The sequence below is a fragment of the Pseudoalteromonas sp. SG45-5 genome (assembly GCF_014164085.1).
In the GTDB taxonomy this organism is placed as follows: Bacteria; Pseudomonadota; Gammaproteobacteria; order Enterobacterales; family Alteromonadaceae; genus Pseudoalteromonas; species Pseudoalteromonas aliena.
Genome location: NZ_JACJEM010000015.1, coordinates 1 through 57,671, shown reverse-complemented (window position 1 = coordinate 57,671; position 57,671 = coordinate 1). Strand labels below are relative to the sequence as shown.

The following is a 57,671-nucleotide window of genomic DNA, read 5'->3' as shown; positions in this document are numbered from 1 at the left end:
AAGCTTTTGCAGGGTTGCTAAAAACACATTTTAGTAAGTTAGCTGCTAATCAATAGTTTTATACCAACCTGCATAAATCTTTGATCAATTTAACGAATTAAATTTCACTATAACGTCGTTAAAAATTTTTCATTTAGAACAACTAGATACAAAAATTTTTGCCTAGTTCTAGCGTAATTTTCTTAACGTTAAATAGACCCCATATATAAGCAGATTGGTATTAGCAGCATTTTAGCTATGTTTTAAATGATTATAATGTTTTTTTCACTTCTATCCCTAGGCGTTTAGCCAAGCGCACTAAGTTAGCTCTATCTAATTCAAGTACTCTTGCTGCTGCGGCCCAATTGTAGTTATGCTGCTTTAATTGCTCTGTAATTATTTGAAATTGCAAAGACTCAATAGCTTGCTTCAAAGGCTGGTTAATTGGGGCATTATTTAGAATTGTTGAAACAGGGCTTGGTCGTACATTCGATGTTAAGTCACAGTGTTCGCTGGTAATGGTTATTATTGGGCTTTGCCACTGACTTTGTTTTGCTTTAAGTGCGCTACGGCTAATTACATGTTCAAGCTCGCGTACATTACCGGGCCAATTATATTGATTTAGCAGCATCTGCGCGTCGGTACTTAGTTTTAATTGTTTTATTCCTAACTTACGAGCTGTTTGTTCAATAAAATAACCAGCTAGGAGTGTGATGTCTTGCTCGCGTTTACTAAGCGGTGGCACGGTAACGGGATAAACACTTAGGCGATGGTATAAATCGGCTCGAAAGCGCCCTTGTGCGACTTCTTCCTTTAAATTTCTGTTAGTGGCAGCAACGACGCGTACATCTACGTATTTTGGCGTGTCTTCGCCTACCGTTTGTATTTCGCCACTTTGTAGTACACGCAATAGCTTACTTTGCATGGCAAGAGGCAGTTCGCCTATTTCATCTAAAAATAACGTGCCGCCATCAGCTAACTGAAATTTACCTTGGCGTGCATTTTGTGCGCCAGTAAACGCTCCCTTCGCATGACCAAAAAATTCACTTTCGGCAAGATTTTCAGGAAGCGATGCACAGTTTAGGTGAATAAGTGGTTGATCTTCTCTAGCTGAGTTTAAGTGAATATTACGTGCTACTAACTCTTTCCCTACACCGGTTTCCCCCAAAATTAGTACGCTAAAGTTAGACGCGGCGACGAGTTTAATTTCATTTTTAAGCGTTTGCATGAGCGGGCTTTGACCAATAATTTCGCCGCCGTCCCTTGTTAATGCTTCTCGATTTAACTCTTGCACTAGCGCATTTGAATGCTGTGCATGCTGTTTGTAGTGGGCAAGTTCTAAGGCTGTTTTAAAGTGCGCACTACATAGAGTTTGTAAGGTATTGAGAGTATCAGGACTGATGTTATTAAATGCGTTGGCATTGAGGCTATCAAATGTGAGTACACCCAATAGCGCATTCTTATCATAAAGAGGTAAACCTAAACACGCGTGCACAGGAATATCACCCGTTTTAGCTAATAACAGGCCATCGTACGGGTCGGGTAATGGGCAGTCGTGAGCAAACTGCAGTGCGAGCGTGCTTTTGCAGATAGCTTCTAGGCGAGGGTGCTCTATTATTTTAAATCGTCTGCCAAGGCTATCGGGCATCAACCCTTTAATTGCCAATGGTTTTAATTGTTCGCCCTGCAGTACTAATAACGCACTTGCATCACTTGGAATAACTCGCTCAACCGTTGCCAATAGCTGCTCAAAGCTATGCTCGTGCAGGGTGCTTTGCGCTAGCTCTAAAGCAACTTGTGTAAGGTTTAATTGCTGATTCATGTCAAAATGACTCATGTGTGTTTTTATGATTCGACTTATGGTAGGTCATAAAGACTTATTTTGTAAAGAGTTTTTATTTAACTCGCTGAATTTTAAGGTTTAAATTGTTGGCACGATACGTGTAATAGCTAATCGATGTAGTTAATTATCGAGGTTGCTATGAATACAATGATGCTGAATAATTTAAATCCCCAAACACAGTTTATATCGCTATACAAAACGCTATTGTTTGCTGCCAATACCGCTTTGGTTGTGAGTTTAGTGCTTATTGCTGTAAGTGTTTTAATTAGCTACCCGTACGCCGAACACTTTTCTATTTTTGTGCAAGTCTCAGCTCATATTAGCACTATTGTTATCGCTGCTACTTTAAAAGTAAGTTACGTACTGCGATGTGTTGCACAGCACGGCTTAGGGCAGGAAGTTCGCTAATGCGCCCTATAAATTTAACTGAACCAATGCCAGCACGAGTAGTTATTCATCAAGTATCTCAATGGCCGTTATGGATGCTGGCTTTTAGACCTTTCTTTCTAGCTGGTGGCTTATTGGCGTTTTTGTCGGTGGGATATTGGCTACTTATTTTAACAGGTAATGCAAGTTGGTATTTATCAATGCCTGCAACATTATGGCATGCACACGAGATGCTGTTTGGTTTTGCAGGCGTTGTAGTTGTTGGCTTTTTACTTACTGCGGCACAAACGTGGACAGGCGTACCGAGTATAAGTGGCAAAGCGCTCATGTGGCTTACGTTTATATGGCTGTTAGCTCGTTTAGCATTTTTTGTGGTATTGCCAGATATTGCTTATTTTAATTTATATGCAGCACTTATATTGCAAGTTGTGTGGTGGCTTGGTGCCATAACCGCGTTGGCGAATATGTTATTAAAAGCAAATAGCAAAAGTAACTATCCATTTTTAGCCATTTTAGCGGTGCTATGTGCGCTCAATACGTTGTATTTAATACTAGTGCTAGAGCAAAAAATGCAGCTTGCTCTGGCTGTGGTTGATACCGCAGTACTGGTAATGACTTTACTTGTTGGCATTGTAGCAGGCCGCGTTTTGCCCTTTTTTACAGCCAAGGGATTGGGCCTCACTGAGCAAGTGCGCACTCCTAAAATAGATAAAGTTGTTTTGTATTTATCTGTACTGGCTATTACTTTATTTTTTATTAGTAAATTATTTCTAAGCCCTATTAGCCCAGCTCCTGTGGTGGCGAGTGTCGCTGTATTACACTTGGCCCGCTCTTTCTATTGGTGGAATAATAAAGTGCTTAAAATACCTTTGTTATGGTCTTTGCATTTTTCGTACTTCGCTTTAGGTATTGGGTTAATGCTGGTGGCAATAAGCTTTATTGGCAGTACGGTTGCATTTAAAGATGCATTACACCTCATTACTATTGGCACAATAAGCATGATGATTTTAGCCATGATGACTCGTGTATCACATGGTCATACAGGGCGAACGCTCACTATTCCTCATTATATGGCCGTTGCATTTGCTCTCGTGCTAGTTGCTGCAATTACTCGTTCACTACTCCCTTTTATTATTGGGCCTCACCTAGCTTGGCAAATAAGTGCTCTGCTGTGGTTAGTGGCTTTTTTATTATTTTTAATTCACTGCACACCTATATTAACGCGGCGTCGTGTTGATGGGCGTCGTGGTTAGTTCACCTACAGGAAAACACTATGTTATCTGATAAAACCATTGAGATTGTAAAAAGCACTGTTCCGTTATTAGCGCAGGCGGGCACGGTTGTTACCGATCATTTTTATAAGCGCATGTTTAGTCATAATCCAGAGCTTAAAAATATTTTTAATATGGCGAATCAAGATACGGGTCGTCAGCAATTTGCACTTTTTAATGCATTGGCTGCGTATGCACAAAATATTGATAATTTAGCCGTATTAAAAGAAGCACTGACACGGATTAACCATAAGCACACGAGCTTAAATATTTTACCTGAACATTACCCAATTGTAGGTGCGCATTTAATTGGCACACTAAAAGAGCTTATTCCCGAGCAGTTTACTCCCGATGTAGAGTACGCGTGGCGTGAAGCATACGCACTACTTGCTGATATTTGTATAACTGAAGAAGCGGCTTTATATGCGCACAGTAAAAATAAGCATGGCGGCTGGGCAGGTACTCGTGAGTTTAAAATAACCAACAAGCAGGTTGAATCTGAGCTTGTTACGAGTTTTACACTTACGCCAGTTGACGGTGAGGCGGTTATCACACACAAGCCAGGGCAATATTTAGGTATTAAAGTTAAACCAGAGGGCGCCGAATATGAAGAAATACGTCAGTATTCTATTTCACAAAAAAGCAATGCTAAAAACTATCGTATTAGTGTTAAAAAAGAGCTACAACCAAAGCTTGGCATGGTGTCTAATCATTTACACGCACTAGAGCTGGGCGCTATTGTTGAGTTATATCCACCCGCGGGTGACTTCTTTTTGCGTAACAATACAAACCCTGCGGTACTTATTTCAGCAGGTGTTGGGCAAACGCCTATGCTTGCCATGCTTGAAACGTTATTAAGTGATAACTCTAATCAAGATATTATGTATTTACATGCATGTGAAAATACTCAGCAGCATTCGTTTGCAAAATATTTGAATGGACTAAATGCAGTATATAACCGTCTACAAACAATGACGTGGTTTAATCAAGCCGTTGAGGGCGCTGACTTTATAGGGCTGATGAATTTAAACGCAGTACAAACACAATTACCATTAACGAATGGCGACTTTTACTTGTGTGGCCCTGCGGGGTTCATGGCATTTATAAAAAATCAATTGCTTGAGTTAGGTGTTAAAAACGAGCATATCCATTATGAAGTATTTGGTCCGCATCAAGACTTATAATACCGTTTAAAAGTGGGCATATTTTATACCAAACTGCATAAACCTTTAATCAATTTAACGAATTGAATTGCACTATAACGTCGTTAAAAATTTTTTATTTAGAACAACTAGATACAAAAATTTTTGCCTAGTTCTAGCGTAATTTTCTTAACGTTAAATAGGCCGCATGTATAAGCAGATTGGTATTAGATAATTATTTAACTCACTAACTTAATTGCGCACTATAAAACTTTTTGAGTAGTGCGCAATTAAACTAACTAACCAGAGTTCAGGTTAACTATAATTTTTTAGTATTGCCTTGCGCCGCAAAAGCCTGCTGTTGCCAAGCATTAAATAGCTTTTTTTGCTTATCTGATATTTTTAAACCGTATGTTTTTTGCATATAGGCGTAGGTATCGGCTATGCGTTTACGTGCATCAACAGGTGGCTCGATCACACGCTGTTTAAAGTTTACTTTTACTTCGCAACGGCCATATTGCGTTGCTTTTTCATTAAGCATACCAAAACGATAATTAGAGCGATCTGCATTAATCTCGCCAATAGCGGGTGCTAAGTTGTTTATATCGGCTTCCATTTGTCTAAACTTAGCACTTACTTTTCGGCAGTTTTTACGCCCGCCATCTTGCCAGCATTGTAGCTGATGGCCAAACTCCCACGCTGGCACAATATGCTCCCATTCAATACGTAACGCTCGCACGTTTACTTTACCTGAGCGGGTAAGTGTATTTCGAGGAACATAGCCACAACTAGTGGGATCGGGAACAAGTTTTTTGCCTTGCTTTTTAATATCACAACCGCAATAAATACTTTTAGCGTCTTTAGGTAGGGTTTTAATTAAGTGTTTTTTAGCCGTTGAAAAGCGAGTAAATTGTTCGGCTGATACCGAAGCGCACAGAAAACAAGCCAATAAGGCCAGAATAAATCGGGTCATATCCATCACATACGTGAACTACAGGAGCTGGTAGTCTAAAGCTTTGAAGGTAAAACTTAAAGACTATAAAAATTAAGGTGTTATTTTAGTTTCTAATACGTGTTAATCGTTTAACCCTGAAGCTTTGTATCAACAACATAACCCCACTTAGGCAAAAAAGTACGCTGGTTGCCGAAAAGCTAATAAGCAGTGGGTTATTAAAGTCTTCTCGCTGATCGTAATCCATAATGTGTAACATCCAAAAAAAGTCAAATATTCGCCATATTGTGCTGCGAATGGTAACAACGTTACCGTTATTGGCTGATAAATACAGTGTTGTGTTAAAGGTATCGTTAAATTGTACTTGCCAGATATCTTTTTTATAGCCTACTTCTCTTGAGCCTTGTTTTAAAAAGATTGTGCTCATTGGTTCGGCATTAATGAGTAGATGAGCCTTGGCATTTTCGGTAATTTGTATTTTAGTTGGCGCTTCAAAAGGGCGACCTGTTATACCGTTAAAGCTGTGTGGTTCACTTTTGCTGATGACGGTAATAAGAGGGGTTGTTAAAAAATTTTCAAAGATAATTTGTGTTGGATTTTTTACCTGAGATGTAATGTTGTCAAGTGATGCAACATAATCAGTTTGCGCAAATGGATTATTTAGAGTGCGTGTTGCTAGATGTTTACCATGAACTTTTTCAAGAGGGATGGCACTCATGACTAAGCCGCCTAATAGCCAAGCTAAAATTTGTAATGCGAGTAAATACCCGAGCCATTTATGTAGTTTTCGAGCGGGCTTAAATGTTTTTTTCATGTGCTTCTATCTTATTATTGTTGTTGGCTAGTTTAATATACTGCAATGGTAAATAACTGCGACATAATGTCGCAGTTTATGTTTATAAAACAATCTAAAATATAGCTATAGTAACCGTTAAAAAATAGAGTTCTTCTTAGGGCGTATTGACCTGTCGTGATTGATTTTGCAGCAGTGTGCTTGGTATTTAAGTAAGGCAGAGCCTATGATGTGTGGTTGCCCCCCATAAATAGGCGATAACGTAGCATAAATGCCAAACATGCCCTGATTAATGGTTATTTTCAATTATTGTTGTAAGCACATATTTGATATTTTTAGATGTTGAGTTGAGGTTAAAAATAAAAAGGTATGTACTGAAAGGAAAAATAAACTGCTAATAAACATTTAAAGTAGCTACTCTCTATATAAAATAGCGAATACTGCATAGTTGATTTGGTATAAAAGAGAAACTGCGTTAAAGTTTGCAATGTAATCATTAGAGGATAAATACGAAACGATGTCGGAAATTCAATTTTTAAATGTAGATCTAGAGCTTGAGTCAAAGCAAGATATTAGCGTGCTTGTGGCAGATCTAAAAAAGGTCGCTACGATTTTACATCATGACAAAGACGAATACCGTCATTTAGCACGTATTGAAGCGACAGGTGCAGTAAGTACTCCAGATAAAGCAATAAATCACTTATGTGAGCTTATTGAATCGTGTTCGCGTAATGCGTTAAAGCAGTGGTTAAGCTGCTCGCGTAGAACGTTTGATATTGGTTTTGAATCAGGCAGCTCGCCTAAATGTTTTAATCAAGCTTTAGACGCAGATACATTATTGCGTATATCTGCGATTGGTGCAGGTATGGAAATTACAATTTATCCAATTGAAAAATAATACCAACTAATTATCTTCGCTCCACTACTGCTGCGGTCATTTTTGATACGCAGCACAGCTCATTGCGGCTGTTGGTAATTTTTATCTCCCAAACCGAGCTACGCTTACCTATATGAAATGCTCTTGCTGTGGCTGTTAAAGTACCGTTGCGAGATGCTTTTAAGTGACTGGCGCTAATTTCTTGTCCAACACAATAAAACTTAGTGAAGTCGACTACAAAGTTAGCTGCATAACTTGCTACCGTTTCGGCAAGCACTACATTGGCGCCGCCATGTACCATACCCATTGGATTATGGTGCTCAGGTATGGCTGGCATGGTTGCTACTAAATAGTCTTCCCCAATTTCAGATATTTCAATGCCCATGGTTTTCATGAGTGTGCCTTGGCCATTAATGCCTTCGTCTAGTTGTTTGCAAAACTCTAAAGTAATAGGTTGATACCAAATACTCATAACCGCTCCTTCTAAATGGTACTTAACCTGAGCTCTGGATAATAAATCTATCTCAAGCTGCTATTTTCAGCGCTAACTACGTTGAACTTACTTGCAATAGGCCAGCTATTGACGCGCAAGTTTGCCTTGTTTTCACTGAAAATCTCTGGCTAGAGAAAAATAAATTTAAATATCACTATGATTCAATATATTAGTAAATATCTTAACCAGAGTTCAGGCTACTTAAAATATCGTTTAAATTTTCATAAATTTAAGATCATGATAAGGCTAAATTGAATATTTGTCGTGCGAAAAAGCTATTAACAACTTTAGATAATGCTGTAATTCGTAAAGAGGGTGATTATAAAGCTGAGTTAGTAATGGCGATTTATAATTAAGCGAAGTGAGTGACATTTGTAAAATGTGAATTTGCTTTAAACTAAGTATAAGCAAGTCGCCATACCTTGACGCTTGCTTACATTAGCTATATTTTTTATTGGTAACTAGCGACTAGTTCTACATTATTAAAGGTATTAAAACCTTTGAGCATAATTGAGTAATTACCAGTACGAGTATCGCTACAACTTTCGCTATTTCCGTTTTTATAAGGACGGCAATCAAAGTTATTACTCGATGCAATTGCGTTGTATTTTACATGTAGATCAACATCGCCACTACCACCTGAGGTTGTGAATGTAACTTGCGTCGCCCCATTTGGCACTGCAAAAGTAAACAACTGTTCGCTATTTTTAGCGCCACTAACTGTAATTGGTTGATTATTTTGTAGTACATTATCATTTGTTGGCGGAGGGGTTGAAGATCTAAAGTTTGCAATAGTTGGATTTGTTAAATTTAATACTCTTGCATTGTCATGTTCTGCTAAAGTACCCATTACATCACCATTGTATGATTTGTTTGGGTTCGACCAGTAATTAATGCGGGTACAATTATTGGTGCAATTATACGCCATTACTGAACGCCATTGCGATTGAGGTTGCTGATAGCCATGTCCAAATGAATATGGAGATGTTGATGGATCGTTTTCAGGGTTATGACGAGCGCCTTGTAAATGTCCAATTTCATGACCAAAAGAGTAATAACCCGTTGCACAGTCATAATCGACCATAGCAAAAGCGCTATTCGCATTTGCACCAATGGCTTTTGCCTGACCACAGTAACCGTTTACATCATTCACTAATATGACTACATCAGCACCGTATTGATCGCGTAATGTATGGGCTTCATCCATATAGCCATCATTTTTAGCGGCTAAGCGGTTTAAATCAGTCCCTGAGTTTGTAGCTTCAGTGTAATTAATTTGGCTTACATGAGCTACGCTAACAACAGCGTTAACGCCTGAGTTTTGATAACCTTGGTTGGTCTCGACAACAGCAAGATCAATTAAGCTATTTATATCCCCCGATTTTTGCGCAGCTGCAGGCGTATATAAAACTAATAAGCTAATATCGCTTTGTGCATTGCTAGCCATTGCTGTTTGGTAATTTTGTGCCGTTAAAATTTGCTCACTGATTGAAGCTATGTTGCTATTGCTAGATTGCTTATAGTCGGGTGCATGCTCAGCAGGTTGTTTTGCTGGATCCAGTTCAATGAAGTTATGACCAGAGTGTTTATTTGGTTGTAATTTGTAAACATGTTCGCCTACTTTTACCGTACCAGAAATCCCTTTTTCCGATTTGATGAGTGTAACTTCGTCACCATCTAAGCTTTTACCAACCCAAATTAGACTACCTGTTGCTGATGAGCTTGTTGTGCTTTTAATAAACTCAATATTATTACCTTTAACAGGTAAGAAAAAAGCATCTGTGTTGCTGCTTAGTTCAAAAAGTGGTTGCCCAAATTGGGATTGAGTACTTGCTTGTGCAGTCATGCTTTGTGAAATGTTAGAGTATTGAACTTCAAAAAGTGGAACTTGAGCGTGCGTATAACCACTGAACAGTAGGCCAATAAATAATGGTGAGTATTTTTTCATTTGATAATCCTTTTGAATTCATTTTGTTCTTATAAAGTGTACATGTTAATAAGTTGTTTTCAACCCATTAACATTGAGGTGTGTTTAATATGACTATTATTGTAAATATAAAAATACACTTGTTTAATTTATGTAACCAGATTTTGTTTTTGTAGGTGTGAAAGGGGGATTTATTAATTATGAAAAACAAGCGCTATTAGCTGGTAATCGCATAGTTTGTTTAGCTTAATTTAAATTTGCGATTTTTATTTAACTGTATATACTCACAGTTAAATGTACTGTATGGAAAACCAGTTATATGCGACCATTAACGAAGCGCCAAGCTCAAATACTCGAATTAGTTAAAGTTTTTATTAAAGACACTGGTATGCCCCCTACACGTGCAGAGATTGCACAAACACTAGGTTTTAAAAGTGCCAATGCTGCAGAAGAGCATCTAAAAGCACTTGCAAAAAAAGGTGTTATTAAAATGAAGCCAGGCGCAAGCCGAGGTATTCAACTTGTTGAAGAAGAAGAACCTGAGCAATTAGGTTTGCCTCTAATTGGCCGAGTAGCGGCCGGTGAGCCTATTTTGGCGCAAGAGCATGTTGAAAGTCATTGTAAAATTGATCCATTAATGTTTAAACCTGCTGCCGATTTTTTACTGCGTGTTAACGGTATGAGCATGAAAGATATAGGTATTATGGATGGCGACTTATTGGCGGTGCATAAAACTCAAGTTGCTGAAAATGGGCAAGTTGTAGTTGCACGTGTTGATGATGATGTAACTGTAAAGCGCTTTGAAAAAGCAGGTCGAAAAGTACTGCTGCATGCTGAAAATGATGATTTTTCAGCAATTGAAGTCGATTTAGAAAACGAATCTTTTAATATTGAAGGTTTGGCTGTTGGGGTTATTCGTAACGCTGATTGGATGTAATACCAATTTTAGTAAAAACATGATCATTCTAGCGCATTGAATAACTCACTAACTACGTTAAAAATTATTTATATAGAACAACTATGTATCATAATTTTAGCCTTGTTATTGAGCTACTTTCTTATCACTATAATAGATCACTAATTTAATGCAGTGTTAAATTACTGATTTTATAAATGCGTGCTTTTTAGTACGCATTTTTAGTTACAAGGTTCCTTACTAAACAATTTTTATTGCACTCCTCTTTTATCCCCTTATGTTATTTGTAACCCCTATCAAAACTCAGTTCGCACCATTTTAAAGTTTTAAAAGTGACATGTTTTTTTGCTAATCCGTTAATATCATTTGTTTAATTTTCATACTAAAACTTGCTTGTTGGTTAATCTTTAGCTAATTATTAATGGGCTGGGCTAACAGTAACTCATTGTTTTTAGTTTTGAGAATACACACATTTACAATAAAACCTTGGTTAGCGCAGTGTAATACCTATTGTTTAATAAGGACGAGGGTATTAATACAAAAATAAAAATAACGAATTGGCGTTTAAGCCGTATGCCTCTTCGCTTTGCACTCGCAACAGCATCAAAGGAGTCGTCACATGGGTAAATTGAGCTCTACCTTGTGGCTTATACTGTTTGTTTTTCCGCAGCAAGTGTTGGCAAATAGCCAATTTAATATGCGTAAAGGCGTAACTGATATAAGTAATAATGTTTATCAGCTGCACATGACTATATTTTTCATATGTTGTGTGATTGGGGTAATCGTGTTTGCCATTATGTTTTGGGCACTCATTCATCACCGCAAATCTAAAGGAGCAGTGCCTGCTCAATTTCACGAAAGCACGAAAGTAGAAATACTTTGGACTGCTATTCCGTTTGTTATTTTAATTGCTATGGCTATACCGGCCACTAAAACTCTAATTGCAATGGAAGATGCCAGTAAGGCTGATCTCACTATTAAAATTACAGGATCGCAATGGAAATGGCATTACGAATACATGGGTGAAGACGTTGAGTTTTACTCAATGCTTTCTACTCCTCAAGACGAAATTGCTAATCTTGCACAGAAAAACCCTAACTATTTACTTGAGGTAGATAAACCACTGGTACTGCCTATAAACCAAAAAGTACGTTTTTTAATGACCTCAGACGATGTTATTCACTCGTGGTGGGTGCCCGATTTTGCCGTCAAAAAAGACGCAAATCCTGGGTTTATAAACGAAACATGGACCAATATAAACGAAGAAGGGATTTACCGGGGTCAATGCGCTGAGCTGTGCGGTAAAGATCATGGTTTTATGCCTGTGGTTGTAGTTGCAAAATCAGAATCCGATTTTAAAACCTGGTTGGTAGATGCAAAGCAGGCTAAGCAGAAAGCTGCGCTGGCAGATGCCGCACTGCTTGATCAAACGTTACCTAAAGATGAGTTAATGACTTTGGGTGAACAAGTATATATGGCTAATTGTGCAGCGTGCCATCAGCCTACGGGCATGGGATTACCAGGTGTATTTCCTGCACTTAAAGGGAGTCCAATTGTATTAGGGGATATTAAAGATCACATTGATATAATTATTCATGGCCGCCCAGGCACTGCAATGCAAGCCTTTGCAAAACAGTTATCTATAAAGCAATTAGCAGCAGTTATTACTTATAAGCGTAATGCATGGGGTAACGATACGGGTGATGTTATTCAGCCGAGTCAAATACAGACAGCACTTGATGCCAAAGTGGAGGCGAACTAATGAGTAGCATAGTAGAACAACCTAACGCCGATCAAGCGCATCATACACATCACCCTGCAAAAGGATTTAAACGCTGGCTTTATACAACCAATCATAAAGATATAGGTAGTTTATATTTAATATTTTCGCTGACCATGTTTTTAATTGGTGGCGCAATGGCCATGGTGATTAGGGCTGAATTATTTCAACCTGGTTTACAGTTGGTTGATCCCCACTTTTTTAATCAAATGACCACCGTACACGGTTTAATTATGGTATTTGGTGCAGTAATGCCAGCCTTTACTGGACTTGCCAATTGGATGGTGCCACTGATGATTGGTGCACCTGATATGGCACTGCCAAGAATGAATAACTGGAGTTTTTGGATTTTACCGTTTGCGTTTTTAATTTTATTAGCATCGTTATTTATGCCCGGTGGTGGTCCTGCATTTGGCTGGACTTTTTATGCTCCGCTTTCTACAACTTACAGTAATGACAATACGGCGTTGTTTGTATTTGCCGTACATATAATGGGAATAAGTTCAATTATGGGGGCTATTAATGTAATTGTCACCATAGTTAACTTACGTGCTCCAGGCATGACATGGATGAAGCTTCCCCTATTTGTATGGACATGGTTAATTACCGCCTTTTTATTAATTGCGGTAATGCCTGTACTTGCAGGAGCTGTAACTATGGTGCTTACCGATAAGTACTTTGCGACCAGCTTTTTTGATGCCGCAGGTGGCGGTGATCCGGTGATGTTTCAGCATATTTTCTGGTTTTTTGGTCACCCAGAAGTGTACATCATGATTTTACCAGCGTTCGGTATTATATCGACCATAGTGCCTACTTTCTCGCGTAAAAAACTCTTTGGTTATGCCTCTATGGTGTATGCCACATCCTCGATTGCGCTGCTGAGCTTTATTGTTTGGGCGCATCATATGTTTACCACGGGAATGCCTGTAGCAGGTGAGTTGTTTTTTATGTACGCCACAATGCTTATATCTGTGCCCACTGGGGTCAAAGTATTTAACTGGGTTGCCACTATGTGGAAGGGTTCAATAAGTTTTGAGGTACCCATGCTATTTAGTATTGCCTTTATTGTATTGTTTACCCTAGGTGGCTTTTCTGGGTTGATGTTAGCCATTACACCTGCTGATTTTCAATATCACGATACTTACTTTGTTGTAGCGCATTTTCACTATGTATTAGTAACCGGTGCGATATTTTCGATTATGGCGGGCGCTTATTATTGGCTGCCTAAGTGGACGGGTAATATGTTTAATATCACCTTAGCTAAATGGCATTTTTGGTTATCACTGGTGAGCGTCAATGTACTGTTTTTTCCTATGCACTTTGTAGGACTTGCTGGTATGCCGCGTCGTATTCCTGATTATGCACTGCAATTTGCCGATTTTAACGCAATCATAAGTATTGGTGGTTTTGCCTTTGGCTTATCGCAATTGCTGTTTGTGGCTGTTGTAATTAAATGTGCTCGTGGTGGCGATAAAGTACCTGCAAAAGTATGGGATGGGGCAGAAGGGCTTGAGTGGGAAGTTGACTCACCAGCTCCGTATCATACTTTTTCTACACCTCCGGAAATAAAGTAATGACACACGCACCGCTACTTAAGCGCTTGATATTAATTTGCGTGGGTATGTTTGCATTTGCATTTGCCTTAGTGCCCTTATACGACGTGTTTTGCGACGTAACAGGGCTCAATGGCAAGCCTTCGCTAGAGCAAGCAAAGCAAAGTACACAAATAATACAAAATCGTGAAGTTGGCGTTAGCTTTACTACGCATGCTCAAAGCGGTGCGCCGTTCGAAGTTAAATCAAAAGAATACAGCGTTGTGGTAAAGCCCGGTGCAATGCGTGAAGTGTTTTTTAGCGCTAAAAATAACAGCGAGCTAGATAAGGTAATGCAGGCTGTACCTTCTGTTTCACCAGGTAAAGCGGCAAAGTATTTACATAAAATTGCTTGTTTTTGTTTCGATCAACAACCGTTAAAAGCAGGTGAAGAACTTGAATTCAAATTACTTTTTTATGTTGATACTGCATTACCAAGTGACATAGAAGAATTAACTTTATCGTATACCGTATTTGATATTAGTGAACAGCTAGTGGCAAGTAATAACTAGCTTTTTAAACTAGTGTAAGACTAGGAGTAAATAAAATGAATCAAAAATATGAGCATTATTATGTACCAGATCAAAGCCCATGGCCCATTGTGGGTGCTATTGCATTGTTTTTTATAGCAGTGGGCGCAGGCTTAACGGTTATGGATGTTGGAAAAGAATCTGGCGGTGGTATTTATCTACTTTATGCCGGAATTGCTGTGCTTTTATATATGTTGTTTAGTTGGTTTAAAAATGTAATTAGTGAGTCGGACCAAGGTTTGTATTCAGCGCAAATGGATCGCTCTTTTAGGCAAGGTATGAGCTGGTTTATTTTTTCTGAAGTTATGTTTTTTATGGCTTTTTTTGGTGCGCTGTTTTATGCGCGGGTTCTGTCGGTTCCATGGCTTGGGGGGGCTGGTAATAATGCAATGACTAACGAAGTGCTTTGGCCTACCTTTGAAGCTGTTTGGCCCTTACTTTCAACACCTGCTGGAGAAACCACTCAGGCTATGGGTTGGCAAGGTTTGCCACTTATAAATACCTTAATACTACTTACCTCGTCGGTTACTTTGCATTTTGCCCATGTTGCGATGGAAAACAATAAACGCACCCCACTTAAAGTATTTTTAGGGGCTACTGTTTTATTGGGGGTTTGCTTTTTAGGACTGCAAGTTGAGGAGTATATACATGCATATAATGATCTTAATTTAACCTTAGATGCCGGTGTTTACGGTAATACGTTCTTTTTATTGACGGGTTTTCATGGCATGCATGTAACGCTCGGCACCGTACTTTTATTGGTTATACTTTTACGCATTCTAAAAGGGCATTTTACTAAAGATAAGCACTTTGCTTTTCAGGCTGCTGCTTGGTATTGGCACTTTGTAGATGTGGTGTGGTTGTGTTTATTTGTATTTGTGTATGTGCTGTAGTGGCCATAGGCGAGTTATTCGCTTTAATAAATCCAAGCTTAAGTGCTGCAATCACAACAACTAAAACAACCACGGAAAACACTACGCGACGACCTAAAAAGTGGGACATGGGTCGTCCACCTGTTTTCCCAGAGACCATAATAAATAATGCTCTAAATAAGTTAAAAAGTATAAATATTAACAACAGTACGATAATAATTTTAATAATCACTGAGTTGACCCTTTATGCAGTTAGTTTTATGGCACAAACAAAAGCTTAGTTCAATAATCTCACTTTGTATGGTTGTGGCTGTTGTGTTGGTCTGCGTGCGCTTAGGTTTTTGGCAATTACAGCGCGGCGAGCAAAAGCAACAGCAGCTAATTGCCATTGCTGAGTTGCAAACTCGTGGCGTTATGAGCTGGCCTCAATTACTTAACTTGCCGGATAGTTGGAACAAAACAGGCGTATTAGTGGAGCTAAAAGGGCAGTTTGTACAAAACCACTATTGGCTTTTAGATAACCAAGTTTACAACGGGCAAGTAGGATACGATTTACTCGCTTTGCTAAAGCCCGATAGTGATCCTAAAGTGATTTTAGTTAATTTGGGGTGGATAAAAGCGCCCATATCGAGAGATGTTTTGCCACAAGTTACTCTCCCAAATGGCGATTTTATTCTAAAAGCACAAATAAAAGAAAATAACCTCAGTGGTTTTACACTTGAAAATAAAGCTACAAATAATGACTTACCTACACGAATCCAATCTATTGATTTGAATATGCTAAGTGCTCAAAGCCAGCAATCATTAATTAATTTTATGGCTTATCGACAAGGTAGTGGTGATGAAATTGCTATACCTCATTACGAGGCTGTAGTGATGAGTCCTCAAAAACATAATGCTTACGCCGTGCAGTGGTTTCTAATTGCTGTTGCATGTGTTGTTGTCGCTATTTTTGCAAGTAAAAAAAGGACACATAATGAAAAGTAACCCTCTTTTATTGTTTGTAGGTTGCTGTGCTATACCGCTAATTTTGGCATATGGCGCACTGAAATTTGATTGGTTGCCAACTGCCATTACTAATCATGGTGAGTTTTTAAGTGAAAACGTTAAATTTGAAAACTGGCCGCAAAGCAATCCAAAACAGTGGACCATTGCACTTAACTATTCAAGTCAATGTAATACGCCCTGTAGCGAGCAACTTGAAGCACTAAATAACTTATATATAGCGCTTGGTAAAAATCAAGGCAAGGTTGATATGGCAATAATGGGGCGCCCTGATGATAAAACATCGCCTTGGAAAATTATTGCTGAGCAACAAAGCTTACAACCTGCAAGTTTGTATTTAATCGATCATATGGGGTTAGTCGTGCTGGAATATCCTTTTAAGGCGCAACCACAAGAAAATCGTTTGGTGCAAAAGGGACTGTTAAAAGATTTAAAAAAACTACTTAATTATTCACGTTCAAGCTAGCTAGTTCTATTTGGTTTAAGTTGGAGTATTCGATGTATAAAAATTATAAAAACTTAGTATTAGTAACTGGACTGCTGGCTTTAATTGTTGTGGCGCTAGGTGCTTACACTCGCTTAAGCGACGCAGGCCTGGGTTGCCCTGATTGGCCAGGCTGTTATGGTTTTTTAACAGTTCCTAAGCATGAGGCCGATATTGCGCTTGCTACACAGAGCTATCCAGACATGATGTTCGAAACAGCTAAAGCGTGGAAAGAAATGATTCATCGTTACTTTGCCGGCACGCTTGGGTTACTCATTTTAGCTTTATTTATACTCGCTTTTTTAAAGCGTCAATACCCAACAACGCCAGTGAAGTTACCATTGTTATTGTTATTGTTGGTTGTATTTCAAGCTGCACTAGGTATGTGGACTGTGACTATGAATTTACAACCGTTAATAGTAATGGGCCATTTACTTGGAGGTTTTAGTATTTTATCGCTTATTACTTTGTTGTATTTAAGGTTAACAGCAAAGCTGATTATGGGCGGTGATGAGGGAGCTAAGCACTACTTTGGATTAAGTCTAATTGCGCTTGGTGTGCTTGTGATACAAATAGCGTTAGGTGGCTGGCTTGCTGCAAATTATGCAGCTCCCCATTGTAGTGGTTTGCCATTTTGTAATTATGCACAGCCGTTTTCATTAAGTAGCGTGTTTCAATTACCGTTAGAGCACAGTAGTTATGAGTTTGGCGTGCTATCGCAGCAAGCGCGAATGTCTATTCATTTATTACACCGCATTTGGGCATTAGTTACTTGTGTCGTTTTGGCATTCGTTATGTGGAAAATATACAGCGAGGCTTACTCTCAAAAGATTAAAAATTGTGTTGTAAGTGTATTGTTTTTTCTGTTTTGCCAAATTAGCTTAGGACTTATTTTAGTACATTGGCACTTCCCGTTAGGTGTTGCGCTAGCGCATAACTTAATGGCTGCCATACTGTTATTGAGTATGGTTAGGCTATGTTATTACTTAAAATCACGCACATAAAGGGGAAATGTTATGGCACTTACAATTGATAAAAAAGCAATACTACCCGCTAATACTCAGCCGTTGGCTTTACGCAGTTATAATTTGCTACAGGATTATTTGGCAATTAGTAAATTTAAAGTGGTAGCAATGCTTGTATTAACAGCTTGGGTTGGATTAGCACTAGCTCCCGATGTTGGGCGTGGTATAGCGGTACAATTTATTAGTTTGTTAGGCATAGGGCTACTTTCTGCGGCAGCTGCTGTTATTAATCATGTAGTTGACAGCGAGATAGATTCTAAAATGGCACGAACCCGTCACCGCCCAGTGGCTAAGGGGCGTTTAAGTAAAATGCACGCTCTTAGTTTTGCGGCTGTTATTGGGGTGGCAGGTTTTATTATGTTGATGATTTGGGCCAATACTCTAACAGCTGTCTTAACGCTGTTTGCCTTGGTAGGGTATGCTTTTGTTTATACGTCATTTTTAAAGCGTGCAACACCACAGAATATTGTTATTGGAGGGTTAGCTGGTGCAATGCCACCATTATTAGGTTGGGTATCAGAAACAAACCAAATGGCAGCCGCTCCTTGGCTATTGGTGATGATTATATTTACGTGGACCCCACCACACTTTTGGGCACTGGCCATAGCGCGAAAAAGCGATTATGAACGCGCTAAAATACCTATGTTGCCGGTAACACACGGTATTGATTTTTGTAAAACGTGTGTGGTTGCTTACTCTGTTTTACTCGCTGTTGTTTGTGTACTGCCTTATTTAATTGGTATGTCGGGATTAATATATTTGATAGGCGCATGTGTATTAAATGCAGTATTTATTTATAAAGCAGTTAAGTTAAAAATTGCCGGAAATGATGAGATTGCAATGGATTTATTTCGTTTTTCGATTGTTCATTTAATGGTACTCTTTGTGGTCTTATTTATAGATAAATGGCTCCCTTTATGAAGCAGTTATGGCTTGGATTAATTGTTGTTTTAGCTTTGTTTTTATCAGCATGTTCTAATGAGAATAGCCCTCCAGATGTTAATGCGTTGGTTTACGAAAAGGCAAAACCATTATCTGATTTTACGCTAAATGATCAGCATGGCGAATTGGTCACTAAACAGCAGTTTGTAGGTCAATGGAATTTAGTGTTTTTAGGTTATACAAGTTGCCCAGATATTTGCCCTTTAACACTGGCTAAGCTAAATGTGGTGTATAAAAATCTAAAAGCGGATTATCCATTGCAAATTTGGTTCCTATCGGTTGATCCTAATCGAGATACATCTGCAAAGAGAAAGCAATATATAGATTATTTTAACCCTGATTTTTTAGCCGTATCTGGTGAGCATAAACATCTTTTTCCGGTAGTCAGAGAGCTTGGTTTAATTTATGCGATTAGCGATAGTAGCGAGTCAGAATATGCAGTAGATCATAGTGCCTCAGTCGCGATGGTTGACCAGAGTGGTGCACTAAGAGCTATATTCAAACCTGAATTTAAGCAAGGTAGTGTACCGCTCATTAACGCGACTCAGCTTACCGAAGAATTTACAAAAATAGCGAACTACTATAGAAACTAGTTTTTTACTTTTTACCAATTTTAAAGGGGCTTTATGCTCCTTTTTACGTTTTTTCACTTCAATTCAAAATTAATCATGCATTTTATGGCAATTTCATTAACTAGGTCTAAGCTTTTATTATGATCTGAATTAACAGGGAATGTGCTCATTAAATGTTAAAGCTTCCTAGCGAACTTGCCATCACACAAGTTGAAATACTGCATCAAGATTTACTACAAGAGCTTCATAGCAACGACGACATTTGCCTTGATATTAGCGATGTGATTTCTGCTGATACGGCTTCAATTCAACTTTTATGCGCTTTACAAAAACATCTACTCACCATACAGCATAAAATAATATGGGTAGGCAGTAGTAAGGCTTTAACACATACAATTAATCAGCTGGGATTAAGCCAGTACTTAATAATTGACAGTAAAGGTTAGGGGTGTATATGAAAAAAATTTTAGCGGTGGATGATTCTGCATCAATGCGTCAGATGGTGAGTTTTACTTTAAAAACAGCAGGGTTTGATGTAACTGAAGCAAAAGATGGTAGTGAAGCACTTGCTATAGCTAAGCAGCAAGATTTTGATGCCGTCATTTCTGATGTGAACATGCCAATAATGGATGGGATTACATTAATCCGAGAGCTGCGTACATTGCCCAATTATAAATTTACGCCGCTACTAATGCTAACTACAGAGTCTGGATTAGAAAAAAAAGTAGAAGGTAAAGCCGCTGGCGCGACTGGATGGGTTGTTAAGCCATTTAATCCTGAGCAGCTGCTCGCGGTAATTAAAAAGGTTATTCGTTAGCGAAGGAGTACAGCGTGAGTATAGATTTAAGTCAATTTTTTGAAGTTTTCTTTGAAGAGAGTTTTGAAGGCCTAGATACCATGGAGGCTGAGCTCTTAAACTTGGTGCCTGGAGAGGAAGACTTAGAAACTATAAACACTATATTTAGAGCTGCTCACTCGATTAAAGGAGGAAGCGGGACCTTTGGCTTTAGCTCTGTTGCTGATTTCACTCATGTACTTGAAACACTATTAGATCAAATTCGCCAAGGAGAGCGAGAGCTTGGCACTGAACATGTTAATTTGTTACTCAAAGCAGTTGATTGTTTACGTGGATTGCTTGCTGCACTTCAAGCAGAGCAAGATCCTGATCTAACTGAGGCAGATTCCTTACGCATACAATTTGAAAGCGTACTAGGAATGAAAAACGATAGCCAAGAAAGCATATCTCAAAGCGAAAATCAAAAACCAGACAGTAATACCTACCAAATTGATTTTAAGCCTCATCATCATTTATTTAAAACAGGCAATGAACCTCTATATATGATTGGTGAGCTTCAAGAGCTTGGCGACTTAGAAACGACCGTATTTTATGACGAAGTTCCTGATATTACAGATTTAAGCAGCGATGAATGTTTTTTACACTGGCGCTTTTTCTTAAATACAAGCCGTGATGAAAGCGCGATAAAAGAAGTTTTTGAATGGGTTGAAGATGACTCCGACATCACTATTGAACTATGTGGTGGCGTATTTACTGACGATGATCAAACATCAACAAGTAAAAATTCGAGCGATAATATACCCCAAGCTATTGAAACTGAAACATCAAAACCAGTAGTCGTAGCACCACCAACAAGCGTTAAATCGCCTAGCAATCCAATATCTCCAGCAGCAAGTACAAATAAAAAAACAGCAACAACCCCTGAATCTACTTCTATTCGTGTCGGTATTGATAAGGTTGATTCATTGATAAACATGGTTGGCGAACTCGTGATTACACAAGCCATGCTCAATCAACTGAGCGAGCAAGAAATTACGCCCGCGACTATCACGTCTTTGCAAGAAGGTTTAGCGCAATTAGCGCATAACACACGTGATTTACAAGAAAATGTAATGCGCATACGCATGCTCCCCATTAACTTTGTATTTAGTCGTTTTCCGCGTTTGGTCCGTGATATAGCGCAAAAGCTAAATAAACAGGTAGAGCTGAAGTTGATTGGAGAGCAAACTGAGCTTGATAAAACCGTGATGGAAAAAATATCAGATCCTATGGTGCACTTGGTTAGAAACTCGCTCGATCATGGTTTAGAGACGGTTGAGCAAAGAGTGCTTGCTGGAAAAGATCCTGTAGGCACGGTTACTTTAAATGCATTTCATCAAGGCGGTAATATTGTGATTGAGATAATGGATGATGGGCAAGGACTCAACACACAAAAAATTAGATCAAAAGCAATAAGTAACGGGTTAATTTCAGCAGATAACAGTCTTAGTGATGATGAAATTAATGAGCTTATTTTTATGCCAGGCTTTTCGACTATGGACAAAGTAAGTGATTTATCGGGCCGTGGTGTGGGCATGGATGTTGTAAAGCGAAATATTCAATCATTAAACGGCTCAGTAGAAGTAACATCTGCTCCAGGGGTTGGCTCTACATTTACGATTAGGTTACCCCTTACATTAGCTATTTTAGATGGTCAACTCGTTAAAGTGAGTCAGCATACTTATATTATTCCACTTATTTCGATTGTGGAGTCACTACAAATAGATATAGCAAAGGTGAGCCGAGTAGGTAAAAACCTCGATGTACTTAGACTTCGAGATGAATATATTCCGATTTTAAGACTCTACGATATTTTTAATCATAACAATGCGATTGAATCATTAGATAAAACTCTACTTGTGGTTGTTGAAACCGACAACCAAAAGGTAGGGTTACTTGTTGATGATTTACTGTCTCAACAGCAGGTGGTTATTAAAAGTTTAGAGGCTAATTACCACAAGGTTGATGGTGTATCAGGGGCAACAATTTTAGGCGATGGGCGCGTATCACTCATTGTTGATATTAGTGGTTTGATAAAACTTTCAGGTTTGAAAAAACCAGGTAGCCAAGAGCTAAGCCTTGAACCAAGCGTCGCCCTGGAGGCGTTATGATTTCCGATCAAAACCAGCTAAGTAACCAATTAAATCTTCAGCAGCAACAAGGTATAAAGCAGTTTTTAACTTTTATGATGGCCGATGAAGAGTACGGTGTGGATATTTTAACAGTGCAAGAAATTCGGAGCTGGGAAGAAATTACAGTGCTACCTAATGCACCTGAGTTCGTAAAAGGCGTTATTAATTTACGTGGAACGATAGTTCCAATAATTGATTTACGATTACGCTTTGGATTACCAAGTACTGATTATGGCCCTCTAACTGTTGTTATTGTTGTCAAAATAAAATTTGAACAAGGTAGCAAAATTATAGGGATAACAGTGGATGCTGTTTCAGATGTTTACAGCATTGCAGAGCAAGATGCTAAAGCAGTACCAAATATATCTGACTCAAATAATTGTGAGTATGTAGCTGGTTTAGTCAATGTTGGTGAAAAGATGGTGGCATTAATTGACCTGCAAAAAACAATGAACATTTAGCCAAAGAATAGCTAAATAAAGTACTCAAAATAAACTTAAAGGTGGTGATGGGCATGGGATGGTTTAGTAATCCAAAGCAGTCAAAATCAAGTAATGATTTAATTGTAGATGCATTAAATAAGTCATTAGCTGTGATTGAGTTTGAACCTAGTGGTGCAATAATTACTGCTAATGCTAACTTTCTTAACGTAATGGGGTATCGGTTAGAAGAGGTTCAAGGGCGGCACCACTCTTTATTTTTGAATGATGATGATTCGCAAAGTGATAGTTATAAAAGCTTTTGGCAACGCTTACGCAATGGTGAGTTTATTTCAGATGAGTTTAAGCGTTTTGCTAAAAACGGTAAAGAAGTGTGGATTCAGGCTACTTACAATCCAATTCTTGATTCGAAAGGTCAAGTACTTAAAGTCATTAAATTTGCTACAGATATCACCGAGCAAAAGCTTATATCGGCAAATGCTTCTGGACAGATTAATGCGATCAGCAAATCTCAAGCGGTCATTGAGTTCAACTTAGATGGCACTATTATTAACGCTAATGAAAATTTTTTAAATGCGCTTGGCTATAAGCTCAGTGAGATTGAAGGACAACACCATAGATTATTTGTTGAACCTGAATATGCAGATAGTGATGAATATCAAGAATTTTGGGCAAAACTAGGCCGTGGAGAATTTGATTCTGGTGAATACTTAAGAATTGGTAAACATGGTAAAGAGGTATGGATACAAGCTTCTTACAACCCAATTTTTGATATGAATGGTAAACCATATAAAGTTATTAAATACGCATCTGACATTAGTGCACAAAAAGAATTAGAAAAGTCATCTCGAAAGGCCGCAGATTTAGCAAGTGCTCTCAAAGTATGCCAAGCAAGCGTAATGATTGCTGATAAAAATCTTAATATTGTATTTGTGAACGATCGAGTTCAAGAAATGCTTAAGGTCCGAGAAAAGGAACTGCAAACAGTATTACCGAGTTTCTCTGTTGATAATTTGGTCGGAACTTGTGTTGATGATTTTCATAAAAAAGCATCGCACCAACGTGAGTTATTAAAAAACTTAGAGAAACCACATAAAGCTGAATTACGCTTAGCGGGGCTTATTTTTACCTTGATTGCATCGCCTTGGATAAGCCATGAGGGAAAAAGGCTAGGCACTATAGTTGAGTGGGAAGATATTACAAACGACGTTGCAAAGGCGGAAAAAGAACGTCGAGCAGCACAAGAAAATCTACGTGTACGTCAAGCATTAGATACAGTAGCGACGAATACAATGATTGCAGATGTATCAAACGTTATTGTTTATATGAATGCTGCTGTTAGAAACATGATGAGTATTGCTGAAAAAGATTTACAAAAAGATTTACCTAATTTCGACAGTACAAAGTTAATAAATCAGAACATTGACATATTTCACAAAAACCCAGCGCATCAGCAAAATCTACTTGCCAAATTAACAAATACTTACAGCACCGAAATTAAAGTGGGCGGACGCACATTTGGTTTAGTGGCTAACCCTATATTGACATCAGAGCAAGAGAAAATAGGTACCGTGGTTGAGTGGGAAGACAGAACCGCACAGGTTGCAATTGAAAAAGAAATTGCCCAGCTTATTGCTGCTGCTGGGAGTGGGGAATTAGATGCAAGAGTTATGGAAGAGGGGAAACAAGGGTTTTTCCTACGCTTGGCACAAGGGTTAAATAGCTTAGTAAAAATAGTCGACGATACAGTTGCAGACACTGGCAATATGCTCAGTGCAATGGCGAGTGGTGACTTATCAAAACGGATTGAAAAAGATTATAAAGGCTCATTTGAAAAATTAAAACGTGATGCTAATGCGACGGCAGATAAGTTAACTGAAGTAATTAATCGTATAAATTCATCAGCAACGTTGGTAGCCAGTGGCGCAGAGGAAATATCACAAGGGAATACAGATTTAAGTCAACGAACAGAAGAGCAAGCTTCCTCGCTAGAGGAAACAGCATCAAGCATGGAGGAAATGACCAGTACAGTTCGTCAAAATGCAGATAACGCCAAAGTTGCAAACGATCTAGCTGAAGAAACATGTGAAAAGGCGATTCAAGGCGGTGAAGTTGTTAATAAAGCAGTAATAAGTATGTCGGCTATTAATGAGTCGAGCAAAAAGATTGCAGATATTATTGGTGTAATTGATGAAATAGCATTTCAAACTAACTTATTAGCGCTTAATGCTGCAGTTGAAGCGGCAAGAGCGGGTGAGCAAGGGCGTGGTTTTGCAGTGGTTGCTGGTGAGGTACGAAACTTAGCGCAACGCTCTGCAGGTGCAGCGAAAGAAATTAAAGAGTTAATAAGAGATAGTGTAGGTAAAGTGGCCGATGGTTCTCAATTAGTGAATGAGTCAGGCGCGACGCTAAAAGAAATTGTTGTATCGGTACAACGAGTCACGCAAATGATTTCTGATATTACAGAAGCATCCGAAGAGCAAAGTGCCGGTATCGAACAGGTTAATAAAGCTATTTCTCAAATGGATGAAATGACGCAACAAAATGCAGCTCTAGTAGAGCAAGCTTCTGCAGCTGGTGAGTCGATGGCTGAACAAGCTAATGAGATGCGCCGCTTACTTAATTTTTTCTCATTAGGTCAGCAAGATATGGCAATCATTTCGCCGACGGTGCGAACACCTGAACTATCCCATAAACCACAAAGCAGCTTTATTCGAAGTACACCCAGAGGCGATAACTTTGTTGATTCAGCTGATGAGTGGGAAGAGTTTTAACAGCTTTACTGAGAGCGAATAATGAAAGAGTTTTTATGTACGGATCGCGACTTTAAAGAGATTGCTAGTTTAGTTTATGACGCATGCGGTATTGTTTTAGGTGATCATAAACGTGAAATGGTTTACTCACGTTTAGCAAGGCGTATTAGAGAGCGAAAGCTAAATAATTTTGAAGCTTATTTAGAATACTTAAAGGGTAATAAAGATCAGGAGTTTGATGCATTTATTAATGCAATAACAACTAACTTAACGTCTTTTTTTCGTGAGATACATCACTTTGAATTTATTAGAACCCAGCTTATACCTGATCTTCTAAAAGCAAATAAACAGAGTAAGCGAGTGAGGATTTGGTCTGCTGGTTGTTCAACAGGTGAAGAGCCTTACAGCTTAGCGATGACAATATATAACGCATTTCCAAGTACTTGGGACGTAAAAATATTAGCCACAGATTTGGATTCTAACGTACTGGAGAAAGCACAAAAGGGTATTTATACAGCTGCTAATGTGAATGGATTAGAACCAGCGCAACTTAAGCGTTGGTTTTTAACGAGTAAAGACGGTGAAAGCTATAAAGTTAAAGATAAACTACAAGAATCTATCTCATTTAAGCGCTTAAATTTGTTGCAAGACTGGCCTATGAAAGGGTCGTTCGATCTTATTTTATGTCGAAATGTTGTTATTTATTTTGATAAAGAAACAAAAGATCAGCTTTTTCAGCGCTACGCTAACATACTAAATTCGCAAGGTTATTTGTTTTTGGGTCACTCAGAGAGTATGGGTAAAGAGCATTCGCAATTTAAAAATTTAGGAAAAACTATGTACCAAAAGAGCGCTGATGCACGCTGAACTTAGGCCCGTATTACCTAGCTTTGAGCACATAAAGCGATATTGGGATTCAGGCAGAGACAGTGTTGTTGCTAAGGTGCTTCCAGGTGAATTTTATGTTTCTAAAAATAACGAGCTTATTTCTACCGTGCTGGGGTCATGCATTGCTGCCTGTGTTTATGATGAGAGCTTGGGAATTGGAGGGATGAACCATTTTATGCTTCCTATTCAGAAAGACACAGATCTGAAAAATGCGCATAGTTTGAGTTGCCGATACGGTAACTGGGCTATGGAGTACCTTATAAATGAGGTGTTAAAAAATGGAGCGTCTCGCCATAACTTAAAAATAAAATTGTTTGGGGGCGGTAAAATTATCAGTGCGATGACTGATATTGGACTGGGAAATATTAGTTTTGCAATGGCTTATATTGAAGAGGAAGCGTTAAATTTAGTTGCTCATGATATGGGGGGGCCATGGCCTCGAAAAATATTTTTTCATCCGCACACCGGTAAAGTCTATATGAAAAAATTAAGAAATTTACATAACAACACGATTGAAAAACGCGAAGTACGTTATTTGCAAAACCTTAAAAAGCAAGAAGTAACAACAAATATAGAGCTGTTTTAGGAGTATGCATGATTAAAGTATTGATAATAGATGACTCTCCTCTAATTAGGCGTTTACTCACAGAGATATTACAGCAGGCTAAAGATATCACGGTAGTCGGTAGTGCTGAGGACCCTTACGAAGCACGCGAGATGATAAAAAAACTCAACCCCGATGTGCTAACACTTGACGTAGAAATGCCAAAAATGGATGGTATTAGTTTTTTAAAAAACTTAATGCGATTAAGGCCTATGCCTGTAGTGATGATTTCTACGTTAACCCAAAAAGGCTCGCCTATCACATTAGAGGCATTAGAATTAGGGGCTATTGATTTTATAGCTAAACCTACCAACAATATAAAAGAGCACATGAGCCAATACGCATCATTGGTTCAGCAAAAGGTGCGAGTAGCAGCCGGCGCAAGAGTAAGAAGCGCTAAAAAAGGAGTCATTATAAATGAGCCTATTCATGTTAATGCTCAATTTTCACTAAATAAAATAATAGCGATAGGTGCTTCAACCGGCGGTACAGAAGCGATAAAAGAAGTGCTGACTAAAATGCCCAAAAATTGCCCTCCGATTGTTATTACACAGCATATTCCGCCGGTGTTTAGTACTTCGTTTGCTGAGCGAATGAATCGTACATGCATAATAAATGTAAAAGAGGCTGAGCATGGCGATAAGCTGAATGCTGGTTGGGCGTATATAGCACCTGGAGGCTTTCATTTAAGCATTAAAAAGCAAGGCATAGGCTTGTATTGCCAGCTTGATGATAACGACCCTGTTAACAGGCACAAGCCTGCTGTAGATGTATTATTTAATTCATTAATCGAAATAGGAGCTAAAAATATAGTTGCCGCAATTCTTACCGGTATGGGTAGTGATGGCGCAAAAGGACTGCTTGCATTAAAACAAAATGGCGCTTACACCATAGCTCAGGATGAGTATTCATCTGTTGTGTGGGGGATGCCAAAAGCAGCTGTAGAATTAGATGCAGTTAATGAAGTAGTTGCTCTTGATAAAGTGGCTCAGAGTCTTTTAAAGCAGATTATTAAAAATTAACTTAGGCTAAAAAGCCTAAGTTATAATTCGCGCCAAATGCCATCAAAATGCAAAGTACGATGTTTTACGAGAGCTTAGGGCGTGTAATTTTGTAATAATACCAATCGGCATAAGTGTTTGAGCAACTTAATTAAATCACCTCATAATGTCGTTAAAATTTTTTATTTAGAACACTATTGCAAGTAAGCTCAACGTAGTTAGCGCTGAAAATAGCTGCTTTGTTATTGAATAACCCAAGGCTGAGAAAACCAGTAATAGCTGCTAGGGTTTTCAATGGAAGGCGCAGTGCAATTAAAGCGAGAGCGGCCCTTTTTAAGTGCTTGGGGTGACGTCACTTCAACCGTATTTTTATTTATCCAGTTTAAGTTTGCTTGGCCAATACTTGATACATAGCAGGCAAATTGTGTTTTGTGAAAACCACCCATTTTAAACTCAATAGTTAACTTGGGTGGATTGTTTTGCGTCACACTATCTTGGTAAGTTAAATTAGTAATGCTGAACGCTCGAGAATTAATTTTAGTTGTTAACGTCTCTAAATTGCTATAAAAACCAGAGGCAGGAAAACGTGGTAAACGACTGAAATTTGAGTCTTTACTTACCGCTCCAGAATGCTGTCCAATTCCAATAAAGCCAAGCTCAGTTATAAGGGTTTGTAGTTGATTACTAAATTCCCCATATGGGTAAGCTAAGTACTTGTAGTCTTGGCCAATTTCTTCTTTTATACGCTGTTGTGAGTGTAAAATATCTTGCTTAATACGTACTTTCCATTGCGCGGTGGTTTCATTTTCAAGCTTAATATGCAAATAATTGTGTTGAGCACTGTGGTTACTTATAAGCGCCCCTTTTTTACTTAATTCTTTAAGTTTATCCCAGCCCATCACATAGCTTTGACCTTCATCTATTAATTTGGGGTTTACAAAAATAGTATACGGGTAGCCAAATTGTTCTAAAATAGGTGCTGCTTCATCATAATTATTGTTGTAGCCATCATCAAAAGTGATCGCGATGGTTTTCTCAGGTAAGGTTTGCCCTTGTTGTAAAGCACTGAGTAATTTGTTTAGAGGAATAACATTAAAGTTATTGTCTTTTAAATAATTTAAATGCTTTGTAAAAGTATCAGCGCTAACGCTAGTGACGGCTGGAAGGGTTTCACTAACATGATGGTATTGTAAAATAACGGCTGCTTGAGCGCGTAGAGATAAACTAATGAGAGTAAATAATACTAAATGAAACAATTTCTTATACATAATAAAGCACACCATAAAAGCTTGTTGTTGTTAGCCGGTCCGATGATACTATCAAACATCACAGTACCACTGTTAGGAATTGTTGATACTGCCGTTATTGGTCATTTAGGTAGCGCTCACTATTTAGCCGGTATTGCACTAGGCTCCGCTGTTATTTCTATTTTATTTTGGTTAGCAGGATTTTTAAGAATGAGTACAACCGGCATGGTTGCTCAGGCCTACGGGCAAAATGATTTAACTCAATTAGCCGCCTTACTTAAGCGAAGCTTATTACTTGCAATCATTGTTGCTGTATTACTTATTGCTCTATCCCCATTAATAAAACACGCTATTGCATTTTTGTCTGCAGCTAATAGCGATGTACTCATTCAAGCGTACCAGTATTTCAGTATCCGTATTTTTAGTGCGCCTGCGGCTTTATGTAATTTAGTGCTGTTAGGCTGGATGCTAGGAGTGCATTACGGCCGAGGACCCTTTTATTTATTATTAGTAACAAATATTGTAAATATAGTGCTCGATATTTACTTTGTAGTTTACCTAGATTGGGCGGTTGCTGGTGCTGCATGGGCATCACTTATTGCTGATTACACAGCACTTGTCTTTGCACTTTTTTTGGTGGTTAAGTTAGCTAAAAAACAAGCAATAGAATTAAGTGTACCGAATTGGTTTAGCTTTAAAAAAATGGCGGGTTTACTTAGTTTAAACCGTGATATTTTTATTCGCTCTTTGGTACTGCAATTGTGTTTTAGCTTTATGACTTTTTACGGCGCCCGAATTGGCGAAACGACGCTTGCGGCTAATGCCGTGCTGCTTAATTTTTTAATGTTAGTCAGTTTCGCTCTAGATGGTATTGCATATGCCAGTGAGGCAAAAGTAGGGCAAGCAAAAGGTCAAAAAAGCGTATATAACATAGAGCTTTGGGTTAAGATTAGTGTATTTTGGGGGATGTTATTTGGTTTATTATATAGCTTATTTTTTGCAGTTTTTGGCGCTCAAATTATTACGCTTTTAACCAATGTACCAGAGGTTATTAATGAGGCTACACGTTATCTACCATGGATAATTGCATTGCCCTTACTTGCTATGAGCTGTTTTTTGTTTGATGGTATTTTTGTCGGCTTAACACGTGCAAAAGATATGCGAAATAGTATGCTACTTTCAGCTACGGTAGGGTTTTTTGGAGTGTTTTGGGTATTTAGTGAGTTACAAAATAACGGGTTATGGCTAGCTATGAGCATTTTTATGTTAATGCGAGGCATAACTTTAGTTATTAAATATCAAAGACTCAAAGCAAATAACCAGTTGCTAGATTAAGTGCGATGGTGGGCTATTTCCATAAATCGGGATCGTTACTCTTAGGGCCTATATTTTTAATGACCTGAGAAAATCGATTAGCAAAAATACCGCAGTAGCCCCAACCGGCAAAAAATAATGCGGGGACTAAAATTACCACGCCAATTATTTGTAAACTATAATGGGTATAGTACCCAATACATATTAATATTACGGCTAGCACAAACAGTGCTAGACCGCGAAAAAAGCGCGCTAAACTAAGCTTAGGATTGCTTCCTAAGCGGTAGATGAGTGGCTTTAGCATTTATAGGGCTTAATAGTAAGAATGATCGCCTGCTTCGTGATCAGTGATATCGGCAACACCTGTTATCTCTTCAAACTTAGCTATCATTTCTTTTTCAATGCCCTCTTTTAGTGTTACGTCGATCATAGAACAACCGTTACAACCACCACCAAACTGAAGGACAGCAATACCAGCTGCTGTAATCTCTACTAGGCTTACTTGGCCACCGTGGTTAGCCAGTTGCGGGTTTACTTCAGTTTCTAGCATATGTTGTACGCGTTCATTTAATGATGCGTCATCACCAATTTTACGAGCTTTAGCATTAGGTGCTTTTAGAGTCAGCTGGGTGCCCATTTTGTCAGTAACAAAATCAATTTCAGCTTCTTCTAAAAATGGAGCACTTTCTGCATCTACAACGGCATCAAAACCATTAAAATTTAGACGAATATCGCTGGCTTCAACAGCGTCTTCTGGACAATAAGACACACCACATTCCGCTTGTGATGAACCAGGGTTTACAACAAAAACACGAATATTGGTTTGTTGTGATTGATCTGCTAATAGTTTAGCAAAATGCGCTTGCGCTGTTTCGGAAATAGAAATCATAAAAAACGGCTTTATACCTGACTAAATTACTCGGATACTGCATATCATACTCCGCTCATCGTGTTGCGGCTAGTGTTGAGCGTAAAAAGTTGGCATCTATTTTAAGCAGTGGTAGCGTGCGATTAACAAACATTTTTAGAGTGATTTATATGCGGTTCATGTTAGCAGTAATGATGGTACTAGTTAGTTTTTCAAGTGTAGCTAAGCCACTTTCTTATTATTTTGAGCAAGATACACAATTTGATCCTACAATCCCAACGCCCGAAGAAGTACTTGGTTATCAAGTGGGGGAGTGGCATGTGAGGCACGATCAGTTAGTGCGCTATATGGAAGTACTTGCTGACAAAAGTGATCGTATAAATTTTGAAATCATTGGCCGTACGCATGAGCAGCGTCCATTGGTTATGTTAACGATTACCGCAGCTAATCAGTTACCAAACATTGAACAAACTCGTCAAGCGCATCTGGCACGCTTGAGTAATAAAAGTAGTAAAACCAAAGATCAACCTGCTGTAGTGTGGATGGGTTATAGCGTACACGGCAATGAATCATCAGGGAGTAACGCTTCATTGCTGGTGGCTTATTATTTAGCGGCAGCTCAAGGTGCTGAAATAGATCAGCTATTAAATAATACCGTTATTTTACTCGACCCTTCGCTTAACCCGGATGGCTTAGCGCGCTTTGCTAATTGGGCAAACAGTAATCGCGGGATGAACTTATCAAGTGACTCTAAAACCCGTGAGCATGTTGAAAATTGGCCAAGTAGCCGGACCAATCATTATTGGTTTGATTTAAATCGTGACTGGTTATTGCTGCAACATCCGGAGTCGCGAGCGCGTATTGCCAAGTTCCATCAGTGGAAGCCAAATATTTTAACTGATTTTCATGAGATGGGCCCAAATAGTAGTTATTTTTTTCAGCCAGGTATTCCAAGTCGTAAACACCCAATAACACCGGATGAAAATGTGACTTTAACGAAAGCAATTGCTAACTATCATGCAAAAACATTAGATGAAAACAACGCGCTTTATTTTACAGAAGAAAGTTTTGATGATTTTTATTACGGGAAAGGCTCAACCTATCCTGATGTAAATGGTGGAGTAGGCATTTTATTTGAACAAGCGAGTTCTCGTGGGCATATTCAAGAAACTATAAATGGCCCTTTAAGCTTTGCATTTACTATTAAAAATCAGCTATTAACCAGCTTATCAACCTTTAAGGCAGCAGTTGATAACCGCCAAGCATTACTTAATTACCAGGCTAAGTTTTATAATCAGGCTAACGATTTAGCTAATGATGAAAACTATGAAGGCTATGTTGTTGAAGGTGCAAGCGACAACACCCGCATTAAGCACTTTTTAGAGCTCTTAAAGCAACATCAAATTAATGCTTACCCGCTTACTAAATCATTACAAGCAGATGGTAAGAATTTCAGTACACATAGCTATTTTGTACCATTAGCACAACCACAATATCGTTTAGTAAAAGCGATTTTTAGTGAGCAAAAAAACTTTGCCGATAATACTTTTTACGATGTATCTGGCTGGACATTAGCGCATGCGTTTAATTTGCCATTCTCTAAAGTTAAAAGTAGTTGGGGATTAAAGGTTGCTGATAAAGCATGGGAAAAAGTAGCAACCCCATCATTTTCTTCACTCACCGAAGGTTACGCATTTGGTTTTTCGTGGGATGATTATTTAGCCCCTAAAATGCTAAATAGTTTACTTCAGCAAGGTATTAAAGCTCGTGTAGCTCTTAGTTCGTTAACTGCTAAATCAACATCGGGAGAGGTAAGCTTTGAACCTGGCAGTATTATTATACCTGCAGGGTTACAAACAAATATCGACTGGGTTGCTCAGCTTAATAAAGCGCAAAATGAGTTTGGTATTGCAATTAAGCCAATTACTTCAGGTTTAACAAGTAAGGGGGCCGATTTAGGTTCACGCTCAATGGCTGTTGTTAGTGCTCCAAAAGTACTGCTTATTGGCGGGCAAGGCGCGAGCCAGTACGAAGTAGGAGAAGTGTGGTATTACCTAGATCGCTTTGTTGGCGTCGCGCCTACAATTGTTGAAATGAACCGCTTAGGCTCTCTTGAATTAAGTAACTATAGTCATATTGTACTTGCTCATGGCAATTACAGCAGTTTATCTGACGCTGACAAAGTGGCAATTAAAAGCTGGGTAAGAAAAGGTGGCGTTATTTGGGGTCATAAAGGTGGCGCTAAATTTTTAGCCGATCAGCAGTTGCTTAAAGCGAGCTATTTGTCACAACAAGATGTAGCCAGCGCATTTAAGACGACAGGTTTAAGTTATGGCGCTAAAGATCATTTAGCTGGGCGTCAGCGCATTGCAGGTGCTATTTTTAATACTAATATAGATTTAACTCATCCGCTTACATTTTCACTTAAGCGCAATACATTGCCCGTATTCAAAAACAGTACCTGGTTGCTAGAAGCTTCCGATGCGCCGTTCGTAAATGTACTTACCTATACTAAAACCCCATTGTTAGCGGGTTTTGCCGATGCTGTTAATGTTGAGCAAGTTGCTGGCGGAGCTGGTTTAATTGCTCATTCATACGGGCGAGGCACAGTGATAGGTATGACCGACGACCCTGTATTTAGAGGTTACTGGTATGGAACTAGTCGACTACTAAGCAACGCTTTATTTTTTGGTCATACGTTTCGTGCAAATGGCGAATAATACTTTTTAATAATTAAATAGGCGTTAAGCAAGTTGTAAAAGCCCACACTTGTTTAGCGCCTGCTTGTTTTAGTGTATTAGTTGCTGCGTTTAATGTTGCACCTGTTGTCATCACATCATCAATAATAGCGACTGTTTTACCACTGATATCCGCTGTACAAATAAACGCATCTTTTAAGTTTTTAATGCGTTTTGCTTTTGATAGCTCTGATTGCGCTTGGGTTTTTTTACTGCGAATAAGTACGTTACTCAATGGCGCGTAATTAGCTAAGCATGGATGCCATACTTGGCTTACTTGATTAAATCCACGATTTAAAAAGCGGCTTGTGTGTAGCGGTAAAATTATAAACATATCGGGTAATAAAGGGTGATGATCAAAAAAATGTATCAGTTGCCTTTTAATAACTTGTCGCAGTGCCTTTTTATAATAAATTTGATTATTAAATTTAAGTTGTTTAAGCCATAGCTCAAACGGAGATTGATAAAATGCACATGCGAATAATTTATCGAATTCGCAATTAGGAAACATCTGTGCAATATCAGGGCGATTGAGTAAATTAGCGTGAATACTTAGATCAAACAATGGTAAGTCTGCTAAGCAGTAATCGCACAACCCTAAATGTGCATTAATAATGTTTTCACACTGCACACAAGAGGAGGGAAACAGCCAGTCAAAAATAGTATTCGTCATTGCTTTAAACCACACATTGCAATCACCTTCCTAATCGTTATTATGAGCTTAAGTTTGGTTAAGGTTATGCGAATATGCAAAACGAGTTAGTATTATTACATGGTTGGGGAATGAACCAGGGGGTGTGGCAGTTGATCCAGCCAGAACTTGAGTTTTTATATTCAGGGGGTGTACGCAGCCTTGATTTACCCGGATTTGGCAACAGCGCTACTTGCCCAAGCCCTTATACATTGCACGATGCTGCAGCACTTTTAAGTGAAGAACTAAAGCCACAATCAATTTTAATGGGTTGGTCATTAGGTGGCTTATTTGCTTTATACATTGCTAAGCATTGGCCTGACAAAGTATCGAAAATAATATTAGTGGCATCAACACCATTTTTTGTAGAACAAGCACATTGGCCTGGTATTAAAGCTAATGTGCTGGATCAATTTAAAGAGCAGCTAGTTAATCACCGAGAAAAAACCATAGAGCGCTTTTTAGCTATTCAAGCTATGGGAAGTGAGTCAGCACGGGAAGATATAAAGCAACTTAAGCAATTGCTAAATAGGTACGGCGCTCCTAATGCTGAAGCGCTTATTGCTGGTTTAGATATTTTGCAAAACGAAGACTTACGTGACTTATTCACTCGTTGTCCGGTTTCTATTAAAGCAATATTTGGGCGTTTAGATGCACTAGTGCCGTATCGAGCGATTTCAGAAATGTTAGCACTAAATCCTGAGTTTGAATACGAAATACTCGATAAAGCATCGCATGCCCCATTTATTTCTCATAAAAAAGAATTTTTATCTATTGCTAAATCAATGCTTTAAAATTGAACTAAAAATAGCACCGTTTAAAGCTTTATTTTGTGCATAACCTGAGCGATAATTAGACAATGTTTATTTGGTGGAGGTTTTAATATGCCAATCGGATCTGTATTTAATAACGGTGTTGAAGGGTTTAATCGTGCTAGCCAAGGTGTTGAAAAAGCCAGTGCTGAGATTAATCGAGCCACTATTGAACAGCAAGACGATGCGCAACTAGCGCAGCAGCGTCAGCTTACTGCAGCACGTCCTGAAGAAGCCATAACAGCTCCAGTAGCACAGCCAGCTCGTATTGATGAAGCACTCGTTAACTTAAAAGTTGAGGAGTTTAACGCTAAAGCGAATACGCAATCAATTCAAACGGCTGATGATGTACTGGGTACATTAATTGACATTAAAGTTTAGTTTATGAATATTGTCACGCCATTTCCGTCTATCAATATAAACACTGCAAATGTTTATACGGAAACCGCACGGCGTGACAACCAACTGCGAGAAGTTATACCTGCCCCTGCATCAAATAGTGCGAGTAATACAGAAACCAAAGCGCAAAGCGACGCTGAAAAAGCAAAGCTACCTGGCGGAAGTGATGGTGCAACGTATGACGCAACCGGAAAAGTTATAGACGAAAAATCAGTTCAGCAACGTGATGGAAACTCTGAGAACCCTGATGGCTCCGAGCAAGAAAGCGATTCAAGTGAGCAAAAAGAATCTGAGCAAGAAGAGCAGCAGTTAGAGCAAGAACAATTACAAATTAAAGAACTTAAGGCTCGAGATACAGAGGTAAGAATACACGAGCAAGCACATGCGTCTGTTGGCGGCCAGTATGCTGGCTCACCAAGTTATGAATATCAACGTGGTCCCGATGGCTCTAACTACGCCGTTGGCGGGGAAGTGCAAATAGATGTATCAGAAATACCCGGCGATCCACAGGCGACTATTGATAAAATGCAGACGGTGCGCGCAGCAGCGCTTGCGCCTGCAGAGCCTTCAGGAGCTGATCGTTCAATTGCCGCAGACGCTACGCAAAAGTTAGCAGCAGCCCAAGCAGAACTTGCACAACCCAAAAGTGAAAATGACGAAAAAACAAAAAATATAGCAAAGGCTTCATTTTCTAGTAATGAGAATAACGACGCTGAAATAACCAAAAGTGATGAGCCTACTCGCAATGTAGATGTTGAAGCACGTGCAGGGCGTATTGCAAGCTTTTATCAAATGGCCACTTCTCCCGCGAGTCAAAGTAGTTTTTCAGCGTTAAGTTAATAATTTCGTAAAAGTAACCACAAAAAAACCGCTTACGCGGTTTTTTTCGTTTTAGTAATAATTCATCAGTAGTACGAGTATTATTTTTTCACTTTAGCGTTAGCAAATGCATCAGCAAACGCATTTCCCATTAAGGCGTTACCGTTATCACGTCTTGTCTTGGCAGCTCGAGGTTGTGAATTATTAGTGCGTGTTTGTGGCTTTTGCGAAGCTGTTGGTTTATTACTGCTAGTATCAATATCGTCATCTAAGCGCATAGTAAAGCTTATACGCTTACGAGAAGCATCAACTTCGACTACTTTAACTTTTACAATATCGCCAGCTTTAACTACTTCACGCGGATCGGATATAAATTTATTAGTAATTGCAGAAATATGCACTAAACCATCTTGATGAACACCTACATCAACAAATGCACCAAAATTGGCAACGTTAGAAACTACACCTTCCAAAATCATACCAGGCTTTAGATCGCTAATTTTTTCAACGCCAGCTTTAAACTCAGCTGTTTTGAATTCAGGGCGAGGATCTCGACCGGGCTTATCAAGTTCAGTAATAATATCGGTAACCGTTGGTAGACCAAATTTTTCGTCAGTGTAGTCGTTGGCTGCAAGTTTTGTTAAAAAATCACTATTGCCAATTAAGCTATTTACATCAACACTATTATGCTCACAAATACGCTTAACAATTGGGTAAGCTTCAGGGTGTACTGATGAGTTATCTAGCGGATCGCTACCATTATTAATACGTAAAAAACCTGCGGCTTGTTCAAATGCTTTTGGCCCTAAACGCTCTACTTTTTTAAGCTCACTACGTTTAGTAAATGAACCGTTAGTATCACGATAATTTACAATATTCTGCGCTAAGGTTTTGTTTAAACCAGAAACACGTGTAAGCAATGGTACAGACGCCATATTTAAATCTACGCCAACTGAGTTTACACAATCTTCTACAACAGAAATAAGGCTTTGCCCTAATTGGCTTTGCGATACATCGTGTTGGTATTGGCCAACACCAATTGATTTTGGCTCAATTTTGACAAGTTCAGCAAGAGGATCTTGAAGGCGGCGCGCAATAGAGACAGCCCCTCGTAAAGAAACGTCTAAATCAGGGAATTCATTAGCGGCAAATTCAGATGCCGAATATACCGATGCACCGGCTTCGCTCACCATAATTTTATTAAGTTTAAGTTCTGTGTTTGCTTTCATCAGCTCTGCAACTAGCTTATCGGACTCGCGTGATGCAGTGCCGTTACCAATCGCAATTAACTCAACCTTATGTTGGCGACAAAGCTGCTCTAACGTACGCAACGATTTATCCCAGTGGTTTTGCGGTGCATGCGGGAAAATAGTTTGTGTGGTGAGTAGTTTACCTGTGCTATCTACAATCGCAATTTTACAACCAGTACGCAGGCCTGGATCAAGTCCAAGCGTAGTGCGTGGACCTGCAGGGGCTGCCATGAGTAAATCTTTTAAGTTTTTAGCAAATACATCAATTGCGCCAGTTTCGGCTTTTTCACGCATAGCTGCAAAAAATTCATTTTCTAGGTGCAACCCTAACTTAACTTTCCATGCCCATTGAACAACGCTTAAAAGCCAAGGACTTGCCGCTTTATATTTAATATCTAAACGGTAATGCTCTGCAATCATGTTAGCGCATAATTGAGCTGGGTTTTCAGCACTCGGCTCAGGGTTAACACTTAGCTGTAGTATGCCTTCATTGCGAGCTCTGAGCATTGCAAGCGCACGGTGTGAAGGAACTTTTTTTAGAAGCTCTTGGTGCTCAAAGTAGTCGCGATATTTTGCGCCAGCTTGTTCTTGGCCTTTAATTAGCGTGCTCTCAATCGCCCCATTTTGGCTAATATGGCTTCTAAATTTAGCGAGTAGCTTAGCGTCTTCCGCAAAGCGTTCCATTAAAATAAATTTAGCACCATCAAGAACTGCTTTTATATCAGCAAAGCTTTTCTCTGCATTGATAAATTGCTCAGCTTGTTGCTCAGGATCTAGATTGGGGTTTTTAAAGAGCGCATCGGCAAGTGGCTCTAAACCAGCTTCAATTGCTATTTGGCCTTTAGTGCGTCGCTTTGCTTTATATGGGAGATATAAATCTTCAAGCTCAGTTTTACTTTGGGCAGTAGTAATATCAGCCTTTAGCTCAGCGGTTAATTTATTTTGAGATTCGATAGTTGATAAAATAAAGCTACGGCGTTCTTCAAGTTCACGTAGGTAGGATAAACGCTGCTCTAAAAGGCGTAATTGGGTGTCATCTAAACCACCGGTTACTTCTTTTCGGTAACGGGCAATAAAAGGAACTGTCGCGCCTTCATCAAGTAACTTTGTTGCAGCAACAACTTGGTGTTGCTGTGCATTTAGCTCACCGGCTAAACGTGCAGAGATATCGCTCATGCAAAAACCTTTTTAAACAAAAATAAGACCAGCTAACGTAGTTAACTGATACGGCTAATTGCTTGAATAATATCACAGGAGGTTGTAATAAAAAGCTCTTAAAGCAAGCTATTTCACTTGCTTTAAGATGGTTGGCTCGGGGGGAGTATTATGCTGTCAAAAGGACCCTTAATGAGGGTGCTCTATGTTTTCTAATACTTCACTGAATGAGTGAGCAATAGGGCTAATATGCAGTGGAATATGCAATGTTTTAGCAATTTGACGAGCCGAGATTAAGCCGCAAATTTCGTTATTAGCTGTAGTAACTAATAAGAACATAACACCTTGATGTTCCATAGTTTGCAGCGCATCACCAATACATGAGTAGCTTAAGCTTTGCATGCTTACCCCCATCAACTGGCTGATGGGTGTCATTATATGGCGTAGACTAACTTCGCTACGGGGGGTATTTAAACGTTGGGCAATAATCGTAATTTTTGAGCTTTGCAAATCAGCGCTAGAAACAATGCCAACCAATTTATGAGTATCATCAGTGACCAAAATAAAATCAGACTGTTGGGCATTAATTTGCTTAAGTGCCGACTCAATTGTTGTTTCGTGTTGTGCACGCACAGGTATTTTTTGAGTAAAGCTGTTTACTACTTTTAGTGCTGGAGAGGTTAAATCAATTAATGGTTGCTCATCTACAAATGTGCTAGCAATAACGCCGTGAGAAATATTTTGAGTACGCAATTCTTTAAAGTTAGACATAATAGTCACCTTATTAGTTATAAAATTTAATCAATATTTAAAACAATGAGTTAAATTGAATAGCTAGGTGGTCCACGCTGATAAGCCGTGCTAAAAGGTCTGTCTAAAATTGAACTCTCGTAAAACGAGTGCGTGTCTTTAGGGAGTGGTTGAGGCGCCTTAAAGGAAGTAACATTAACGAAAGAATCTGCGTCAAGGTCTAGGTTTACTTGGTCAGGAACATCACAAGCAATAAAATGATTAGAGGTTGTTACATGATCTAAATTAGCTTCGGTAGCGTTGGCGTGCAGCGTTAAGCTTACACCCATTAAAAGTGCAAACAATACGGCATTACTTAATATGCGCTGTACTACGTTTGACATAACGACGACCTTAACTAATCTCAAATTAAAACATCATAATTATACCAATTTTATTAAAAACATGATCATTCTAGTGTATTAAATAACTCACTAACTACGTTAAAAATTATTTATATAGAACAACTATGTATCATAATTTTAGCCTTGTTATTGAGCTATTTTCTTATCGCTATAATAGATCACTAATTTAATGCAATTGGTATTAGAATAAATTCATTTATAGCTTATTGGTATAATTTAAACAATCAAAAGTTAACATGATCTGAATCAAAACCTACGATATATTTTTTTGATAATCAATAGAATTTATATACCACTCCTTTTTACCTTGTGGCGTCATTACTGCAAAATCGTCATCAACCTGTTTTTTAATTAATGCACGTGCCATCGGTGAGTCGATAGAAATATAGTCCTTACGGTCGTAAATTTCGTCAGGCCCTACAATTCTGAATTTTTTAATGTCGCCTTGCTCGTTTTCAATTTCGACCCATGCGCCAAAAAAAACTTTTCCATCTTGAACGGAGGAATAATCAATAATTTTCAGGTCGGGAATGCGTTTGCGCAAATAACGCACGCGGCGATCTATTTGGCGTAGTAATCTTTTGTTGTACTGATAATCTGCATTTTCAGAACGATCGCCTAGGCTTGCTGCCCAGCTCACTATTTTTGTAACTTCAGGGCGTTTTACATTCCATAAATGATCGTGTTCTTGTTGCAGCTGTAAGTAGCCTTCGCGGGTAACTAAATTTGTTTTCACGGTATATTCTTTTTAAATGCTCATGTTGGGCAAGGTAATAAAATTAGTAAAATTTGTCGAGTTTAAAATTTTTGAAATGTTCAGTAACAATCTAAGCGGGTAATTAGTTTTGATTATTAGGTTTTTCATTTATATTAACCAGTAATTGGATATAAAAATAAGAAAGAGACAATGGGACACGAAACCACAAAAGTATTGGTTGTTGATGACGACATGCGTTTACGCAGTTTGCTTGAACGTTATTTAGTAGAGCAAGGCTTTATCGTTAGAACCGCAGGTAATTCAGAGCAAATGGATAGGCTCCTCGAACGTGAAAATTTTCATTTAATGGTGCTCGATTTAATGCTCCCTGGTGAAGACGGTTTGTCGATTTGTCGCCGTTTACGTCAAAAAGAAAATGAAATCCCTATTGTTATGCTCACCGCTAAAGGTGACGAAGTAGATCGTATTATCGGCCTTGAATTAGGGGCTGATGATTACATTCCTAAGCCGTTTAATCCTCGCGAGTTGCTTGCGCGTATTAAAGCTATTTTACGCCGTCGCGCAAAAGAAGTGCCGGGCGCTCCCGCCGCAGAAGAAAATCTAATCGCATTTGGTAAATTTACGCTTAACTTAGCAACGCGCGAAATGAGCGAAGGCGATAAAACAGTTTCTTTAACGAGTGGTGAGTTTGCTGTGCTTAAGGCGCTGGTATCTCATCCGCGAGAGCCGCTTAGTCGAGATAAACTAATGAATCTAGCGCGAGGTAGAGATTACAGTGCGCTTGAGAGAAGTATTGATGTGCAAGTATCTCGACTTCGTCGGATGATCGAAATTGATGCCGCTAACCCGCGTTATATCCAAACTGTATGGGGTTTGGGTTATGTGTTTGTGCCGGATGGTGAAAAGTAATTTATATGGGGATGTTTCCACGCAGTGCATTTGGGCAAACGGTTTTTTTAGTAGCAGCATTGCTGCTAATAAACCAAATCGTGTCTTACGTAACAGTGAGTTTATATGTTGTAAAGCCGACTATTGAGCAAGTTAATTTAATGCTCGCCAAACAAATTAAAACAGTATTTATTGATTGGGAAGATGGCGTAGAGATCAATGATGAGGTTTCAGAAAAGTTTTTTGAGATCACAGGCATAGAAGTCATGACTCAACGAGAAGCTATGCGTAATGGACTTGGTCAAAGTCGCGAGTACTCAGGGTTATCACGGAGTATGTCTGAGCAGCTGGACGGTTTTTCGCGAGTAAGAATTAGCCAAACTGGCCCGCTGATATATTGGGTGGAGGCTCCACAGGCCCCTGGTTACTGGGTAAAAGTGCCATTAATTGGATTTAAAGAAAATAATCTAGAGTTTTTAACTTTTTACTTATCAAGTATCGGATTTTTAAGTGTGCTAGGTGGTTGGCTGTTTGCTAGGCACTTGAATCGCCCTTTAAAAGCATTACAACAAGCGGCGATTAAAGTGAGTGTAGGGGACTTTTCAACTAAAGTAGGAGAGCAAGGTTCCACAGAAGTAATTGAGGTAACGCGAGCATTTAATCAAATGTCGCGCGGTATTGCTGAGCTTGAAAATGACCGTCGATTATTAATGGCGGGTGTGTCTCACGATTTACGTACGCCGCTCACTCGTATTCGTTTAGCGACTGAAATGATGGCAGATACCGATGAATTTTTGCGTGACGGAATTATTTACGATATTGAAGATATGAACGGCATTATTGATCAATTTATAGAGTACTTACGCCACCATAAGCGTGAAGAACTTATTTGCGAAGATATTAATGCTTTAGTGGCGGAGGTTGTGCACTCTGAGCTGCAGCATCAACGTTTAATTACATTTAAGAGTAATCCTAATATTGGTAAAATCCCGCTCAGTATAGTGGCAATTAAACGCGTTATAACGAATATGATAGGAAATGCTCGACGCTACTCCGAAGGGGATATTGAAGTACTTAGTTACTTTAATTCAAATAAAAAATATGCAGTTATTGAAGTGAAAGATAATGGGCCAGGGATCCCTGAAAGTGAACTTGAATCAGTGTTTGAGCCATTTAAGCAAGGTGATGCCGCGCGTGGCAGTGAAGGCAGTGGTTTAGGTCTTGCTATTATTAAGCGAATTATTGATATGCACGATGGAAAGGTCAAACTTTCTAATCGGCCTGAGGGCGGATTAAGTGCGAAAGTTTATTTGCCTTTAAAGCATATTAGTCCAAAAGAATAACTAACCTGAGCTCTGGTTAAGAGATTTTCAGTGAAAGCAAGGCGAATTTACGCGTCAATAGCTGGCCTATTGCAAATAAATTCAACGCGGTTAGCGCTGAAAATAGTTGCTCAAGATCGATTTATTATCCAGAGTTCAGGTTAACTATGATGTGGATCATTCGTTATGCTCTATATTGATGCCTACGCTGCCAAAAAGGCATGCTCGACCAACGTTGTTCTTGATGATAAAAATAGTGCTGGTGATGTAAATAATGACGCCATATTTGCTCTATTTGTTGCTGATAGGTTTTATTAAAGTGCTGTTGTATATCGTTATCGATAACTTTTAGTATATTTGATTTTTGAAGCAGTAATGCCAATTGCATCGCGCTTGCCATTGCGTTAAAAATCCCCTGCGATGATAAGGGATCAAAGCTCATAGCTGCATCACCTAATGCAGCCCATTGTTGACCAGAGAAAGTATTTAAACGTGTTGAGTTAGCGCTTACAATGCCTTGTAGATCTAATGTTTCTTGATTGTTATCTAATAACTTTGCTAGTGCTGGTTGCTGTTGAGCATGTTGAATAAAAAACAATGGATCGCGATGCAGTTCTTTAGGAATGAGATCTGAATCGGTTTGAAAGGCTAAAACACGACGTTGGTTTGGAAGTGGCGCACTATACCACCAGCCACTCTCAGTTGAGACAATATCACCCAATTTATTTTCACTGTTATCAGCTAGCGTTGCCCAACATGATATTAAGCGATCATTTTGCTGACGATTAGTGTATTTTTTGGCGAAATGAGCTTGACGACCTGTCGCATCAATAACGAATGGACATGCTATATTTGTTTCTTGCGCTGTGCTTGAGTCTGGATCGGAATTAACAAGGGTGATATGCCACGAATTTTCTTGGTATTGACTGTTGCTTAGTTTGACAGGCCAAATGCACTCTACACCACGCTGCTGAGCTTTTTCACGTAAAAAAAGTTCGAACTTTTTACGATCGAGCCTCCAGCCGAATCCATCGGTATTACTAAGGTTATCTGCAATGTGACGTGCCTCTTGACCCCAACTTATCTTTATTCCGGCATTATGCAAATGATGGGGAAGTGCGATATCTGTTTCTAATAGGCCTTCAAACTCGTCTAATAAATTGAGCTGTTGTAAAATCCGTTTTGCTGCGGGTGCCAAACACTCTCCAATACGTTCCTCAGGAAATGCAGATTGATCGATGAGTGTTACTTTATAAGAGTCACATAAAGCAAGCGCAGCAATACAGCCAGCCACACCTGCACCAATTATTACAACACTGCTTTTAAATTCATCGCTTTTAATCATGAATGTTTCATCGCTAGGTTGAGCGTACTAGGCAAATCGAGAGATAAAAGAATTATAATATTCGATAAGGATATGGCGTTTTCATTGCTGGATTTATCCAGCTTGTGATTAATGAATAAGAACGTTGATTTTTCTTTGTTAGCCACGGCGAATATTCCTTTCTCAGCGATTGAGATGTTTATATTGAATAAATATGGTATTTAGCTACCAATTTTTGAAGAATATTGACAAAGGGTAGGTGATGCACTTAGAGAAATCTATTACAGAGTATTACAGCGGCTAACATGATGTTTAGAATGGATGAGTTTTTATGCCCAAAATTCATTTAAAGCAGATGAGCATTTAAGTTTATTTTTCTCTAACCAGAGATTTCAGTAAATTTAACGCAGTTAGCGCTGAAAATAGCTGTGTGAGATAGATTTATTATCCACAGTTCAGGTTAATTATAGAGCAAGGCTTATAGGCAAGATATCAGGCAGAAGTAAATCACTACTTAAACCAGCTGCAGTAAATTTACTGCAGCTGATTCAATATCCAAGATACTTATTACATCGGCGCTTTAAAGTGCTTTAAAGCGAATCGCGACACCGCCACTAGTAGCAAGCTTAAGCGTTAGTTTATCGCTTGCAGTAACAATACGTTTTTCTATAGTTAAGTCGTATGGTTTATTTTTCCACTCTGCATTTTGACCATCTTTATAAATTTGCGCTTCAAACTTTTTACCTTGCTCTAGAAAGTCTAATGGTACTGTCATAGTACGAGCTTTTTCGTCGGTGACAGCGCCTAAATACCAGTCATTTCCTGAGTACTTATCACTTTTTCGCTCTTTGCGTGCAAACACAATAAAGTCGCCAACTTCACCATCAAGCGCAATGCTTTGCTGCCAATCTGTGGGTACATCTTGAATAAATTGAAATGCATCAGGTTTAGCTAAATAGTTTTTAGGTAAGTCGGCCGCCATTTGAATTGGGCTATATAACACCACATAAAGTGCCAGTTGCTTAGCAAGCGTAGTTTGCGGCCGATTAGTATCGTCACCTAGGCCATTAAAGCTCATATCAAAAATACCAGGGGTAAAGTCCATTGGACCTGCTAGCATACGGGTAAAAGCAAGCATTGGTACGTGTTCTGGTGGGTTTGGAGGCGTGCCCCATGCATTAAACTCCTGTCCGCGTGCACCTTCGCGGGCAATCCAGTTTGGATAAGTGCGACGAAGACCCGTATCTTTAATTGGTTCGTGGGTGTTAATACTAATTTTATGCTTAGCAGCTAGCTTTACGTTATAAAGATATTCGTTAACCATAAACTGGCCATCGTGCCATTCATGGCGAGCTATTCCGTTTTCGTCGATACGTTTAATATTTCCGCCATCGGCTACGTAGCCTGTTTTTACTTGGCTTACATTTGATTTTTCGTAAAGAGTAAACGCATCCTCCATTTGGTTGCGATAGTTACTTACACTGCCGGATGTTTCGTGATGACCAATGAGCTGCACGCCTTTTTCTTTACCATATTTAGTAAGCGCGGCTATATCGAAGTCGTCATAAGGTTGGGTAAAGCTAAATACATCGCCATTAGAAAACCAATCGCCATCCCAGCCAATGTTCCAACCTTCAACTAACACACCATCAAAACCATATTGTGCTGCAAAGTCCATGTAGTATTTAGTTGTTTGAGTGGTCGCGCCATGTTTTTCGCCGCTCCCCCATGTTTGGGTATTTATATGCATCCCCCACCAAATACCAACATATTTACCAGGCTTAACCCAAGATACATCGCCTAATTTATTCGGCTCATTTAGGTTTAAAATAATGTCAGAGTTAATTAAATCTACGGCACTTTCACCCATTTGAATCGTGCGCCATGGCGTAGTAAATGCCCCTTGCTTTTTAACTGCAATCCCATCTGACCAAGGTGTTAAATCAGCCTGAAATGTACCTGGGCGGCGCTGATTAAGTACCATTGCTGCGTAATCAACAAGGGCAGCTTCGTGGATACTAAAATGTATGCCGTCTTTATTTTTAAAAGTAAATGGCGTGTGTACTAAAGCCGCATCATTTAGCGGGGTGGTGTTATAAACATACTCATAACGGTTCCAACCACGAGCAGGGATCCACCATGCCGTGGCATCGTTACTATTGGTTATAGCAAATTCGGTCAGTTCTTTTGTTATTTCTATGTTGTCAAAACCAGCCTGTTTTGGTACTTCGTATCTAAAGCCAACACCATTGTTAAATGCTCTAAACCTAACGGTAAAAGTGCCGCCTTGAGGCTGCGTCTTGTTAAATGTTACGGTAATCTCATTATGATTATCGGTAACAGTTTGGCGTTCACCCCAAGGTAATTGCCATTGTGTATCTATAGTGCGATCTTGAGTTTTGGTGATTTTAAAGCCCTCACTAAAAGGGGCTTGTTGTTTAAATTCAAATCCAAGAGCTGAGTTGTTTATTACGGGCTTATTCTTAAAATCAATAGAGTAAGTAGGCGTACTTTGTTCATCTGATATTATAATTTTTATATTGCCGTTAGGAGATTGCAGCGTAGCTGTCTGAGCAAAGCAACCACTCGAAAAAGCTAAAAGTAAGAGTGCTGATGTTCTCATTGTTGATCCTTGGGTGTGTCAGTGTGAATCAACCAGCATAAAGGCAGTTGTTAAGGAATACGACTTTCTACATACGTATTCAATGTTATAAAAAAGAGAAAGAAATTATCAAGCTACTCGGTCTATAATGTAAATAAATTGAAAATAAGAATTAGGAAGCTAATGATCAAATTTTTCGTCTTTACCATATTAATGGTCTCAAGCTGGCAAGCCGCAGCAGTTAGCATAATAATTAAAAATACAAAAAATGAGCCCATAGCTAATGCTGTTGTATGGTTAACTGCAAAAAATACCTCAGAGAAAATTACTTTACCCAGTACACCTTATCTAATGAGCCAAAAAAATAGAGAATTTACACCGCGTATTTTAGTCGTTCCGCAAAATGCCAAAGTGGAGTTCCCTAATGCTGATTCTATTATGCATCATGTTTACTCATTTTCTGAGGCTAAAACATTTGAATTAAAGCTTTATAAAGAGCAACCTAAAGCACCTTTAGTGTTTGAGCAAACAGGCGTTGTTGAGCTTGGTTGTAATATTCACGATTGGATGCTGGGCTATATAGTTGTGGTTGATAGCACTATTTTTGCGATTACTGATGACACTGGCAAGGTTGAATTAACAGCGGTAGCAGGCGAGTACAAATTAAGTGTATGGCACTCTGGGTTTGGCGATATCAGTAATGTTGAATCAGAACCTGTAACTATAAGCTCAACACCACTTACCTATAAAGTTAAGCAGGCAATAATTGAGCAAATTGACTTCGTCACGGATGAATTTGATGATTACGAATAATTTTTTTAAGGCAACATTGTTAAGCTGTGCCGTCTTGTTTTGCTGCGCATCGAATGCACAAGTAAAAGGCTTATTACAAATTAGAGCTGTACAAGGTGATAACGTGCTTAGTTGGCAAGAAGGAGGCATTGGTTTGTATCGCCACGATACTCAAAGTGATGAGCTTACTTTGTCCCAAGGTATTTTAGATTTTAGTGTTGATTTAGCATCTAGCTGGTCGGCTCATGGTGTGTTAAACGCTAATCAAGATCCTGACGTTGGCTTGGGGTTTACGCAAGCTTATGTAAAGTATCAGCCACTCTCTAACAGTGATTATAAATGGCACGTGCGCGTAGGTGGCTTTTACCCGCTGATGTCGTTAGAAAATCCTGATATAGGCTGGACTTCTCCTTATAACTACACAAACTCAGCTATTAACAGTTGGATTGGTGAAGAAGTACGTACTGTTGGTGCAGAAGTAACTATTAAGCGCCCAGCTAAACGCTTTAATAGCGCACATAGCTTTAGTGTTGTAGGCGCTACATTTAAAGGTAACGATCCTGCTGGCACGTTATTATCTTGGCGTGGTTTTGCATTACACGATAGACAAACTACATTTAACGAAAGTATTAAATTTGCGCCTATAACGGCATTAAATGCATACGAATTACGTTGGCAGGCTAATCAGGTTTTACCATTTGAAGAAGTAGACGGGCGTTTTGGCTATTACGTGGGTATGCATTGGGATTACTTAAAACAGTCACAATTTCGAGTGTATTACTACGATAATAATGGCGATCCCACTAAGGTGAATATTAGTTCTGGGCAGTATGCATGGGATACCCGCTTTGTGAGTGCTGCGTGGTTATATAAATTTAGTAAAAAAACACGTTTAATTGCACAAATACTTAATGGCAAAACGGCAATGGGGGGTAACTTACTAATAAATAATGCCTTTTATAGTCATTATGTAATGCTCAGTCATAAAGAAAATAAACACAGGGTGTCGTTACGTTACGATTATTTTAAAGTAACTGACAACGACACCACTGCGTTTGACCCCAATGCAAGTTATGGCGAAGGGTTAACAGCAACATGGCGTTATGACCTTAGTAAAAAAATACAACTAGGGATAGAGGCGTCAGCACTTAAAAGCTTTGCTGCAAATAGGGCGGCAATAAACTTTAATGAACGAATCTCGCAGCAACAAGTAATGTTAAACGCGCAATGGCGATTTTAAAGCATAAAAAAGGGGAGCTTATAAAAGCTCCCCTTTTAGTTTAATAAAATGGGTATAGATTATTTTTTATCAAACGCGCGTTTCATGTAGTTAGGTGTCGCGAGTGCGCCATGATGAATACCACTGTTGTAGTATTCACTTTGCTCGGCTATTTGTGCTGCGCCGTCTTCTCTAAAACCGTCAAATGCTTGTGATTTACGTGCAAGTGTTACCGACCATAAACCACTTGGGTAAATTGGTTGCGGGAATGGCAGTGTTTGTAAATCGTTAAAGCCTACGCTTAACATTGCTTCGCGCATTTCAACTAATAATGGCATATGCATAAGTGGTGATTCACTTTGTTGCACTAAAATACCACCTGGGCGCAGTGCATTTAAACAGCTTGTATAAAATGCATGATTAAACAAACCTTCGCCTGGGCCTACAGGATCTGTGCCATCAACAATAACCACGTCAATGGATTCGCCAGCCGCTTCGCGCATATATTTAATACCGTCGTCAAACATCACTGTTGCACGGGCGTCGTTGTTAGACTCGCAAAGCTCTGGGAAGTACTTTAACGACATTTGCGTAACTACTTCATCTATGTCTATTTGCGTTACAGTTTCTACGCCTGGGTGTTTTAATACCTCGCGTAAAGTACCGCAGTCGCCACCACCAATAATAACCACGTTTTTAGGGTTTGGGTGTGCTAAAAGTGCAGGGTGGCTGATCATCTCATGATAAAAGAAGTTTTCGCGGGTTGTTACCATAGTACACCCGTCGATGATCATTAAATTACCAAAGTCTGTGGTTTCAAACATTTCTACCTTCTGAAAAGGAGACTGTTTTTCATCTAACTTTTTGTTAATACGTAATGAAAATGCGCTGCCATCACGGTCGCTAATTTCAGTAAACCACTTACTTTGATCTAAATTTGCCATAGTTGCTATTACACTTTTTAGGTTGAGTATGAAAAAGGGGCAATTCTGCCAGTGCTTGGCGTTTTGCTCAACGACATTTTAACTGATTTAACGAATAAAGTTAGTTAGGAGTGAGTGAAAGTTCAATTTTTGTTAGCCTAGGAGATCATGACGTATTAAAATGCGCCTTTATACCTAATTGATTAAAGAAGAGTTGCCATGACCTGGGGTTTAGAAACAGCACGCGCTACTTATAACGTTGCTCATTGGAGCGATGGTTATTTTGATATTAACGCACAAGGCGAACTGGTGGCTTACCCTGATGGCGACCAAACAAAACCGGCCATTTCTTTAACGCAATTAACTGAGCAGTTTAAACAACAAGGTTTAACGTTGCCGGTTTTAGTGCGCTTTACCGATATTTTACAAAACCGTGTAGACACGCTCACAAATGCATTTACGCAAGCACGAGCAAATCGTCAGTACAATGGTAAATACACCTGCGTTTACCCAATTAAAGTAAATCAGCAGCGCTCCGTAGTCAGTAAACTATTAGCGCACCCAAGCGGACTTGTTGGCCTAGAAGCAGGCTCAAAGCCAGAGCTGATGGCCATTTTGGGTGTAGCAAAAGAGCCAATTACTATTGTGTGTAACGGCTATAAAGACAGTGAGTTTTTACGCTTAGCGTGTATTGGTCAAGCAATGGGGCACAGCGTAAAAATTGTGGTAGAAAAGTTGTCAGAATTGACCACACTACTTGAAGAAATAGACAACCTAGGCATTGAGCCTGCTATTGGTATTCGCATTCGCCTAAATTCAGTCGGTAAAGGCAAATGGCAAAATACCGGTGGCGAAAAAGGTAAATTTGGTTTAACAGCGGGTCAAGTGCTAAGCGCTGTTGAAGTGCTTAAAAAGCATAACAAATTGCACTTGATGCAAATGGTGCATTTTCATATTGGTTCCCAAATTGCCAATATTCGCGATATTCACCGCGCTTTACGTGAATGTGCACGCCATTTTGCTGAACTTACGCAATTAAATGTACCGCTAAATACGGTTGATGTGGGTGGCGGTTTAGGTGTTGATTACGAAGGCTCTGGCTCACGCAGTGCGTGTTCGATGAACTACACGGTTGAAGAATATGCGCGTAATGTAGTGAATGCATTTGCCGAAGTGTGCGACCAGCATAACCTTACGCATCCGGCTATTATCACCGAGTCAGGTCGCGCATTAACCGCCCATCATGCCGTGTTAATTACCGATGTTATTGATGTAGAAAAAGCGCCAAATTATTTAAATCCAGAAGCACCGCTTGAAAACAGCGCATTAGTACTTGATGAAATGTGGCAGTGTTTACAGCGTTTAAATCCGCGTATGGCGCTAGAAATTTATCACGATGCTATGCACCTATTTAGCGAGGCGCACGATCAATACGTGCATGGTTTAGTGAGCATGGTAGAGTGGGCGAAAATAGAGCAGCTTTACTTTACTATTTTACACCGCGTACGTGCATCGCTTAGTAATAATGCGCGTGCTCATCGAGAAGTGCTCGATGATTTAAACGAAAAGTTGGCTGATAAGTTGTTTGTTAATTTTTCATTGTTTCAGTCATTGCCAGATGTGTGGGGTATTCAGCAGTTATTTCCGGTTATGCCAATCGAAAATTTAACTCAACCATTGACGCAACGTGCGATTATTCAAGATATTACCTGTGATTCTGACGGGCAAATCCGTGAATACGTTGAAGGAGCGGGTATTGAAACCAGCTTACCAATTCCAGAATACAAGCACGGTGAGCAATATCATATTGCCATGTTTATGGTCGGGGCGTATCAAGAAATTTTAGGTGATTTACATAACTTGTTTGGCGATACTGATTCTGTGCATGTGGAGCTTAACGACGATGGTTATGTATTAACCAATGCCATAAAAGGTGATAGCGTTAAGGATGTATTAAAGTTTGTTGACTATGATAGCGCCATTTTAGCCGATAACTTTGCGTATCAAGTTAATAAACTTGATGTATCGACGCAGTGTAAAGAAGGTTACTTAGCTGAGCTTAATGCAGGCCTTGAAGGCTATACTTATTTTGAAGATTAATTTGTAAGCAACTTAAAGCGCAGCAATAAAGTTGCTGCGCCATGTTTAAAGGAAGTAGAAGTAATGTCAGTTATTCGCGGTGTACTTAGTATTATTTTGTACGCAATAAACACACTCTTTTGGTTTGTACCTATCTTTATTTGTGGGCTTATAAAGCTTATTCCAATCAAGCCATTACAAAAAATAATGAGCTGGGCTGCTAAGCAATTCGCAACTGTTTGGGTTACCTTTAATAGCTTAAATCAAAAGTTGTTTACGCCAACAAAACTTAACGTAAGTGGCCTTGAAGATCTTAAGCTAAAAGATTGGTATTTGGTTATTGCAAACCACCAAAGCTGGGTCGATATTTTAGTATTGCAGCGCGTATTTAATCGTAAAATTCCATTTTTAAACTTCTTTTTAAAAAAAGAGCTTATTTACGTGCCTATTTTAGGATTATGTTGGTGGGCGCTTGATTTCCCATTTATGACGCGTACCAGTAAAAGCCAATTAAAAAAGAATCCTAAGCTACGTGGCAAAGATTTAGAAACAACGCGTAAAGCTTGCGAAAAATTCAAAGAAATGCCGGTAAGTGTGGTTAACTTCGTGGAAGGTACGCGTTTTACAGCGTCCAAACACAAGCGTCAAGATAGCCCATTTCCACACTTACTCAAGCCAAAAGCGGGCGGTATCGCGTTTGTAATGCAAGCAATGGGTGAGCAAATAACTAAAGTAGTTAATGTCACCATTCATTACCCTGATGGTATTCCTACTTTTATGGATTTTGCTGGTGGCAGAGTAAAAAATATTAACATACACGTGGAAGTAAGGCCGGTAAGCGAAGAGTTAATCGGTGACTACACCGGTGACTCTGAATTTAGAGTGCGCTTTCAAAGTGAACTAAATCGTTTATGGGAAGACAAAGAGCAAACATTACAATCGCTTGAAAACATCCCTAAATAAAAGGTAAAAATATGAGCTTACGGTTATGCTAAAAAAATGGTTACCAAACTGGCTTAACGGCTTAATTGTAGGCTGTGTATTGTTTTCTAATGTCATACTTTTTGGCTCACTGGTATTAATGCTGGGCCTTATTAAGTTATTGCTTCCTTTATCTATTGTTAATTCTATATTGCATAGCGCTTATCGTGGTTGGTGTAACGGCAATCGTTTAGGGCTTTGGTTAGGTTGTCCGAATATTGTGGTTGATATTAGTGGCGATTTAAACTCAAAAAGCTGGTATTTACTGATCTGTAATCACGCAAGCTGGTTAGATATAACCGTACTTAGCTCATTACATGCATTGCCAGCTCCTAAGTTTTTTTTAAAAGATGAGCTCAAATACGTGCCCTTTATAGGCACTGGTGCGTGGGCTATGGGTATGCCGTTTATGAAACGGGTAAGCAAAGCACAACTTGCTAAAAATCCTAAGCTCAAAGGGCTGGATGTAGAGCGTACCAAGCATAGCTGTCGTAACTTTCGTCATCACCCAACAACTATCATTAATTTTGTAGAGGGTACACGCTACACGCCAGCTAAGCATAGCTTGCAACAAAGTCCCTTTAAACATTTACTAAAGCCTAAAGCTGGCGGTATTGCTTTTGCACTTGAAGTGTTGGCCGATCAATTTGATGCCATGCTCAATACAAGTTTAGTTTACAGCGGTAAAACCGATCATGTTTGCCGTAACTTGTTAAAAGGTGAATTGGATTCTATTTATGTGTCGATTGAGGTTATCCCTATTGATGAGAAAATGCAGGGCAGTTATCAAAGTGATGACGTATTTAAAGCCAATTTTCAACATTATGTGAATGAACTATGGGTTACTAAAGATCAGCAACTTGCCGATATCTATGCGCAACAAGACTTACCAGAGCCAAAAATCAGTAAGGAAATTGAAACACTATGACCAACACACACCTGCAGGAGTTAATTGCTCCTTGGTTTGAAAAAGTACCCGATGCAAATTTTCTTAGCTCAATTACCGCCACAGCAATCGGGGTATGCTCTTTACTCATTTTATATTTGTTTACACGTCGTTTAATGCTGCCAGGCATTCAAAAGGTCGTCACTAAATTGTCTCCTGAGCGTATTGGCGCACTTTCTCCAATGTTAACCAAGCTCAACAAACGCATTGCAGGGTTGCTTTGTTGTGTTTTGTTTTTAGCGACTTTCGACAGTGTTTATCCGGTTAACGAATTGGCCGCCGAAATATTAAAAACGGTAGGGCAGGCTTTATTAATTATCTACGTTGGCTTTATTATAAGCAGCATAGTGAGTATTGCTGGCGCTATTTATAACCAGCTTGAATTTGCCCGTGAAGTGCCTATCCAGGGTTTAATTCAGGTTGTTAAGCTCATTACCTTTATTGTATGTGGCATTTTAATTGTGAGCATAGTGCTGGAAAAATCGCCTACCTATATTCTCTCTGGTTTTGGCGCAATTGCGGCGGTTACATTATTGGTATTTAAAGACACTATATTAGGCTTTGTAGCGAGCATTCAAATTGCTGCAAATCGTTTGGTAACGTATGGTGATTGGATCCAAGTAGAAAATTATGGCGCTGATGGCGAGGTGATTGATTTAGGGTTAAATACCGTAAAAGTGCGTAACTGGGATAATACCATCACAACCATTCCTACTTATATGTTGGTGGCGGGCTCGTTTAAAAATTGGCGAGGCATGCAAGAATCCGGTGGGCGACGTATTAAGCGTTCACTTAATATTGATATGAATAGCATTTGCTTGGTGGGTGACGAGTTTAGAAAGCAAATTAACGCTGCAATCCCGCTACACGAATATATTCGCATCACCACATTGCCCGATCCTGTCTCTAACTTGGGGCTATTTCGCCGCTATGCCGAAGGCTATTTAAAGCAACACAGCAAAATTAATACCTCACTTACCTTAATGGTACGAGAGCTACAACCACTTAATCATGGTTTACCGATTGAGTTTTATTGCTTTAGTGAAGATAAACGCTGGATTTCGTACGAACACTTACAAGCCGAAATAATGGATCATTTATTGGCTGTATTGCCTATTTTTGGGTTACGAGCTTATCAAAGTGTTAGCGGGCAATTAAGCCCACCAACAAACACACCGCAAATAGATAAGCCTAGTATTAAAGTGCCCAATAATGCTGGCCAAGACCCACAGCAATAAATACGATTAATAGCCACCAAATAGGTGGCTTTTTAAATCGCAGCCATGCAAACGCGAGTATCACTAAAGCTACTTGCCAAAGGTTATGCACCGCCGAAGTCCAAATTGGCGAATACAGTGCCGCCGCTAAAAAACCGACTACTGCCGCATTAAGCGCTGCAATTGAGCTTGCAAAGCGTGGCTTACTTGCCAAATTAAGCCAGCTCTTCTGAAATGCCAAAATAAGTAAAAAGCCAGGCATAAATATAAGCAGTGTAGCTATAAGTGCACCCATTAAAGGCTGCTCAGTAGTAAGTTGTGCGCCTAAGTAAGTAGCAATAGTAAACATAGGTCCAGGCACAGCTTGCGCGCTCGCGTAAGCACTTAAAAACTGATCGTCAGTTAACGCAGGGACACCTGCTTGTAATACTGGTAACACTACGTGCCCGCCGCCAAATACCATTGCACCTGCTTGATAAAAAGGCGCAAACAAAGCAAATTCTTGACCTAGAGGAAAAAAGCTAACGGCTAGTAGTAGTGCAAAGGGTCCCAGTGCAATCCAATTGATGTTATTTTTTTTACTACTCGTATTTTCTGTTTCAGTTGGTGAGCCGAGTTTTAATAAAGGCCATATAGCACCAGTAATTGCAGCGGTTATTAAAATAGCGATTTGTGTACCAAGCATCGGAAACAACACCAAAGCAAGTGTACTCATTACCGCAAGTAGCTTAAGTGTAATACTAGTACAAAAGCTTTTAGCCATACTAAACGTGGCATCAGCCACAATAACAACGGCAAATAATTTTAAGCCTGCAATAATAGCAAAGTAAACAGCGTCAAACTGATGCACACTGATAGCCAGCAGCATCATTATTAAAAACGAGGGTAGCGTAAAGCCTAAAAACGCAGCTATACCACCTAATGCACCAGCCCGCTCAACACCAATCGCAAAACTAACTTGGCTAGAACCAGGCCCTGGCAGTGCTTGGCTTAAACTAATAAGCTGCGCGTAACGGGCACTAGTTAACCAATTTAATGTATCTACAAAGTGGCGCTTAAAGTAACCCAAATGCGCAGCTGGGCCGCCAAAGCTCATGCACCCTAGTAAAAAAAACTGTCTAAAAATAGCAAACAACATTGCGCTCATATCCTTTGTGAAATTCATTAAATTGTCACAAGGGAGTATGACATTTTTATTAAAATGGCACATTAGTTAGCGTATATAACTTAAAGTGCACTGCTTTAAATTGAATAAGCCTATTTTTATCTGTCAGGCGTGGCTAATAGGGCTCGTTATGGATACACCTCTAATTCAGAGAGCAAACAGCGAAAGCTAATACATTAAACCGCATTTACCTCAGTAAACTTTAAGCCTTTCAGGTTATGCTGTTTCACCAAGTCATGTAGGCCGCCCTTTTGATCTGTACAAAAGGTGAAAATACCGGCTCCCTTAACTTTGAATAATCCACCCTGTTGTATAGCACCTTTACTGAGGACTAACTTTTTAAAGCGCCTTACCCTGTTAACACGGCCATTTTTTAAATTTAACTCTGTATGCTCTTCATTAATAGCTACTTGCTGACCTAAGATATTTAATGCAAACCAACTCTCACCATTTAAGTTTAATGGTAAAAACTCACAAGAACTCTTTAACGTAAGCTCAAATACTTTTTGTAAAGCAATAGGTATAGCGAGCGACATAGCCCCCCATCCAGCTATATCTGGTTTGTTAGTCGGGGTTTCACCTTCAACTACCAACCAATCAACATCTACAGGACGCCAATTATCATTTTTTGGCGTACCGTCAAAAGTAAAAATATCGTTGTTTGTTAACTGCATAGATTGCTCAAACATCGTTTCTTGTAAAAGTAGGTATTCACCTACATTAACGCTAACAGCGTAGATTTTATCAAAATTTTCCATTAAATTACCTTAGGGTCTGTTGATCTTTGCGGATTAAAATTTGTTCAAACTAGGGGCTATTTAATCGCGGCGCGAGGTTTGTAACCTAGTGGGCTAAGTAAAAACCGAGCAACAAAGAGTAAATAGCCCTTAGGAAGAACCCTTTGGGCAGCGCCTGTTTGGCATTAATGCTACGTTATCGCCCATTTATGGGGAATAACCACACTACATAGGCTCTGCCTTGCCTAAATACCAAACAGACTGCTGCAAATTTAA

At 39.2% G+C, this 57,671-nt stretch carries 55 protein-coding genes (1 of these 55 running past the window's edge); 36 read left to right on the top strand and 19 right to left on the bottom strand.

Going from position 1 to position 57,671, the window contains the following annotated elements; all coding sequences use genetic code 11:
• A protein-coding gene (locus H5119_RS06740) for a LysR family transcriptional regulator (RefSeq protein WP_182701683.1) crosses the window boundary here: on the top strand, positions 1–56 show its 3' end. 844 nt of this gene lie to the left of the window's left edge; the window shows 56 of its 900 coding nt (coding positions 845–900); its start codon lies beyond the left edge, outside the window; it ends in the stop codon at positions 54–56.
• 194 nt (positions 57–250) lie between these two features.
• Here H5119_RS06740 and norR read toward each other — a convergent pair whose 3' ends face one another.
• A complete protein-coding gene (gene norR, locus H5119_RS06735; protein ID WP_182701682.1) occupies positions 251–1,801 on the bottom strand; it encodes a nitric oxide reductase transcriptional regulator NorR in 1,551 nt (516 codons plus the stop codon).
• A 159-nt stretch (positions 1,802–1,960) separates the two neighbouring features.
• On the opposite strand from norR, the gene H5119_RS06730 reads away from it, so the two are divergent.
• Genes H5119_RS06730 through hmpA form a run of 3 tightly spaced genes read left to right on the top strand, consistent with a single transcriptional unit; the run spans position 1,961 to position 4,664 of the window.
• Entirely contained in the window at positions 1,961–2,230 is a 270-nt protein-coding gene (locus tag H5119_RS06730; RefSeq protein ID WP_182701681.1) for a hypothetical protein, read from the top strand.
• On the top strand, positions 2,230–3,462 hold the full coding sequence (locus H5119_RS06725) for an NnrS family protein (protein WP_182701680.1): 1,233 nt from the start codon (positions 2,230–2,232) through the stop codon (positions 3,460–3,462). Before H5119_RS06730 ends, H5119_RS06725 begins: the two co-directional genes overlap by 1 nt.
• 20 nt (positions 3,463–3,482) lie before the next feature.
• Positions 3,483–4,664 (top strand): NO-inducible flavohemoprotein, encoded by a 1,182-nt coding sequence (gene hmpA / locus H5119_RS06720; RefSeq protein WP_182701679.1) that lies wholly within the window; start codon positions 3,483–3,485, stop codon positions 4,662–4,664.
• A 277-nt stretch (positions 4,665–4,941) separates the two neighbouring features.
• Here hmpA and H5119_RS06715 read toward each other — a convergent pair whose 3' ends face one another.
• Both H5119_RS06715 and H5119_RS06710 read right to left on the bottom strand, forming a co-directional pair.
• Positions 4,942–5,595: an endonuclease gene (locus tag H5119_RS06715; protein WP_182701678.1), complete on the bottom strand. Its 654-nt coding sequence runs from the start codon at positions 5,593–5,595 to the stop codon at positions 4,942–4,944.
• An 85-nt stretch (positions 5,596–5,680) separates the two neighbouring features.
• Positions 5,681–6,388: a hypothetical protein gene (locus H5119_RS06710; RefSeq protein ID WP_182701677.1), complete on the bottom strand. Its 708-nt coding sequence runs from the start codon at positions 6,386–6,388 to the stop codon at positions 5,681–5,683.
• Positions 6,389–6,884: 496 nt separating this feature from the next.
• Here H5119_RS06710 and H5119_RS06705 point away from each other — a divergent pair, with 496 nt between their 5' ends.
• On the top strand, positions 6,885–7,265 hold the full coding sequence (locus tag H5119_RS06705) for a hypothetical protein (RefSeq protein WP_077536381.1): 381 nt from the start codon (positions 6,885–6,887) through the stop codon (positions 7,263–7,265).
• A gap of 10 nt (positions 7,266–7,275) precedes the next feature.
• Here H5119_RS06705 and H5119_RS06700 read toward each other — a convergent pair whose 3' ends face one another.
• Together H5119_RS06700 and H5119_RS06695 are read right to left on the bottom strand one after the other, a co-directional pair.
• The gene (locus tag H5119_RS06700; protein ID WP_077536380.1) at positions 7,276–7,716 is read right to left on the bottom strand and encodes a PaaI family thioesterase; all 441 of its coding nucleotides are present in this window, start codon (positions 7,714–7,716) and stop codon (positions 7,276–7,278) included.
• 472 nt (positions 7,717–8,188) lie between these two features.
• Positions 8,189–9,685, bottom strand: coding sequence for a M12 family metallo-peptidase (locus H5119_RS06695; RefSeq protein WP_182701676.1), 1,497 nt, complete (start codon positions 9,683–9,685; stop codon positions 8,189–8,191).
• A 298-nt stretch (positions 9,686–9,983) separates the two neighbouring features.
• On the opposite strand from H5119_RS06695, the gene lexA reads away from it, so the two are divergent.
• The 5 genes from lexA (at position 9,984) to H5119_RS06670 (ending at position 15,375) form a co-directional block, all read left to right on the top strand.
• Positions 9,984–10,601 (top strand): transcriptional repressor LexA, encoded by a 618-nt coding sequence (lexA, locus tag H5119_RS06690; RefSeq protein WP_077536378.1) that lies wholly within the window; start codon positions 9,984–9,986, stop codon positions 10,599–10,601.
• A 598-nt stretch (positions 10,602–11,199) separates the two neighbouring features.
• Complete coding sequence (coxB, locus tag H5119_RS06685; protein ID WP_138584729.1) at positions 11,200–12,342, top strand: cytochrome c oxidase subunit II; 1,143 nt, start codon at positions 11,200–11,202, stop codon at positions 12,340–12,342.
• Complete coding sequence (gene ctaD, locus H5119_RS06680; protein WP_182701675.1) at positions 12,342–13,934, top strand: cytochrome c oxidase subunit I; 1,593 nt, start codon at positions 12,342–12,344, stop codon at positions 13,932–13,934. The genes coxB and ctaD overlap by 1 nt, the downstream gene beginning before the upstream one ends.
• Entirely contained in the window at positions 13,934–14,464 is a 531-nt protein-coding gene (locus H5119_RS06675) for a cytochrome c oxidase assembly protein (RefSeq protein ID WP_077536375.1), read from the top strand. The genes ctaD and H5119_RS06675 overlap by 1 nt, the downstream gene beginning before the upstream one ends.
• A 35-nt stretch (positions 14,465–14,499) precedes the next feature.
• On the top strand, positions 14,500–15,375 hold the full coding sequence (locus tag H5119_RS06670) for a cytochrome c oxidase subunit 3 (RefSeq protein WP_182701674.1): 876 nt from the start codon (positions 14,500–14,502) through the stop codon (positions 15,373–15,375).
• On the opposite strand, the gene H5119_RS20690 is transcribed toward H5119_RS06670, so the two are convergent.
• A complete protein-coding gene (locus H5119_RS20690) occupies positions 15,278–15,586 on the bottom strand; it encodes a DUF2909 family protein (RefSeq protein ID WP_182701673.1) in 309 nt (102 codons plus the stop codon). The two genes, H5119_RS06670 and H5119_RS20690, sit on opposite strands and share 98 nt — an antisense overlap.
• 14 nt (positions 15,587–15,600) lie before the next feature.
• On the opposite strand from H5119_RS20690, the gene H5119_RS06660 reads away from it, so the two are divergent.
• The 13 genes from H5119_RS06660 to H5119_RS06600 all read left to right on the top strand — a co-directional run bounded on the left by H5119_RS06660 (position 15,601) and on the right by H5119_RS06600 (position 28,056).
• Complete coding sequence (locus tag H5119_RS06660; RefSeq protein ID WP_182701672.1) at positions 15,601–16,341, top strand: SURF1 family protein; 741 nt, start codon at positions 15,601–15,603, stop codon at positions 16,339–16,341.
• Entirely contained in the window at positions 16,331–16,825 is a 495-nt protein-coding gene (locus tag H5119_RS06655; protein ID WP_182701671.1) for a transmembrane cytochrome oxidase associated protein, read from the top strand. Before H5119_RS06660 ends, H5119_RS06655 begins: the two co-directional genes overlap by 11 nt.
• Positions 16,826–16,857: 32 nt before the next feature.
• Positions 16,858–17,847 carry a heme A synthase gene (locus H5119_RS06650; RefSeq protein ID WP_182701670.1) on the top strand — a complete coding sequence of 330 codons (990 nt, stop codon included), beginning with the start codon at positions 16,858–16,860 and terminating at the stop codon, positions 17,845–17,847.
• Between the two features lie 12 nt (positions 17,848–17,859).
• Positions 17,860–18,789, top strand: coding sequence for a heme o synthase (gene cyoE / locus H5119_RS06645; RefSeq protein ID WP_182701669.1), 930 nt, complete (start codon positions 17,860–17,862; stop codon positions 18,787–18,789).
• The gene (locus tag H5119_RS06640; protein WP_077536368.1) at positions 18,786–19,403 is read left to right on the top strand and encodes an SCO family protein; all 618 of its coding nucleotides are present in this window, start codon (positions 18,786–18,788) and stop codon (positions 19,401–19,403) included. The genes cyoE and H5119_RS06640 overlap by 4 nt, the downstream gene beginning before the upstream one ends.
• Before the next feature lie 152 nt (positions 19,404–19,555).
• Entirely contained in the window at positions 19,556–19,828 is a 273-nt protein-coding gene (locus H5119_RS06635; RefSeq protein ID WP_077536367.1) for an STAS domain-containing protein, read from the top strand.
• 8 nt (positions 19,829–19,836) lie between these two features.
• Entirely contained in the window at positions 19,837–20,199 is a 363-nt protein-coding gene (locus H5119_RS06630; protein ID WP_077536366.1) for a response regulator, read from the top strand.
• Between the two features lie 14 nt (positions 20,200–20,213).
• The gene (locus H5119_RS06625; protein ID WP_182701668.1) at positions 20,214–22,328 is read left to right on the top strand and encodes a chemotaxis protein CheA; all 2,115 of its coding nucleotides are present in this window, start codon (positions 20,214–20,216) and stop codon (positions 22,326–22,328) included.
• The gene (locus H5119_RS06620) at positions 22,325–22,810 is read left to right on the top strand and encodes a chemotaxis protein CheW (RefSeq protein ID WP_138584717.1); all 486 of its coding nucleotides are present in this window, start codon (positions 22,325–22,327) and stop codon (positions 22,808–22,810) included. The genes H5119_RS06625 and H5119_RS06620 overlap by 4 nt, the downstream gene beginning before the upstream one ends.
• Positions 22,811–22,863: 53 nt before the next feature.
• Complete coding sequence (locus tag H5119_RS06615; protein ID WP_182701667.1) at positions 22,864–25,563, top strand: methyl-accepting chemotaxis protein; 2,700 nt, start codon at positions 22,864–22,866, stop codon at positions 25,561–25,563.
• A 21-nt stretch (positions 25,564–25,584) separates the two neighbouring features.
• Positions 25,585–26,409: a protein-glutamate O-methyltransferase CheR gene (locus H5119_RS06610; protein WP_182701666.1), complete on the top strand. Its 825-nt coding sequence runs from the start codon at positions 25,585–25,587 to the stop codon at positions 26,407–26,409.
• Positions 26,399–27,016, top strand: a complete 618-nt coding sequence (cheD, locus tag H5119_RS06605) for a chemoreceptor glutamine deamidase CheD (RefSeq protein WP_182701665.1) — start codon at positions 26,399–26,401, stop codon at positions 27,014–27,016. The genes H5119_RS06610 and cheD overlap by 11 nt, the downstream gene beginning before the upstream one ends.
• Positions 27,017–27,024: 8 nt before the next feature.
• Positions 27,025–28,056: a chemotaxis response regulator protein-glutamate methylesterase gene (locus H5119_RS06600; protein WP_182701664.1), complete on the top strand. Its 1,032-nt coding sequence runs from the start codon at positions 27,025–27,027 to the stop codon at positions 28,054–28,056.
• A gap of 221 nt (positions 28,057–28,277) precedes the next feature.
• On the opposite strand, the gene H5119_RS06595 is transcribed toward H5119_RS06600, so the two are convergent.
• Positions 28,278–29,303, bottom strand: a complete 1,026-nt coding sequence (locus H5119_RS06595) for a polysaccharide deacetylase family protein (RefSeq protein WP_182701663.1) — start codon at positions 29,301–29,303, stop codon at positions 28,278–28,280.
• Between H5119_RS06595 and dinF the strand changes: the two genes are divergently transcribed.
• A complete protein-coding gene (gene dinF, locus H5119_RS06590; RefSeq protein WP_182701662.1) occupies positions 29,283–30,617 on the top strand; it encodes an MATE family efflux transporter DinF in 1,335 nt (444 codons plus the stop codon). The two genes, H5119_RS06595 and dinF, sit on opposite strands and share 21 nt — an antisense overlap.
• A gap of 13 nt (positions 30,618–30,630) precedes the next feature.
• Here dinF and H5119_RS06585 read toward each other — a convergent pair whose 3' ends face one another.
• Both H5119_RS06585 and nfuA read right to left on the bottom strand, forming a co-directional pair.
• The gene (locus tag H5119_RS06585; protein WP_077536358.1) at positions 30,631–30,900 is read right to left on the bottom strand and encodes a hypothetical protein; all 270 of its coding nucleotides are present in this window, start codon (positions 30,898–30,900) and stop codon (positions 30,631–30,633) included.
• 9 nt (positions 30,901–30,909) lie between these two features.
• Complete coding sequence (nfuA, locus tag H5119_RS06580) at positions 30,910–31,485, bottom strand: Fe-S biogenesis protein NfuA (RefSeq protein ID WP_077536357.1); 576 nt, start codon at positions 31,483–31,485, stop codon at positions 30,910–30,912.
• A gap of 170 nt (positions 31,486–31,655) precedes the next feature.
• Between nfuA and H5119_RS06575 the strand changes: the two genes are divergently transcribed.
• Complete coding sequence (locus H5119_RS06575) at positions 31,656–34,184, top strand: M14 metallopeptidase family protein (RefSeq protein WP_404936394.1); 2,529 nt, start codon at positions 31,656–31,658, stop codon at positions 34,182–34,184.
• Positions 34,185–34,197: 13 nt separating this feature from the next.
• Here H5119_RS06575 and H5119_RS06570 read toward each other — a convergent pair whose 3' ends face one another.
• Positions 34,198–34,875 carry a ComF family protein gene (locus tag H5119_RS06570; RefSeq protein WP_182701698.1) on the bottom strand — a complete coding sequence of 226 codons (678 nt, stop codon included), beginning with the start codon at positions 34,873–34,875 and terminating at the stop codon, positions 34,198–34,200.
• 74 nt (positions 34,876–34,949) lie between these two features.
• Here H5119_RS06570 and bioH point away from each other — a divergent pair, with 74 nt between their 5' ends.
• The 3 genes from bioH (at position 34,950) to H5119_RS06555 (ending at position 36,944) form a co-directional block, all read left to right on the top strand.
• On the top strand, positions 34,950–35,687 hold the full coding sequence (bioH, locus tag H5119_RS06565) for a pimeloyl-ACP methyl ester esterase BioH (RefSeq protein ID WP_182701660.1): 738 nt from the start codon (positions 34,950–34,952) through the stop codon (positions 35,685–35,687).
• 90 nt (positions 35,688–35,777) lie between these two features.
• A complete protein-coding gene (locus H5119_RS06560; protein ID WP_077536355.1) occupies positions 35,778–36,086 on the top strand; it encodes a hypothetical protein in 309 nt (102 codons plus the stop codon).
• Between the two features lie 3 nt (positions 36,087–36,089).
• Positions 36,090–36,944: a putative metalloprotease CJM1_0395 family protein gene (locus H5119_RS06555; protein WP_182701659.1), complete on the top strand. Its 855-nt coding sequence runs from the start codon at positions 36,090–36,092 to the stop codon at positions 36,942–36,944.
• A gap of 80 nt (positions 36,945–37,024) precedes the next feature.
• Here the strand turns inward: H5119_RS06555 and H5119_RS06550 are convergent, their stop codons facing one another.
• From H5119_RS06550 to greB, 4 genes are all read right to left on the bottom strand, one after another.
• Positions 37,025–39,349: a Tex family protein gene (locus H5119_RS06550; RefSeq protein ID WP_182701658.1), complete on the bottom strand. Its 2,325-nt coding sequence runs from the start codon at positions 39,347–39,349 to the stop codon at positions 37,025–37,027.
• 168 nt (positions 39,350–39,517) lie between these two features.
• Entirely contained in the window at positions 39,518–40,099 is a 582-nt protein-coding gene (locus H5119_RS06545; protein WP_182701657.1) for a CBS domain-containing protein, read from the bottom strand.
• A 50-nt stretch (positions 40,100–40,149) separates the two neighbouring features.
• Complete coding sequence (locus H5119_RS06540) at positions 40,150–40,461, bottom strand: hypothetical protein (RefSeq protein WP_077536351.1); 312 nt, start codon at positions 40,459–40,461, stop codon at positions 40,150–40,152.
• 274 nt (positions 40,462–40,735) lie between these two features.
• On the bottom strand, positions 40,736–41,218 hold the full coding sequence (gene greB, locus H5119_RS06535; RefSeq protein WP_077536350.1) for a transcription elongation factor GreB: 483 nt from the start codon (positions 41,216–41,218) through the stop codon (positions 40,736–40,738).
• A 171-nt stretch (positions 41,219–41,389) separates the two neighbouring features.
• On the opposite strand from greB, the gene ompR reads away from it, so the two are divergent.
• Together ompR and envZ are read left to right on the top strand one after the other, a co-directional pair.
• Positions 41,390–42,109, top strand: coding sequence for a two-component system response regulator OmpR (gene ompR / locus H5119_RS06530; RefSeq protein ID WP_077536349.1), 720 nt, complete (start codon positions 41,390–41,392; stop codon positions 42,107–42,109).
• 5 nt (positions 42,110–42,114) lie between these two features.
• Positions 42,115–43,431 carry a two-component system sensor histidine kinase EnvZ gene (gene envZ, locus H5119_RS06525; RefSeq protein ID WP_182701656.1) on the top strand — a complete coding sequence of 439 codons (1,317 nt, stop codon included), beginning with the start codon at positions 42,115–42,117 and terminating at the stop codon, positions 43,429–43,431.
• A gap of 163 nt (positions 43,432–43,594) precedes the next feature.
• Here envZ and H5119_RS06520 read toward each other — a convergent pair whose 3' ends face one another.
• Positions 43,595–44,755 carry a tryptophan 7-halogenase gene (locus H5119_RS06520; RefSeq protein WP_182701655.1) on the bottom strand — a complete coding sequence of 387 codons (1,161 nt, stop codon included), beginning with the start codon at positions 44,753–44,755 and terminating at the stop codon, positions 43,595–43,597.
• A 559-nt stretch (positions 44,756–45,314) separates the two neighbouring features.
• Complete coding sequence (locus tag H5119_RS06515; RefSeq protein ID WP_182701654.1) at positions 45,315–47,357, bottom strand: glycoside hydrolase family 97 protein; 2,043 nt, start codon at positions 47,355–47,357, stop codon at positions 45,315–45,317.
• A 162-nt stretch (positions 47,358–47,519) separates the two neighbouring features.
• Between H5119_RS06515 and H5119_RS06510 the strand changes: the two genes are divergently transcribed.
• Positions 47,520–48,149, top strand: a complete 630-nt coding sequence (locus H5119_RS06510) for a methylamine utilization protein (protein ID WP_182701653.1) — start codon at positions 47,520–47,522, stop codon at positions 48,147–48,149.
• A complete protein-coding gene (locus H5119_RS06505) occupies positions 48,136–49,368 on the top strand; it encodes a hypothetical protein (protein WP_182701652.1) in 1,233 nt (410 codons plus the stop codon). The genes H5119_RS06510 and H5119_RS06505 overlap by 14 nt, the downstream gene beginning before the upstream one ends.
• Positions 49,369–49,427: 59 nt before the next feature.
• Here the strand turns inward: H5119_RS06505 and speE are convergent, their stop codons facing one another.
• Positions 49,428–50,291, bottom strand: a complete 864-nt coding sequence (gene speE / locus H5119_RS06500) for a polyamine aminopropyltransferase (protein WP_182701651.1) — start codon at positions 50,289–50,291, stop codon at positions 49,428–49,430.
• A gap of 198 nt (positions 50,292–50,489) precedes the next feature.
• Between speE and speA the strand changes: the two genes are divergently transcribed.
• From speA to H5119_RS06480, 4 genes are all read left to right on the top strand, one after another.
• Complete coding sequence (gene speA / locus H5119_RS06495) at positions 50,490–52,370, top strand: biosynthetic arginine decarboxylase (RefSeq protein WP_182701650.1); 1,881 nt, start codon at positions 50,490–50,492, stop codon at positions 52,368–52,370.
• Between the two features lie 63 nt (positions 52,371–52,433).
• Positions 52,434–53,312, top strand: a complete 879-nt coding sequence (locus tag H5119_RS06490) for an acyltransferase (RefSeq protein ID WP_182701649.1) — start codon at positions 52,434–52,436, stop codon at positions 53,310–53,312.
• Positions 53,313–53,337: 25 nt separating this feature from the next.
• Complete coding sequence (locus H5119_RS06485; protein WP_182701648.1) at positions 53,338–54,258, top strand: acetyltransferase; 921 nt, start codon at positions 53,338–53,340, stop codon at positions 54,256–54,258.
• The gene (locus H5119_RS06480; protein ID WP_077536340.1) at positions 54,255–55,514 is read left to right on the top strand and encodes a mechanosensitive ion channel family protein; all 1,260 of its coding nucleotides are present in this window, start codon (positions 54,255–54,257) and stop codon (positions 55,512–55,514) included. The genes H5119_RS06485 and H5119_RS06480 overlap by 4 nt, the downstream gene beginning before the upstream one ends.
• Here H5119_RS06480 and chrA read toward each other — a convergent pair.
• Positions 55,474–56,631, bottom strand: coding sequence for a chromate efflux transporter (gene chrA, locus H5119_RS06475; protein ID WP_182701697.1), 1,158 nt, complete (start codon positions 56,629–56,631; stop codon positions 55,474–55,476). The two genes, H5119_RS06480 and chrA, sit on opposite strands and share 41 nt — an antisense overlap.
• A gap of 203 nt (positions 56,632–56,834) precedes the next feature.
• Positions 56,835–57,416, bottom strand: a complete 582-nt coding sequence (locus tag H5119_RS06470; RefSeq protein ID WP_182701647.1) for a hypothetical protein — start codon at positions 57,414–57,416, stop codon at positions 56,835–56,837.
• Between the last annotated feature and the right edge of the window lie 255 nt (positions 57,417–57,671).

Coding starts and splice junctions, on each gene's coding strand:
- cyoE (WP_182701669.1), top strand. CDS start 17,860: ATGGCACTTACAATTGATAAAAAAGCAATACTACCCGCTAATACTCAG.
- bioH (WP_182701660.1), top strand. CDS start 34,950: ATGCAAAACGAGTTAGTATTATTACATGGTTGGGGAATGAACCAGGGG.
- speA (WP_182701650.1), top strand. CDS start 50,490: ATGACCTGGGGTTTAGAAACAGCACGCGCTACTTATAACGTTGCTCAT.
- H5119_RS06695 (WP_182701676.1), bottom strand. CDS start 9,685: ATGAAAAAATACTCACCATTATTTATTGGCCTACTGTTCAGTGGTTAT.
- H5119_RS06675 (WP_077536375.1), top strand. CDS start 13,934: ATGACACACGCACCGCTACTTAAGCGCTTGATATTAATTTGCGTGGGT.
- dinF (WP_182701662.1), top strand. CDS start 29,283: ATGAAACAATTTCTTATACATAATAAAGCACACCATAAAAGCTTGTTG.
- H5119_RS06670 (WP_182701674.1), top strand. CDS start 14,500: ATGAATCAAAAATATGAGCATTATTATGTACCAGATCAAAGCCCATGG.
- H5119_RS06710 (WP_182701677.1), bottom strand. CDS start 6,388: ATGAAAAAAACATTTAAGCCCGCTCGAAAACTACATAAATGGCTCGGG.
- H5119_RS06725 (WP_182701680.1), top strand. CDS start 2,230: ATGCGCCCTATAAATTTAACTGAACCAATGCCAGCACGAGTAGTTATT.
- speE (WP_182701651.1), bottom strand. CDS start 50,291: ATGGCAAATTTAGATCAAAGTAAGTGGTTTACTGAAATTAGCGACCGT.
- H5119_RS06615 (WP_182701667.1), top strand. CDS start 22,864: ATGGGATGGTTTAGTAATCCAAAGCAGTCAAAATCAAGTAATGATTTA.
- H5119_RS06610 (WP_182701666.1), top strand. CDS start 25,585: ATGAAAGAGTTTTTATGTACGGATCGCGACTTTAAAGAGATTGCTAGT.
- H5119_RS06570 (WP_182701698.1), bottom strand. CDS start 34,875: ATGACGAATACTATTTTTGACTGGCTGTTTCCCTCCTCTTGTGTGCAG.
- H5119_RS06660 (WP_182701672.1), top strand. CDS start 15,601: ATGCAGTTAGTTTTATGGCACAAACAAAAGCTTAGTTCAATAATCTCA.
- envZ (WP_182701656.1), top strand. CDS start 42,115: ATGGGGATGTTTCCACGCAGTGCATTTGGGCAAACGGTTTTTTTAGTA.
- H5119_RS06510 (WP_182701653.1), top strand. CDS start 47,520: ATGATCAAATTTTTCGTCTTTACCATATTAATGGTCTCAAGCTGGCAA.
- ctaD (WP_182701675.1), top strand. CDS start 12,342: ATGAGTAGCATAGTAGAACAACCTAACGCCGATCAAGCGCATCATACA.
- lexA (WP_077536378.1), top strand. CDS start 9,984: ATGCGACCATTAACGAAGCGCCAAGCTCAAATACTCGAATTAGTTAAA.
- H5119_RS06540 (WP_077536351.1), bottom strand. CDS start 40,461: ATGTCAAACGTAGTACAGCGCATATTAAGTAATGCCGTATTGTTTGCA.
- H5119_RS06730 (WP_182701681.1), top strand. CDS start 1,961: ATGAATACAATGATGCTGAATAATTTAAATCCCCAAACACAGTTTATA.
- ompR (WP_077536349.1), top strand. CDS start 41,390: ATGGGACACGAAACCACAAAAGTATTGGTTGTTGATGACGACATGCGT.
- H5119_RS06585 (WP_077536358.1), bottom strand. CDS start 30,900: ATGCTAAAGCCACTCATCTACCGCTTAGGAAGCAATCCTAAGCTTAGT.
- norR (WP_182701682.1), bottom strand. CDS start 1,801: ATGAATCAGCAATTAAACCTTACACAAGTTGCTTTAGAGCTAGCGCAA.
- H5119_RS06575 (WP_404936394.1), top strand. CDS start 31,656: ATGATGGTACTAGTTAGTTTTTCAAGTGTAGCTAAGCCACTTTCTTAT.
- H5119_RS06715 (WP_182701678.1), bottom strand. CDS start 5,595: ATGACCCGATTTATTCTGGCCTTATTGGCTTGTTTTCTGTGCGCTTCG.
- H5119_RS06555 (WP_182701659.1), top strand. CDS start 36,090: ATGAATATTGTCACGCCATTTCCGTCTATCAATATAAACACTGCAAAT.
- H5119_RS06560 (WP_077536355.1), top strand. CDS start 35,778: ATGCCAATCGGATCTGTATTTAATAACGGTGTTGAAGGGTTTAATCGT.
- H5119_RS06705 (WP_077536381.1), top strand. CDS start 6,885: ATGTCGGAAATTCAATTTTTAAATGTAGATCTAGAGCTTGAGTCAAAG.
- H5119_RS06470 (WP_182701647.1), bottom strand. CDS start 57,416: ATGGAAAATTTTGATAAAATCTACGCTGTTAGCGTTAATGTAGGTGAA.
- H5119_RS06620 (WP_138584717.1), top strand. CDS start 22,325: ATGATTTCCGATCAAAACCAGCTAAGTAACCAATTAAATCTTCAGCAG.
- H5119_RS06700 (WP_077536380.1), bottom strand. CDS start 7,716: ATGAGTATTTGGTATCAACCTATTACTTTAGAGTTTTGCAAACAACTA.
- nfuA (WP_077536357.1), bottom strand. CDS start 31,485: ATGATTTCTATTTCCGAAACAGCGCAAGCGCATTTTGCTAAACTATTA.
- H5119_RS06545 (WP_182701657.1), bottom strand. CDS start 40,099: ATGTCTAACTTTAAAGAATTGCGTACTCAAAATATTTCTCACGGCGTT.
- H5119_RS06485 (WP_182701648.1), top strand. CDS start 53,338: ATGCTAAAAAAATGGTTACCAAACTGGCTTAACGGCTTAATTGTAGGC.
- hmpA (WP_182701679.1), top strand. CDS start 3,483: ATGTTATCTGATAAAACCATTGAGATTGTAAAAAGCACTGTTCCGTTA.
- cheD (WP_182701665.1), top strand. CDS start 26,399: ATGCACGCTGAACTTAGGCCCGTATTACCTAGCTTTGAGCACATAAAG.
- H5119_RS06520 (WP_182701655.1), bottom strand. CDS start 44,755: ATGATTAAAAGCGATGAATTTAAAAGCAGTGTTGTAATAATTGGTGCA.
- H5119_RS06515 (WP_182701654.1), bottom strand. CDS start 47,357: ATGAGAACATCAGCACTCTTACTTTTAGCTTTTTCGAGTGGTTGCTTT.
- H5119_RS06630 (WP_077536366.1), top strand. CDS start 19,837: ATGAAAAAAATTTTAGCGGTGGATGATTCTGCATCAATGCGTCAGATG.
- coxB (WP_138584729.1), top strand. CDS start 11,200: ATGGGTAAATTGAGCTCTACCTTGTGGCTTATACTGTTTGTTTTTCCG.
- H5119_RS06550 (WP_182701658.1), bottom strand. CDS start 39,349: ATGAGCGATATCTCTGCACGTTTAGCCGGTGAGCTAAATGCACAGCAA.
- H5119_RS06655 (WP_182701671.1), top strand. CDS start 16,331: ATGAAAAGTAACCCTCTTTTATTGTTTGTAGGTTGCTGTGCTATACCG.
- H5119_RS06480 (WP_077536340.1), top strand. CDS start 54,255: ATGACCAACACACACCTGCAGGAGTTAATTGCTCCTTGGTTTGAAAAA.
- H5119_RS06505 (WP_182701652.1), top strand. CDS start 48,136: ATGATTACGAATAATTTTTTTAAGGCAACATTGTTAAGCTGTGCCGTC.
- H5119_RS06600 (WP_182701664.1), top strand. CDS start 27,025: ATGATTAAAGTATTGATAATAGATGACTCTCCTCTAATTAGGCGTTTA.
- H5119_RS06595 (WP_182701663.1), bottom strand. CDS start 29,303: ATGTATAAGAAATTGTTTCATTTAGTATTATTTACTCTCATTAGTTTA.
- H5119_RS06490 (WP_182701649.1), top strand. CDS start 52,434: ATGTCAGTTATTCGCGGTGTACTTAGTATTATTTTGTACGCAATAAAC.
- chrA (WP_182701697.1), bottom strand. CDS start 56,631: ATGTTGTTTGCTATTTTTAGACAGTTTTTTTTACTAGGGTGCATGAGC.
- H5119_RS06640 (WP_077536368.1), top strand. CDS start 18,786: ATGAAGCAGTTATGGCTTGGATTAATTGTTGTTTTAGCTTTGTTTTTA.
- H5119_RS06650 (WP_182701670.1), top strand. CDS start 16,858: ATGTATAAAAATTATAAAAACTTAGTATTAGTAACTGGACTGCTGGCT.
- H5119_RS06635 (WP_077536367.1), top strand. CDS start 19,556: ATGTTAAAGCTTCCTAGCGAACTTGCCATCACACAAGTTGAAATACTG.